Annotated in this window: 63 protein-coding genes (2 of these 63 cut by a window edge); 2 read left to right on the forward strand and 61 right to left on the reverse strand. The window is 37.1% G+C overall.

All coding sequences use genetic code 11. The annotated features are described in order from the left end of the window. From Q1A47_RS00275 to smc, 52 genes are all read right to left on the reverse strand, one after another. Window positions 1-624 carry the 5' portion of a chemotaxis protein CheA gene (locus Q1A47_RS00275; RefSeq protein WP_026680914.1) on the reverse strand. It extends 1,410 nt beyond the left edge of the window, so the window shows 624 of its 2,034 coding nt (coding positions 1-624); it begins with the start codon at window positions 622-624; the stop codon falls past the left edge of the window. A gap of 15 nt (window positions 625-639) precedes the next feature. Continuing rightward, window positions 640-1,701 (reverse strand): chemotaxis response regulator protein-glutamate methylesterase, encoded by a 1,062-nt coding sequence (locus tag Q1A47_RS00280; protein WP_026680913.1) that lies wholly within the window; start codon window positions 1,699-1,701, stop codon window positions 640-642. 6 nt (window positions 1,702-1,707) lie between these two features. Beyond that, window positions 1,708-2,574, reverse strand: coding sequence for a MinD/ParA family protein (locus tag Q1A47_RS00285; protein ID WP_026680912.1), 867 nt, complete (start codon window positions 2,572-2,574; stop codon window positions 1,708-1,710). Continuing rightward, entirely contained in the window at window positions 2,564-3,682 is a 1,119-nt protein-coding gene (gene flhF, locus Q1A47_RS00290; protein ID WP_026680911.1) for a flagellar biosynthesis protein FlhF, read from the reverse strand. Before flhF ends, Q1A47_RS00285 begins: the two co-directional genes overlap by 11 nt. After that, a complete protein-coding gene (flhA, locus tag Q1A47_RS00295; protein WP_026680910.1) occupies window positions 3,679-5,712 on the reverse strand; it encodes a flagellar biosynthesis protein FlhA in 2,034 nt (677 codons plus the stop codon). Before flhA ends, flhF begins: the two co-directional genes overlap by 4 nt. Before the next feature lie 19 nt (window positions 5,713-5,731). Then, window positions 5,732-6,811 carry a flagellar biosynthesis protein FlhB gene (flhB, locus tag Q1A47_RS00300; protein ID WP_026680909.1) on the reverse strand — a complete coding sequence of 360 codons (1,080 nt, stop codon included), beginning with the start codon at window positions 6,809-6,811 and terminating at the stop codon, window positions 5,732-5,734. A 1-nt stretch (window position 6,812) separates the two neighbouring features. Next, window positions 6,813-7,592, reverse strand: a complete 780-nt coding sequence (gene fliR / locus Q1A47_RS00305) for a flagellar biosynthetic protein FliR (protein WP_026680908.1) — start codon at window positions 7,590-7,592, stop codon at window positions 6,813-6,815. A 4-nt stretch (window positions 7,593-7,596) separates the two neighbouring features. Further along, on the reverse strand, window positions 7,597-7,866 hold the full coding sequence (gene fliQ / locus Q1A47_RS00310; RefSeq protein WP_026680907.1) for a flagellar biosynthesis protein FliQ: 270 nt from the start codon (window positions 7,864-7,866) through the stop codon (window positions 7,597-7,599). A gap of 134 nt (window positions 7,867-8,000) precedes the next feature. Further along, the gene (fliP, locus tag Q1A47_RS00315; protein WP_026680906.1) at window positions 8,001-8,666 is read right to left on the reverse strand and encodes a flagellar type III secretion system pore protein FliP; all 666 of its coding nucleotides are present in this window, start codon (window positions 8,664-8,666) and stop codon (window positions 8,001-8,003) included. Further along, window positions 8,659-9,321, reverse strand: a complete 663-nt coding sequence (locus tag Q1A47_RS00320) for a flagellar biosynthetic protein FliO (RefSeq protein WP_026680905.1) — start codon at window positions 9,319-9,321, stop codon at window positions 8,659-8,661. Before Q1A47_RS00320 ends, fliP begins: the two co-directional genes overlap by 8 nt. A gap of 17 nt (window positions 9,322-9,338) precedes the next feature. Further along, window positions 9,339-9,701, reverse strand: coding sequence for a response regulator (locus Q1A47_RS00325; RefSeq protein ID WP_026680904.1), 363 nt, complete (start codon window positions 9,699-9,701; stop codon window positions 9,339-9,341). Between the two features lie 29 nt (window positions 9,702-9,730). Next, window positions 9,731-10,858, reverse strand: a complete 1,128-nt coding sequence (gene fliY, locus Q1A47_RS00330) for a flagellar motor switch phosphatase FliY (protein ID WP_026680903.1) — start codon at window positions 10,856-10,858, stop codon at window positions 9,731-9,733. Next, window positions 10,848-11,846: a flagellar motor switch protein FliM gene (fliM, locus tag Q1A47_RS00335; protein WP_026680902.1), complete on the reverse strand. Its 999-nt coding sequence runs from the start codon at window positions 11,844-11,846 to the stop codon at window positions 10,848-10,850. Before fliM ends, fliY begins: the two co-directional genes overlap by 11 nt. A 38-nt stretch (window positions 11,847-11,884) precedes the next feature. Next, the gene (fliL, locus tag Q1A47_RS00340; RefSeq protein WP_026680901.1) at window positions 11,885-12,304 is read right to left on the reverse strand and encodes a flagellar basal body-associated protein FliL; all 420 of its coding nucleotides are present in this window, start codon (window positions 12,302-12,304) and stop codon (window positions 11,885-11,887) included. Beyond that, a complete protein-coding gene (locus tag Q1A47_RS00345) occupies window positions 12,297-12,515 on the reverse strand; it encodes a flagellar FlbD family protein (protein ID WP_026680900.1) in 219 nt (72 codons plus the stop codon). Before Q1A47_RS00345 ends, fliL begins: the two co-directional genes overlap by 8 nt. Before the next feature lie 42 nt (window positions 12,516-12,557). Further along, the gene (flgG, locus tag Q1A47_RS00350) at window positions 12,558-13,349 is read right to left on the reverse strand and encodes a flagellar basal body rod protein FlgG (protein WP_026680899.1); all 792 of its coding nucleotides are present in this window, start codon (window positions 13,347-13,349) and stop codon (window positions 12,558-12,560) included. A gap of 84 nt (window positions 13,350-13,433) precedes the next feature. Then, entirely contained in the window at window positions 13,434-13,814 is a 381-nt protein-coding gene (locus Q1A47_RS00355) for a TIGR02530 family flagellar biosynthesis protein (RefSeq protein WP_026680898.1), read from the reverse strand. A 1-nt stretch (window position 13,815) separates the two neighbouring features. Then, window positions 13,816-14,313 (reverse strand): flagellar hook assembly protein FlgD, encoded by a 498-nt coding sequence (flgD, locus tag Q1A47_RS00360; RefSeq protein ID WP_026680897.1) that lies wholly within the window; start codon window positions 14,311-14,313, stop codon window positions 13,816-13,818. A gap of 11 nt (window positions 14,314-14,324) precedes the next feature. After that, complete coding sequence (locus Q1A47_RS00365) at window positions 14,325-15,608, reverse strand: flagellar hook-length control protein FliK (RefSeq protein ID WP_166529882.1); 1,284 nt, start codon at window positions 15,606-15,608, stop codon at window positions 14,325-14,327. 28 nt (window positions 15,609-15,636) lie between these two features. Beyond that, entirely contained in the window at window positions 15,637-16,236 is a 600-nt protein-coding gene (locus Q1A47_RS00370; RefSeq protein ID WP_026680895.1) for a MotE family protein, read from the reverse strand. A 5-nt stretch (window positions 16,237-16,241) separates the two neighbouring features. After that, window positions 16,242-16,688: a flagellar export protein FliJ gene (gene fliJ / locus Q1A47_RS00375; protein WP_026680894.1), complete on the reverse strand. Its 447-nt coding sequence runs from the start codon at window positions 16,686-16,688 to the stop codon at window positions 16,242-16,244. After that, a complete protein-coding gene (fliI, locus tag Q1A47_RS00380; protein ID WP_026680893.1) occupies window positions 16,688-18,007 on the reverse strand; it encodes a flagellar protein export ATPase FliI in 1,320 nt (439 codons plus the stop codon). Before fliI ends, fliJ begins: the two co-directional genes overlap by 1 nt. Next, window positions 18,004-18,756, reverse strand: a complete 753-nt coding sequence (gene fliH / locus Q1A47_RS00385; protein ID WP_026680892.1) for a flagellar assembly protein FliH — start codon at window positions 18,754-18,756, stop codon at window positions 18,004-18,006. Before fliH ends, fliI begins: the two co-directional genes overlap by 4 nt. Continuing rightward, window positions 18,749-19,762: a flagellar motor switch protein FliG gene (gene fliG, locus Q1A47_RS00390; RefSeq protein ID WP_026680891.1), complete on the reverse strand. Its 1,014-nt coding sequence runs from the start codon at window positions 19,760-19,762 to the stop codon at window positions 18,749-18,751. The genes fliH and fliG overlap by 8 nt, the downstream gene beginning before the upstream one ends. Window positions 19,763-19,774: 12 nt before the next feature. Next, window positions 19,775-21,370 carry a flagellar basal-body MS-ring/collar protein FliF gene (gene fliF / locus Q1A47_RS00395; protein WP_026680890.1) on the reverse strand — a complete coding sequence of 532 codons (1,596 nt, stop codon included), beginning with the start codon at window positions 21,368-21,370 and terminating at the stop codon, window positions 19,775-19,777. Between the two features lie 54 nt (window positions 21,371-21,424). Next, on the reverse strand, window positions 21,425-21,733 hold the full coding sequence (gene fliE, locus Q1A47_RS00400) for a flagellar hook-basal body complex protein FliE (RefSeq protein WP_051388306.1): 309 nt from the start codon (window positions 21,731-21,733) through the stop codon (window positions 21,425-21,427). 18 nt (window positions 21,734-21,751) lie between these two features. Then, window positions 21,752-22,201 carry a flagellar basal body rod protein FlgC gene (flgC, locus tag Q1A47_RS00405; RefSeq protein WP_026680888.1) on the reverse strand — a complete coding sequence of 150 codons (450 nt, stop codon included), beginning with the start codon at window positions 22,199-22,201 and terminating at the stop codon, window positions 21,752-21,754. A gap of 1 nt (window position 22,202) precedes the next feature. Then, window positions 22,203-22,595, reverse strand: a complete 393-nt coding sequence (flgB, locus tag Q1A47_RS00410) for a flagellar basal body rod protein FlgB (RefSeq protein WP_121605227.1) — start codon at window positions 22,593-22,595, stop codon at window positions 22,203-22,205. 420 nt (window positions 22,596-23,015) lie between these two features. Next, a complete protein-coding gene (codY, locus tag Q1A47_RS00415; protein ID WP_026680886.1) occupies window positions 23,016-23,795 on the reverse strand; it encodes a GTP-sensing pleiotropic transcriptional regulator CodY in 780 nt (259 codons plus the stop codon). A gap of 27 nt (window positions 23,796-23,822) precedes the next feature. After that, on the reverse strand, window positions 23,823-25,220 hold the full coding sequence (gene hslU / locus Q1A47_RS00420; RefSeq protein ID WP_166529883.1) for an HslU--HslV peptidase ATPase subunit: 1,398 nt from the start codon (window positions 25,218-25,220) through the stop codon (window positions 23,823-23,825). Between the two features lie 19 nt (window positions 25,221-25,239). After that, window positions 25,240-25,785, reverse strand: a complete 546-nt coding sequence (gene hslV, locus Q1A47_RS00425; RefSeq protein ID WP_299629665.1) for an ATP-dependent protease subunit HslV — start codon at window positions 25,783-25,785, stop codon at window positions 25,240-25,242. Between the two features lie 22 nt (window positions 25,786-25,807). Further along, window positions 25,808-26,707, reverse strand: a complete 900-nt coding sequence (gene xerC / locus Q1A47_RS00430; protein ID WP_034678908.1) for a tyrosine recombinase XerC — start codon at window positions 26,705-26,707, stop codon at window positions 25,808-25,810. Between the two features lie 299 nt (window positions 26,708-27,006). Further along, window positions 27,007-27,318 (reverse strand): hypothetical protein, encoded by a 312-nt coding sequence (locus Q1A47_RS00435; RefSeq protein WP_034678895.1) that lies wholly within the window; start codon window positions 27,316-27,318, stop codon window positions 27,007-27,009. Window positions 27,319-27,675: 357 nt separating this feature from the next. Beyond that, window positions 27,676-29,754: a type I DNA topoisomerase gene (gene topA / locus Q1A47_RS00440; RefSeq protein WP_026680881.1), complete on the reverse strand. Its 2,079-nt coding sequence runs from the start codon at window positions 29,752-29,754 to the stop codon at window positions 27,676-27,678. Window positions 29,755-30,100: 346 nt separating this feature from the next. Beyond that, window positions 30,101-30,991: a DNA-processing protein DprA gene (gene dprA, locus Q1A47_RS00445; protein WP_166529884.1), complete on the reverse strand. Its 891-nt coding sequence runs from the start codon at window positions 30,989-30,991 to the stop codon at window positions 30,101-30,103. 226 nt (window positions 30,992-31,217) lie between these two features. Next, window positions 31,218-32,120: a succinate--CoA ligase subunit alpha gene (gene sucD / locus Q1A47_RS00450; protein ID WP_026680880.1), complete on the reverse strand. Its 903-nt coding sequence runs from the start codon at window positions 32,118-32,120 to the stop codon at window positions 31,218-31,220. 109 nt (window positions 32,121-32,229) lie between these two features. Further along, window positions 32,230-33,390, reverse strand: a complete 1,161-nt coding sequence (sucC, locus tag Q1A47_RS00455) for an ADP-forming succinate--CoA ligase subunit beta (protein WP_026680879.1) — start codon at window positions 33,388-33,390, stop codon at window positions 32,230-32,232. A 100-nt stretch (window positions 33,391-33,490) separates the two neighbouring features. After that, complete coding sequence (locus tag Q1A47_RS00460) at window positions 33,491-33,766, reverse strand: EscU/YscU/HrcU family type III secretion system export apparatus switch protein (protein ID WP_026680878.1); 276 nt, start codon at window positions 33,764-33,766, stop codon at window positions 33,491-33,493. Further along, on the reverse strand, window positions 33,763-35,472 hold the full coding sequence (locus Q1A47_RS00465; RefSeq protein ID WP_166529885.1) for a hypothetical protein: 1,710 nt from the start codon (window positions 35,470-35,472) through the stop codon (window positions 33,763-33,765). Before Q1A47_RS00465 ends, Q1A47_RS00460 begins: the two co-directional genes overlap by 4 nt. Before the next feature lie 17 nt (window positions 35,473-35,489). Then, a complete protein-coding gene (locus Q1A47_RS00470; protein ID WP_026680876.1) occupies window positions 35,490-36,260 on the reverse strand; it encodes a ribonuclease HII in 771 nt (256 codons plus the stop codon). 166 nt (window positions 36,261-36,426) lie between these two features. Then, complete coding sequence (gene ylqF, locus Q1A47_RS00475) at window positions 36,427-37,278, reverse strand: ribosome biogenesis GTPase YlqF (RefSeq protein WP_166529886.1); 852 nt, start codon at window positions 37,276-37,278, stop codon at window positions 36,427-36,429. A 9-nt stretch (window positions 37,279-37,287) separates the two neighbouring features. Continuing rightward, window positions 37,288-37,860, reverse strand: a complete 573-nt coding sequence (lepB, locus tag Q1A47_RS00480; protein ID WP_166529887.1) for a signal peptidase I — start codon at window positions 37,858-37,860, stop codon at window positions 37,288-37,290. Between the two features lie 240 nt (window positions 37,861-38,100). Next, entirely contained in the window at window positions 38,101-38,445 is a 345-nt protein-coding gene (rplS, locus tag Q1A47_RS00485) for a 50S ribosomal protein L19 (RefSeq protein WP_026680873.1), read from the reverse strand. Between the two features lie 129 nt (window positions 38,446-38,574). After that, on the reverse strand, window positions 38,575-39,309 hold the full coding sequence (gene trmD, locus Q1A47_RS00490) for a tRNA (guanosine(37)-N1)-methyltransferase TrmD (protein WP_026680872.1): 735 nt from the start codon (window positions 39,307-39,309) through the stop codon (window positions 38,575-38,577). Continuing rightward, on the reverse strand, window positions 39,309-39,824 hold the full coding sequence (gene rimM, locus Q1A47_RS00495; protein WP_026680871.1) for a ribosome maturation factor RimM: 516 nt from the start codon (window positions 39,822-39,824) through the stop codon (window positions 39,309-39,311). Before rimM ends, trmD begins: the two co-directional genes overlap by 1 nt. A gap of 11 nt (window positions 39,825-39,835) precedes the next feature. Continuing rightward, a complete protein-coding gene (locus Q1A47_RS00500; RefSeq protein ID WP_026680870.1) occupies window positions 39,836-40,225 on the reverse strand; it encodes a YlqD family protein in 390 nt (129 codons plus the stop codon). Between the two features lie 79 nt (window positions 40,226-40,304). Further along, complete coding sequence (locus tag Q1A47_RS00505; protein WP_026680869.1) at window positions 40,305-40,532, reverse strand: KH domain-containing protein; 228 nt, start codon at window positions 40,530-40,532, stop codon at window positions 40,305-40,307. A gap of 9 nt (window positions 40,533-40,541) precedes the next feature. Further along, window positions 40,542-40,820 (reverse strand): 30S ribosomal protein S16, encoded by a 279-nt coding sequence (gene rpsP / locus Q1A47_RS00510; protein WP_026680868.1) that lies wholly within the window; start codon window positions 40,818-40,820, stop codon window positions 40,542-40,544. A 203-nt stretch (window positions 40,821-41,023) separates the two neighbouring features. Further along, window positions 41,024-42,367: a signal recognition particle protein gene (gene ffh / locus Q1A47_RS00515; protein ID WP_026680867.1), complete on the reverse strand. Its 1,344-nt coding sequence runs from the start codon at window positions 42,365-42,367 to the stop codon at window positions 41,024-41,026. Window positions 42,368-42,380: 13 nt separating this feature from the next. Beyond that, window positions 42,381-42,701, reverse strand: coding sequence for a putative DNA-binding protein (locus tag Q1A47_RS00520; RefSeq protein ID WP_026680866.1), 321 nt, complete (start codon window positions 42,699-42,701; stop codon window positions 42,381-42,383). 80 nt (window positions 42,702-42,781) lie between these two features. Next, window positions 42,782-43,777 carry a signal recognition particle-docking protein FtsY gene (gene ftsY, locus Q1A47_RS00525; RefSeq protein ID WP_166529888.1) on the reverse strand — a complete coding sequence of 332 codons (996 nt, stop codon included), beginning with the start codon at window positions 43,775-43,777 and terminating at the stop codon, window positions 42,782-42,784. 13 nt (window positions 43,778-43,790) lie between these two features. Beyond that, window positions 43,791-47,357, reverse strand: coding sequence for a chromosome segregation protein SMC (gene smc / locus Q1A47_RS00530; RefSeq protein ID WP_166529889.1), 3,567 nt, complete (start codon window positions 47,355-47,357; stop codon window positions 43,791-43,793). Window positions 47,358-47,588: 231 nt separating this feature from the next. Between smc and Q1A47_RS00535 the strand changes: the two genes are divergently transcribed. Continuing rightward, entirely contained in the window at window positions 47,589-47,813 is a 225-nt protein-coding gene (locus Q1A47_RS00535; protein ID WP_026680863.1) for a DUF1128 domain-containing protein, read from the forward strand. Between the two features lie 366 nt (window positions 47,814-48,179). Here the strand turns inward: Q1A47_RS00535 and rnc are convergent, their stop codons facing one another. The 9 genes from rnc to sdaAB all read right to left on the reverse strand — a co-directional run bounded on the left by rnc (window position 48,180) and on the right by sdaAB (window position 56,146). After that, a complete protein-coding gene (gene rnc / locus Q1A47_RS00540; RefSeq protein WP_026680862.1) occupies window positions 48,180-48,863 on the reverse strand; it encodes a ribonuclease III in 684 nt (227 codons plus the stop codon). A 69-nt stretch (window positions 48,864-48,932) separates the two neighbouring features. Beyond that, the gene (gene acpP, locus Q1A47_RS00545) at window positions 48,933-49,169 is read right to left on the reverse strand and encodes an acyl carrier protein (protein ID WP_026680861.1); all 237 of its coding nucleotides are present in this window, start codon (window positions 49,167-49,169) and stop codon (window positions 48,933-48,935) included. A gap of 34 nt (window positions 49,170-49,203) precedes the next feature. Further along, complete coding sequence (gene fabG / locus Q1A47_RS00550; protein ID WP_026680860.1) at window positions 49,204-49,944, reverse strand: 3-oxoacyl-[acyl-carrier-protein] reductase; 741 nt, start codon at window positions 49,942-49,944, stop codon at window positions 49,204-49,206. A 2-nt stretch (window positions 49,945-49,946) separates the two neighbouring features. After that, window positions 49,947-50,882: an ACP S-malonyltransferase gene (gene fabD, locus Q1A47_RS00555; protein WP_121605234.1), complete on the reverse strand. Its 936-nt coding sequence runs from the start codon at window positions 50,880-50,882 to the stop codon at window positions 49,947-49,949. Continuing rightward, window positions 50,882-51,883: a phosphate acyltransferase PlsX gene (gene plsX, locus Q1A47_RS00560; RefSeq protein WP_026680858.1), complete on the reverse strand. Its 1,002-nt coding sequence runs from the start codon at window positions 51,881-51,883 to the stop codon at window positions 50,882-50,884. The genes fabD and plsX overlap by 1 nt, the downstream gene beginning before the upstream one ends. Continuing rightward, window positions 51,884-52,456 carry a transcription factor FapR gene (fapR, locus tag Q1A47_RS00565; protein ID WP_166529891.1) on the reverse strand — a complete coding sequence of 191 codons (573 nt, stop codon included), beginning with the start codon at window positions 52,454-52,456 and terminating at the stop codon, window positions 51,884-51,886. Between the two features lie 77 nt (window positions 52,457-52,533). Then, a complete protein-coding gene (gene recG, locus Q1A47_RS00570; RefSeq protein WP_121605236.1) occupies window positions 52,534-54,567 on the reverse strand; it encodes an ATP-dependent DNA helicase RecG in 2,034 nt (677 codons plus the stop codon). A gap of 14 nt (window positions 54,568-54,581) precedes the next feature. Continuing rightward, on the reverse strand, window positions 54,582-55,457 hold the full coding sequence (sdaAA, locus tag Q1A47_RS00575) for an L-serine ammonia-lyase, iron-sulfur-dependent, subunit alpha (protein ID WP_026680855.1): 876 nt from the start codon (window positions 55,455-55,457) through the stop codon (window positions 54,582-54,584). Between the two features lie 26 nt (window positions 55,458-55,483). Continuing rightward, window positions 55,484-56,146 (reverse strand): L-serine ammonia-lyase, iron-sulfur-dependent subunit beta, encoded by a 663-nt coding sequence (sdaAB, locus tag Q1A47_RS00580; protein WP_026680854.1) that lies wholly within the window; start codon window positions 56,144-56,146, stop codon window positions 55,484-55,486. Window positions 56,147-56,499: 353 nt separating this feature from the next. Between sdaAB and Q1A47_RS00585 the strand changes: the two genes are divergently transcribed. After that, on the forward strand, window positions 56,500-57,671 hold the 5' portion of the coding sequence (locus Q1A47_RS00585; protein WP_026680853.1) for an NCS2 family permease. It continues 112 nt past the right edge of the window; 1,172 of the gene's 1,284 nt are visible here — the first part of the coding sequence; its start codon is at window positions 56,500-56,502; the stop codon falls past the right edge of the window.

The raw sequence follows: 57,671 nt of genomic DNA on the forward strand, positions 1-57,671 counted from the left end.
CTCAGATTTAACGATTTCTCCCAATTTCTCTAAAACCTCAAAGACCATAAATACTCTTGCACCTTTTAAGAGACAGTCTTCTCTTAAAGTCACGTTAATCTCATAATTGGAATATCCACGGTCTGATGATTCACTTAGTATCGTAAGTTCAAACTCATCTAAACCCTGAACATGTTGTAGCTGAGTCGCTTCTTGTTGCTGGGTTGTGCTATCTGCTTCTTTCATCTGTACAGCCGAAACAGAATTCCCGCTTTCGATAGCCTGCAATTGTTCAACAGCTTGAGAAACATCTCTCGTGCCATCGCCACCACTCGAAATGTCTTCTACCATTTCATTTAAATGGTCCACTGCTGCGAATAAAATATCCATCATTTCGACGTTAACAGTAACCTTCTCATACTTGATTGCATCAAATACATTTTCTAGTTTATGGGTTAAATTTGCTAAATCACTAAAACCCATTGTTGCTGACATTCCCTTTAATGTATGAGCAGCTCGAAAAATCTCTTCAATGATTTTCTTTTCATTAGGGTTTTTCTCTAAGGCTAAAAGCTGATTATACAAAACTTCTAAATGCTCATTACTTTCATCAATAAAAACTCCTAAATACTCTGTTGTATCCACATTAAAGCCCTCCACCTATAATAATTTTGTTATAAAGTCGCTTATGTCACTTAACACCACTTCTTTAGTAACGAGATTTGTTCGCACCGCTGCTTTGGGCATGCCATAAACAACAGCTGATTCTTCTGATTCAGCGATAACAACGGTATCCTTATCCCCTGCCTTTAGAGCTTTGATACCATTACTACCATCGCTCCCCATCCCAGTAAGCACGACTGCCAGCTTATTAACATGCTTTACATTGGCAAGTGAAGTAAATAACACATCCACCGATGGTCTATGTCCATTAACTGCTTTTTCCTTCGTTAGTTCTATTGCTACAGATGTGCCGATAGACTTTAGTTTCATATGTAAATCTCCTGGAGCAATATAAACAGTTCCGTTTTTCACTATTTCTCCATGTATCGCTTCTTTTACAGTAACCTGGGATTTTTGATTTAATCGTTCAGCAAGAGATTTCGTAAAACCTGCTGGCATATGTTGTACGATAAAAACTGGTGCTTTTATGTTTTTAGGTAATCGAGTAATAATCTGTTGAAGCGCTCTCGGTCCACCTGTTGATGTCCCGATTGCGACAATACTCTGTGCGAATTTAGTTAAAGCACGAGCATGACCAGTTGGTAAAGATGGGGGTTTTTCCTTCGCCCTCTCCTCCTGCTGCTGTAAAGGTAATCTAACCTTTGACGCCGTAATAACCTTCGATATAATTTCCTGCTTCATCGTTTCAATATCAATTGAGATGGGACCAGATGGCTTCGTAATAAAGTCTACTGCACCACTTGAAATTGCCTGTACTGTCTTGATTGTTGTATCCTCAGAGGCGGCACTTGAAAGCATAACTACTGGTATAGGATTGCTGTTCATTAATTCACGTAAAGCTGTTATCCCATCCATAATGGGCATATGAATATCTAAGGTAACAACATCTGGTTGTAATTTTTTAACTTTATTGATTCCATCTTCACCATTTCTAGCTGTTGCAATTACTTCCATACGATTATCACTTGTTAAAATGTCTGAAATCACTTTACGCATAAAAGCTGAATCGTCAATAATAATGACACGAATTTTACTCATGGCCATTTACCTTTCCGTTAAAAGCTGTTTTAGTTTACCTAAAAATGATGGCGTAGTATCTGATTGATTTACAGGCTGAACACTACAATAATTCTTTACTAACTGCTTCATTGCTCTGGCAACAGCAGAATTTTTTTTCAATAATACGTAAGGGGTTTGCCTAATGACAGCCGTGGTCACTGTTCTATCCTCAGGTAATGTACCTAATAACTTCGTTTCCACTTGTAAAAATTGAAAAATTACCTGATTGAATCGCCTTAGTGCTTCCCACCCTTCTTTTTCTGAATGACTTCGATTCATAATCACTTGCATTGGTAGCGTATCGTCATAAGAAACAATATGCTTTATCATGCTATAAGCATCTGTGATAGAGGTAGGCTCAGGTGTGGTGATCACAAAGCATTCATCAGATGCTAAGATAATTGATAAACTATCTTGTGTAATTCCTGCTCCCATATCAAAAATGATAAAATCGTAGTAATTAACTAGTTTCTTATATTGCTGAAAGAAGAAATTCCTTTTATGCTGATCGATGGAAAAAATATCACTTAATCCAGAGCCAGCTGCGATATAATCCAAATCCCCTGGACCATGTTGAATAATTTCCTGAATAGATAGGTGCTCTTCAAACATATCGATAATCGTTCTTTCAACATGTAATCCTAATAAAATATCAATATTTCCCATACCTATGTCCATATCAATAACTAGCACTCTATTACGTTGTCTTACTAATTCCAATGAAAAATTTATCGTAATATTTGATTTTCCTACCCCACCCTTTCCACTAATTACAGCTATTGTCTTCGCCTGTGTAAAGTCCTGCATTGCTTTTAACTTTTTTCGAAGTCCATCTGCCTGATCATGCCTCATCCGATGACCTCATTACAAACGAAGCTAACTGTTTAGGTGATGGGTAGATTAAGTCTTCAGGCACATCTTGACCATTTGTTATATAACCAATTCCGATCTGTTTTCCAAGGGCAATATTTAGAATACTACCGAATTGACTCGTTTCATCTATCTTAGTCAAAATCACTTCTTTAATAGAAATTTCTTCAAATTGATCATATATTTCGCTGATATCTCTTGGTTTAGCCGTTAATGATAGAACTAAATACGTATCTGATTCCAGATTACTTTTTGTATCTTGTTTCATTTGTTTTACGTATTTTTCATCTCTAAAATTACGACCTGCGGTATCAACAAATATTAAATCAAATGTGTTAAATTTCTCGATTGCTTTTTGGAAATCGTCCTCCGTATAGGCTACTTCTACTGGCACATTCAATATTTTTGCATATGTTTTTAACTGCTCAACAGCTGCAATACGATACGTATCTGTAGTGATAAAAGCGATTTTTTTATGATCATTTAGCTTACTGTTTGCAGCAACTTTTGCAATTGTAGTTGTTTTTCCTACACCAGTTGGTCCAACAAAGTAAACTAATTTCTTATCATAGGATATCCCTTCGAAGGAGACCTGTTTGAGTCTATTCTCTATTTCCTGTTTGACTTCAGATATGATCGACTTGTAGCTACTACTATGTTGTTCTGCATCCTCCTGCCTATGCAAGACAGAATCAATAATGCTTGTAGCAATTTCGGTATCTACTTCTTGTTCAAGTAAATAATTATATGCTAATTGAAAATCAGCAGGGTACGTAAAATTCCCAATTGCAGAGTGATGTAGTAATTCTTTTACCTGTCTTAGCTCACGCAGTACATGTTGGTCATCTCTTTCATGATAAGCTTCATTCGATTCTACCTTTTTATTGGGCATTACTACCTTTTTCTTAGATAAATGTGGTTGCGGATCTCTTGCGGCTATTACTTCAATTTGCTGTTTTGTCAACAGACCGAGAAATCTTTTTTTCTTTACTTCCCTAGAATTTAAAATAACGGCTTCTGTACCAAGCTCTTTCCTAACTTGTTTCATCGCTTCAGGCATCGTATCAGCTACATATTTTTTTACCTTCATGCAATATTCACCACCCCGACACTTTGTACTTGTACGTTGGGCTCTAGCTCATTATAGGACAATACAACAACTTGCGGTAAATATCGATCTAGTAACTGTTTGACATACATTCTTACTGCTGGAGAACAAAGCAATATCGCTGTCTCTTCCTGTATGGTCAGTTTTTCTACCTCTTCATGTAATTGGTTGATCACCCGTTGCTGAACATCAGGATCCATGGAAAGATAGCTTCCATGCTCTGTCTGTTGAATACTCTCAGCAATTGCTTTCTCTACTTTTCCAGAAAGAGTAACTACTTTTAATGCCATATCTTCGTCAGTATATTGCTTAGTTAATTGAGATGATAATGCTTGTCTTACATATTCAGCTAGTAAATCGGTATCGTTTGTTAATTTTGCAAAGTCTGCAAGTGTTTCAAATATAATAGGGAGATTACGGATTGACACTTTTTCTTTTAAAAGCTTACCTAGTACTTTTTGAATATCACCTACTGCAAGTGGCTCTGGTGTTACTTCTTCAACAAGTATTGGATAGGTTTCCTTTAAATGATCAATTAATTGCTTAGTCTCTTGTCTACCTAATAATTCATGAGCATGTTCTTTAATGATTTCCGTTAGATGTGTGGATACAACAGAAGGTGGATCTACTACCGTATAACCGGATAACTCTGCTTCATCCTTTAAATCTTCGTTGATCCACTTTGCAGGTAGGCCAAAAGCTGGCTCTTTTGTATCTATACCATCAATTTCGTCATCTTCCATATCTGGAGCCATTGCTAAATAATGATCAAGCAATAATTCACCAGAAGCTACTTCATTTCCTTTTACTTTTAAACGATATTCATTCGGGTTAAGCTGGATATTATCGCGAATTCGAACTACTGGAATAACAATTCCTAGCTCAATTGCAAGCTGCCTTCGAATCATAACAATTCGATCGAGTAAATCGCCACCTTGGTTCGCGTCAGCCAGCGGTATAAGAGAATAACCAAACTCAAATTCGATAGGGTCCATATTTAATAAATGTACAACATTTTCAGGCGATTTCATTGCAGCACTTTCCGTTTCATCTTCCTCTTCCTCACTTGGTTCATAGACTACTTCTGTCTGCTTTAATAACAAATACCCACTTAAAGCTAGTAAACTAGCAATGATTGTAGTAAGAAAAAAGTTGATGGGTGTTAACCCTAATAAGAACACTGTTCCTGCTGCAATAAATAGCAGCTTCGGGTATTGGAGTAGCTGTCCAGTAACATCTGTACCTAAATTACCTGTTCCTGCTGTTCTTGTTACTACGATTCCTGTTGCGGTTGATATGAGTAAAGCTGGTATCTGACTAACTAATCCATCACCTACAGTCAATCGCATAAACGTATTGATCGCTTCTTGAAACGACATGTCCATCTGTACCATACCAATAACGAGACCAAAAATAATATTGATTAGTACAATGATAATACCCGCAATAGCATCGCCTTTTACGAATTTACTTGCACCATCCATGGAACCGTGAAAATCTGCTTCCTTTTCTATTTTTTCTCGTCTTTCTTTAGCTTGTTGTTCCGATATTAAACCTGCGTTCAAATCTGCATCTATGCTCATCTGTTTACCTGGCATCGCATCTAAAGTAAATCTAGCCGCCACCTCAGAAACACGCTCAGAACCTTTAGTGATTACAAGAAATTGGATAATAACTAAAATAACAAATACAACAAAACCTACTAGTGGATTCCCCCCAATTACAAAGGAACCAAATGTATCAACAACCCCACCAGCATCTGCTTCGGATAAGATCGACCTTGTTGTAGATACATTCAATCCTAGGCGAAATAAGGTTAATAACAAAAGAAGTGTAGGAAAGACTGAAAACTGTAATGCCTCTTGTGTATTCATCGAAACTAAGATTACAATTAGTGCTAATGAAATATTACCTAATATCAATACACTTAACAGCCATCCTGGTAACGGGACAATCAACATAATAATAATTAAAATAACGCCTAAAAGAACGGATAGATCTCTTGCTTTCATTGGGGTCTCTCCTTATTGCTTAAACTTTTTTCTCCAGCTTATATACATAAGCCAAAATTTCTGCTACAGCCTGAAAGAATTCTTCAGGAATTACATCCCCTATTTCAACTGCTCTATATAGAGATCGTGCTAAGGGACGATTCTCAACCGTCATTACTTCATTTGTACGAGCTATTTCTTTAATCTTCAACGCCACCTCATCAATCCCTTTAGCTAAAATATATGGCGCTTCAGCTTTTGCCTCATCATATTTAATAGCAATTGCAAAGTGGGTCGGGTTCGTAATGACTACATCTGCATTGGGCACCTCGCTCATCATTCTGCGTGTAGCCATTTGTCTTTGCTTTTCTTTAATTTTCGACTTTATAAGTGGGTCACCTTCAATGTTCTTATATTCATCCTTAACGTCTTGCTTTGACATTTTCATGTTTTTCTCATAGTCATAACGTTGATAAGCATAATCAAAAACGGCCAAAAATAATAATACGATTATTGCTGTTATTCCCATGACCATCGTAACCTGCCCAAAAAAACCAAGTGCATTGTCTACTGTTTTAAAGGACAGCATCATCATATCGTCCTTATATATCCATATCACTGTAAATGTCACAGCGCCAATACAGACAATTTTCAATAATGACTTAAGAAGTTCAACTAATGCACGTAATGAAAATATACGCTTCGCTCCTTGAATTGGATCGATTTTTTTTAAATCAAACTTTAATGGCTCTGTTGTAAACAAAAAGCCAATTTGTAAAAAGTTTGAAGCGAAGCCAGCTACAATAGCAATTATCATAAGTGGTGCGAGCATTTTCGATACTTCCATCGCTGCTCCTGAAAATACTTTATGTACTGTCTCTTCCGTTACATCCCAATGAATAAACTCTGTAAAAGTATGCTCATATAATCTCATCATACTATTCTTCATGGAATCGCCGAACACAAAGAGAATGATAAAAGCGAATAAAAGTAGAAAAGCTGTATTAACATCCTGACTTTTGGCTACCTTTCCTTTTTTTCGCTCATCCTGCCTTTTCTTCGGGGTAGCTTTTTCTGTCTTTTCACCAGCAAAGAATTGTAAATCGAGTTTCAATTGCAAGTTAAGCACCTCCGAACAATTGCATTAGGCTGCGGATTGTAGCAAATAAAATTTCAAACAAGTTCTTCACTAAAACAACATATAAACTCATAAAAAATAACAAGGCAACAAAGCTCACTAAAATTTTCAATGGTAATCCTACTACAAAAACATTTAACTGAGGCACAGTTCTAGCTATAATACCTAAGGCAACGTCAACAAGAAATAAACAACCTACAATTGGAATTGCAATTTGAAATGCAATAAGGAACATTTTATTAAATGTATCAATGACAAATGTAACTATATTTTCATTTTGAAATGGGATAAAAGCATCTATTGGTATAAATTGGTAGCTATTTACAATCCCATCTATTAAAATATGATGACCATTTACCGATAATAAAAAGAGTAAAGCAATAATATAGAAGTACTGTCCTGTTAATGGACTCTGAGCACCAGTTTGCGGATCAATAACATTGGCTATTGCGAACCCCATCTGAAAATCGATAAATCCGCCTGCAATTTGAACAGCAGATAAGATAATATAGGCTATTAATCCGATAAAAAGTCCTACCAAAGCTTCTTTTACGATTAATAACAGATACATTTCATCTACTGGTATGGAAGGTGCATTCACTGTGTAAAACATTAGAAAAGCCAAGAAGAAACTGAATCCTAGCTTAAACGGTCTCGGAATTGTTCGATAAGAGAACAACGGCATTGTAGCAAAAAAAGCTACTACTCTTACAAGAATTAACAAAAATACAGGGATACTATTAACATTAATTATTTCTAGCATACAATTACCCTACAAACTGATTTATATTTTTAAACAATTCGGATGTGAATTCTACCATTTCTGTAAGCATCCAAGGCCCAAAGAATACAAGACCAACCAGTACTGCCACAATCTTAGGAATAAACGCCAACGTTTGTTCCTGTATCTGTGTTGTAGCTTGAAAGATACTTACCAGTAATCCAACAGCCAAAGCTAATAATAGCAAAGGACCTGTAACTAATAGAATGGTATAAACACCTTTTTCTGCCAAAGTTAATACGAACTCACTGCTCATGGGAGCAAAGCCTCCTTAATGCTGAATACAACTCGCAGTATGACTTTAGTTGCAACATTCCAAAGTGGTTTCCAGCATATTCTAATCTAATTATGAAACATTTCATGAATACCACCTACCAGTCCATCCTAAGATTAGAATCCATCCAACAGTGAGTGGGTAATTAAATACCAGCCATCTACAAGAACAAATAATAGAATTTTAAAAGGTAAAGAAATCATTACTGGGGGAAGCATCATCATCCCCATTGACATCAATACACTGGCAACAGCCATATCAATGATTAAAAATGGAACAAATATCATAAATCCCATTTGAAATGCTGTCTTCAATTCGCTTATTGCAAATGCAGGTACTAATGTTGTCAGTGGAATGTCCTGAACAGTTTCAGGACGTTCCAATTCTGCATAATTCATAAAAAGCGCTAAATCTTTCTGACGCGTATGCTCCGCCATAAAATCCTTTATGGGTATACTCGCTTGATCATACGCTTCATCTAACGTAATCTCTTCGGCAAATAATGGTTCTAATGCTTCGTCATACACCTCATTGAAAACTGGAGCCATAATGAAAAACGTTAAAAATAACGCAAGTCCAATTAGTACTTGATTTGGTGGCATTTGCTGTGTCGCCAATGACGTACGAACAAATGACAACACAATAATTATTCTAGTAAAGCTCGTCATCAAAATTAATATACTTGGTGCTAGTGACAATACAGTTAATAGAAGAATTAATTTAACTGATGTTGAGATATTTGCCGGATCGGAACTGGAAAACATATCGATAAATTCATTCATTCTGATCTTCCTTTTGTTTATACTGTTGGATCAATTGGGTTCTATTTTTTTTCAGTTTATCCAGCTCGTTCACAAAATGACCTTTAAAATTCTGTTTCGAATGTATAGAATCTGAATTGGTAGTTTCTTTTGTGGTTACCCGTTGGACGAGAGTTGATAATGGACTATTGGCATCGGTTGTATTTCTTTTCAACAAATCTTCCATTAATGCTTCATCGTCAATCTCTTGAAGCATTTCTACATTATCTCCAACCCCAATAAGATAGAACTTGCTACCAACACGAATAATTTGAATTGACTTGTTTTGCCCAACAGAAATACCGCCAAGGTTTTCTAGTGACTTCACTTGATTAAACAAGGCATTTTTCTTCTTTAAAACTTTTAACAGTAAATAGATCAGCCCCAATATGAGTGCTAAAGCAAAAAATAGCTTTATAAAATTAACCCAAAGTGGTTCTGTATCTTCTTCCGTCGATAAGAGTGTTGATTTCTCCGTGTCTCCATCTTCCGTCGATGACTCTGCTGGTTGCTCGCAATCAGCATTTTTCTCTAAACAATCAGTAACAGATTTGGTTGCTGCATCTACTTTTATGGAAACAGTAAATGAAAATAGAATAATAGTCAGTAGAATGCAAAACCGTAACGATTTATTCAATAGTATTCACTCACTTTTTAGTTCAATGCCTTTTGAATTGCTTCTAAAACACGATCCGCCTGAAATGGTTTAACGATAAAATCTTTAGCTCCTGCTTGGATCGCATCAATAACCATTGCTTGCTGCCCCATTGCAGAGCACATAATTATTTTCGCTTCAGGATGACTAGCTTGAATTTCCTTTAATGCTGAAATCCCATCTTTTTCAGGCATGGTTATATCCATCGTCACAAGATCTGGCATAAGCTCATTATATTTTTCTACCGCCTGTGCACCATCTTGTGCTTCACCTACTACCTCAAACCCATTTTTAGTTAAAATATCTTTAATCATCATTCGCATGAAAGCTGCATCATCAACAATTAGAATACGGTGTGCCATTCGTAAATCCTCCTATGTATAATAAGATATTATTTTAATTTCATTATTCTATCTGATTGACTAAGTATGTCCGTAACACGAACGCCAAAGTTTTCATCAATAACAACTACTTCTCCAGTAGCAATTAGTTTTTCATTTACTAATATATCGACAGGCTCTCCTGCTAACTTATCTAATTCAATAATGGAACCAGAAGACAAATCCAAAATATCCTTAATTGTTCGTTTTGTCCTCCCAAGCTCTACAGTTACCTTAAGCGGGATATCCAAAAGCATATCTAGATTCCGTTGCTCGGTATTATTTAATGCAACCTGGTCAAAGTTGGAAAAATCAGCCTTTTGCACTGATTTATGTGCTGAAACAGCATTACCTAAGTATTGCGGTTCCTCTCTTACCTCCTCAGATGAGACGGATTGACTTTGCTTATTTGTAGACATAGGCACCTCCACCTGCTCAAGCGCTACAGCTGATTCTTGTTCCGCTGGTTCACTATTTAATAACTGATCAACCAAATTTTTTGCGAATTGAATTGGCATGAGCTGCATGATATTAGAATCTATTAAATTACCAACCTTTAATTGGAAGGAAACTTTAACAAAAGGATTCTCATCAAGTACTGCTTCTGACTGATTGTCTGGATTTTCTAGATGAATCGTTGGTGGTGATATATCTACCTTCTTATTAAAGACCGTTGACATACTAGTTGCTGCAGCACCCATCATCTGATTCATTGCCTCTTGTACTGCACTTAAGTGAATTTCATTTAATTCTTCTGATGGTTTTGTACCGTCTCCACCAAGCATGATATCGGAAATGATGGCAGCATCCTCGGCCTTGATCACAAACACATTTCTACCCGTAAACCCTTCTATATAGTTAACCTGAACGCTTACTGGTTCAAATGTAAAGGCCTCTAATTCCTTTTGTTCCATGACAGAAACTTTCGGTGTTGTTATTTCTACCTTTTGATTTAATAATGTCGATAAAGTCGTAGCAGAGCTTCCAAATGAAATATTGCCAATTTCCCCCAACGTATCCTCTTCAATTGTTGATAGATGATCATTGGTAGGGTTTTTCTCTACTTCTTCATCTTCATCAGAACTAACTTTTAATAATGCATCTATTTCATCTTGAGAAAGCATCCCGTCATTCGCCATGTTCGTTCCCCCCTTTAAATTCTTCCATTATTTGAACAGACATTTTATTTTTATATTTACCAGGCTGTACATAGAATTTTGGCGCATCATTTACCGCCAATATTAGCGGGCTTTCTATTGTATTATCCAACCCGATAACATCATCTTTATTTAAGTTCAGAAATTGCTCAATTGAAATTGTAGATTCTCCTAATAGTGCTTTTACTTCAATTTGTGCTTGTTGTAAGTTCTTTGTTAACTTTTCATATGCATCTACGTCTCTTTCTTTACTAGATGTTTGCATCCAGTAATGTACCGAAAGCTTGGAAATAATTGGTTCAAGCACAATATGAGGTATACAAATATTAATCATGCCACTTTCTTCACCAATTGTTGTATTCAGTGAAACAACCACAACCGTTTCATTAGGTGATACCATCTGCAAAAATTGTGGATTGACTTCAAAATCTTCTAATACTGGATCAATATCTACAATGGTAGCCCACGCCTCTTGAAGATTGGTAATTGCCTTTTCAAATAACTGTGTCATTAGAATTGTTTCGATTTCCGTTAAGTTTTCTACTTTATTAACTCCACTTCCCATACCGCCCAATGTTCGATCAAGCATGGCATAAGCAATATTTGGGTTAACTTCCATTACTAGTCTACCTTCTAAGGGTTCGACACTATATGTATTAAGAATAGTCATTTTTGGAACAGAACGAATAAATTCTTCATAAGGAATCTGATCCACTGACGCAACAGTAATATTGATGTACGTCCTTAATTGTGCTGAAAAAAAGGTAGTTAATAGTCGTGCATAATTTTCATGAATTCGCGATATACTGCGGATTTGATCCTTGGAAAATCGTAATGCTCGTTTAAAATCATATACTCGAACTTTCTTTTCTTTATCTTCTTTTTTTAATTCCTCCGCATCCATTTCACCTGAAGTAATTGCGGATAATAGGGCATCAATCTCATTTTGAGAAAGAACTTCATCTACCAAGTATATTCACCTCCATCGTGGAGTCCTAAATAAATTATTTATTGTAAGATTTTGCTTATCGTATATACATCTGTGATTTTTCCAGTTGTCATTACTTCATTTAACTTTGTTTTAACAACTTCTTCTAAATCACCTAAGCCACTCTTGAAATCTTCTTCCTGCATTGTAGCCAATTCTTTGATTAAAATGTTTTTTAATTGAAAATCCCGCTTACTAATTTCTTCTTTAGCTTCCTTCCTATTCGTAATCACTTGAAACTGAATACGAACAAAACTTCCATCCTCTAAATCTGTTGTTATTTCAGGTGTTTCATAAGAAAATTCTTCGATCTTATCAATAGATGCTGCAGATCCCTTTTGATCGTCCGCGTTCATATTCCATACCACTACAAATGCAGCTATTCCCACAATCGCCAATACCGCCAATGAAGAGATCATTGTTTTCATTAAACTACTCATCGTCTTTCTTTACCTCCCTTTGTGCTCTTTGTATACCAATTTGTTGATAATAGGCCATTACTAATTGAAGTACTTCCGCATGAGAGTTTTTTACTACTAATTTCTTACCATTTGTTAAGGTGATCGTTGTATCTGGAAATTCTTGAACCTGTTCAATCAGGATCGCATTTAAAGTAAATGGTTCGCCATTTAATCGAGTTAAAGAAATCATTATTTAGGCGGGAGTGTGTTTATCACACTCCCTACCCCCTTACTATCGTTTTAGATTTACTAGTTCCTGGAGTATTTCATCTGATGTTGTTATTATTCGAGTATTCGCTTGGAAACCACGTTGTGCTGTAATCATTTCCGTGAATTCTTCCGATAAATCAACGTTTGACATTTCGAGTGCGCCACTTACAATCGACGCTGTACCATCTGTTTCAGGAGTAACAATTCCATTAAACCCGGCATTTTCCGTATTTAAGAAAAGATTACTTCCCGCTTTTTCTAAACCTGCTGGATTAGCAAAGCTTGCTAAACCGATTTGACCAGCGGTCTCTGTGTCCCCATCTTCATTTGTATAAGTTACGGTACCATCTGATTCAATACTAAAGCTTTTTGCATCGTCTGGAATATTTATCTTTTCGTTATTAACATCTTGTAAATACAATCCATCTGAATTAACAATGTCACCATTCGTATCCAAGTAAAAATTACCTGCCCGCGTGTAATACGTCGTTCCATTACCTTCTAAAACGAACATTCCATCTCCCTCTAAAGCAAGATCTAATGCTCTAGTAGTTGTTTGTCTAAACCCTTGTGAATGGATGTTGTCAATTGAACCGAGTTGCGAACCTAAACCTACCTGAGCTGGGTTTACACCACCGCGACCAGCAGTTGGTCCTTGAGCACCAGAAGTAGTCTGACTCATCATGTCTTGGAAAGTTACTCTTCCTTTTTTAAATCCAGATGTATTTACATTAGCAATATTATTACCTATTACATCTAGCTTTGTTTGGAATCCTTTCATGCCTGATATTCCTGCATACATTGAACGTAACATAGTTCATTTCCCCTTTTTGGTTATCAATTTATTGGCTGCTTCTATCATTCAACAGCTGATGGCCTCCCTAAAAAGGGTCCAGCCTTATTTCTCAATCAAAATCGTTCCATTAATATTCGTAAATATTCGACTTGTGGCTTCTTTTCGATCCATCGCAGTAACAACAGTATTGTTTTTCGTACTTACAAGTAATGCTGCATTATCCAAAACAACAAGCGAGTCAGTAATTCCTTTTTGCTTTGCCTCCGCCATTTTGCTTTCAATGACTTGCCATTGGTGCTTATCGATATGAATATTTCGTTCCTGTAAACGCTCCGTAGCATGTTTACTAACTTTGAGCTCTTTTAAGCCCAATTCAGATGTTAATAAATCCTTAAAGCTCGCCCTGTTTACTTGGTTATTTGGATGTTTAGCACCAGGAATCTGTAAAGCCTGCTGGGGCAACTGATGAATCCGGTGATCTATATTATTCACTTTCTTCATCCTCCGGATTTTCTGGATCAGTTGGATCCTCTCCATTATTTTCACTACTATCTGGATTACTTACTTGAATAGCTGCATCTGCATAGATCTTTTCCCCATTTTCTAACTCTAAAATTGCCCAACCATCCTTTTGACTAACAGCTATTACTTTACTTGTTTCGATATCTAGCTTTTCACCAGTTTCTTCATCATAAGCTTGGTAGGTTACTTCTTTTCCAATCATATGGCTATATTTAATTACTGGTGAGACAAGCTGACTTTGTACGAGTGTATCGATGGAATTAGTCATATTCATCATTTGCTCTAATGAACTGAACTCCGCCATTTGCGAGATAAATTCTCGATCATCCATCGGATTTGTTGGATCCTGACTTTGTAATTGTGTCATTAATATTTTCAAAAATTCATCCTTACCTAATTCAGGGCTTGGCGATCTACTAGGTTGATTAGACAAGTATAATGATGGATCTATCTTTGTCATATAAACACCTCCTATACTTGTTCATTTAATAATAGTTCTTCAAACTGTGTAGCAAAGTCTTCATTCTGATTATTTTCACTCTCTTGAGAGTCATTTCCGTGCTGATCCTGTTCTCTAAATTGCTGTGAATCGGCTTCAGATCCTGTATCCTTAAGAACTTGCTGTCCCTGTTGAAACTGAATCTCTTGCTTCTCTACAACTACTTGCTGAGGTGAGAACATACTTCTTAGTTGATGCATATTTGACTCAAGCATATCTTTAGTAACCTGTGAGCTTACTAAGATCTTTACTGTCATCTGCCCATCCATTTGAGTTAAGCGAACAACCATATCCCCTAAATTTTGTGGACGCAAGGTAATTTGAAGTTGATTACTTCCATTCGCCATTGTCAAGAACTTACTAGACTTCATGATCTTCTGAAATTGCTGAATGAGTTCTTGTCCAGAATTATTCATGTTCTGCTGGCTAGGGTTTAAGTAGATCATGTGCTGCTCCATTTTTGCCATAGGTAATGTTGATACATTTGCTTGATTTACTACTTGAGAATAAGCTATACTATCTTTTTTCGATGAAAATGTCTCTAGTGCATGGTCTAACCATTTTGCAACATCTGCGCTCGTAACTTTAGCATCCGTATGATAAGGCAATTTTTGCGCTATTTGATTTCGTTTTTCAAATGCTTGTAAGAGTTGTTGCCAAACTATTTTTTCTTTCGAATCTGCTGGTTTACTAGCTAAAAATTGCTCGACAGAGACCTTTTCTGTACCTTTCACCGAATCTGTCCACTGCTGTAATAATGGCAGGAGTTTAGTGGATGCCTTCATTAACTCTTGCTTGTTCGATATTTGCGAAACAACAGCTTCCACCTTTGCAAAAATACTCGCTAATTGCTGTTGTAAAGAAGGTTCTAACTGTTGTACTTCGATGTCGCCTGTTAAAAGCGCAGGTAGCATCCACGTCGCCGTCTCTTCATTGGATTCGACATGCCCTTCATTCTCTTGCTCGCTTCCTACTACCCTATTGTCTGTCAATTCTTTCCCATCTAATGTGGATAGCATGTTAAAGAAAGTCATATCTATCGTTTCAAAGGGTATACTTGGTGTATCTTGCTGGTTCTCTTGGGATTGCATTCCCATTTGAAGTAGCTTATTTGCTGCCTCTTGTAATTGCTGCTTACTAAGTAATAGGTCTTGAAACGGTTGAGCTTCCTCATTTGTATGGCCTAATTGACTATCTTGCTTCATCATTGGATTCGAAGTTTGTAATTGCTGAAAGAGCATCCCAATTGCGTTCATTATTTCACCTCCTTTCAATACAATTACATTAATTTCCACTGTTAATAAATTGTTGTGTTAGCTTTGCAGCTGTTTCTGCATTCATTGACTCTAGAATGCTGCCACGAGTATCATTTGACAATTCCTTCATTATTGCTAATGCCGTTTCTTGTTCAAGCTCTTGTAAAATATTAGCTGCTTGATCAGGATCCATATCTTTAAAAGAATTGGCGATTGTTTTGACAGTGGTTACCTCTTTTTTCACCTGTTCGTCATCAGACTGCTCTTCATTTTCATTAGCTTGATTATTTTCAAGCTTCATTATTTCTTGTTCGAGCTGTTCAACAGTAGCTTCCTTATCTGTAAGATCCACCTTTAGCTGCTCAATTTCAGCATCTTTATCAGACATCATCGCTTTCACGCTTTCATCTTCACGTTTCAACTGTTTTTCCTTATCTGTTTCAACGAATGAAGAAACAACCGGTATATTATTACCTTTATCCTTCAACCAGCCGGTAACATCAATACCAGCAATACTCAAAACGACCGTAGCTAGGGCAATTGTAATGATAATAGGAATTACAATTGCAAAGAGGAACCATAGGACAGGATTCATTTTTCTTTTATCTGTATTGTTTTTCTTTGCCATTCACTTCACCTATTTTTATGATTTAGAAATTGATGAATAGATACCTCATCCATTGTAGCCTTTTCCTTTTTGCGATTTGCTGCTGCTTCATCTTTCTTACGAGTTTCGATAATCTTTTCATATTTTTTCATCTCAACATGTGCATCTGTGAGCTTGGATTGCTTTGCTTCCATATCGAATCTTGCCTTTTGGACTTCTTCTTGTAAGTGCATAATATGATTATTTAAATGCTCGATATAAGTAAATTGTTCTTTTAACTTATCAAGAGTAGTTGATTCCGTAAGAGCAGTCTCGTATACTTCCTCTGCCATTTCTTTCTTTTTAAGAAGTTCATAGAGCTGTGTTGCTGTTTTTTCAAAAAGATCAATAGACTGTTGATATGCCTTCTGTGCGTGTTTTTTTTCGGTTTCACGTATATGTAAAATCTTGGATAAAACAACCGTCTCCGCCATTAGCTTACACCTCCATGAAGTAAGTTTTTCATCGAATTAATCGATTCTTGAAGTGTATGATATTCAAAAATATCTTGTGAAAGAAACGATTGGATTTTAGTGTGATAAGAAATAGCTCGATCAATTTCACTGTCTGTCCCTCGTTTATAGGCGCCAATTTGAATCAGTTCACTATTTTCTTCATAAGTAGCAACGAGCTTACGTATCTCCTGAGCTGTTTCCTTGTGCTCGTTATCTGCAACTTGGTTCATGACACGACTAATAGATTTCAACACATTGATCGCTGGATATTGTCCACGCTCAGCTAATTTCCTATCCATTACAAAATGACCATCTAATATTCCACGTACCGTATCAGCAATCGGCTCATTCATATCATCTCCATCTACCAAAACGGTATAGAAGGCTGTAACCGTACCATTTTCATTCGTACCGGTTCGTTCTAGCAATTTTGGCAAGGTAGCAAATACGGAGGGCGTATAGCCTTTGGTGGTTGGCGGCTCACCTGTAGCCAAGCCAACCTCACGCTGTGCCATAGCCACACGTGTAACAGAGTCCATCATTAGGTTCACACGGTAACCTTGATCACGAAAATATTCACTTATTGCTGTTGCTGTATATGCTCCCTTTATTCGCATTAATGCTGGTTGATCGGAAGTAGCAACAACGACAATCGATTTCTTTAGTCCGTCATCTCCTAAATCTTTTTCAATAAACTCCCTTACTTCTCGCCCGCGTTCTCCGATTAATGCAATGACATTAATATCTGCCCCACTATTTCGAGCAATCATTCCTAGTAATGTACTTTTTCCAACACCACTTCCTGCAAATATTCCAATTCGCTGTCCCTCTCCGACAGTCAGTAAAGAGTCAACTGCTTTGATCCCAACCTGCATTGGTTGTGCAATTGGTGGGCGAAGCATTGGATTTGGAGGAGATTGCTCCGTTAAATAATTTGCTAGACCTTTCGGCAAAGGGCTTTGATCTAATGGGTTTCCCAATGAATCTATTACTTTGCCAATCAGTCCACGGCCAATTTTTACTGTTAATGCCTTGCCAGTAGATTCTACTAAGCACCCGGGTCCAATTTCTGCAACCTCTGAATATGGCATTAGAATAATTTTTTCATTATTAAAGCCAACTACTTCCGAGAGAATAGGATTCCCGCTTGAAGAAGAGGAATGAATGAGACAAACTTCTCCGACATTCGCTGCTGGACCTTTTGACTCAATCATAATTCCAACAACCCGTAATACTTTTCCATACCGCTTGTAGGTATCTGCTTGATCAATTGCTGTTAGATAATCCGCTACCTTCATTGTCTGTTCTCCTCAGAAACTTCAAATAGTATTTGTCGGATTTCTTGTAACTGTGTATCAACGCTTGCATCGATTTGCCCAAATGGATGCTTAATCATACAACCGTAATCCTCTACTTCATCCGTAACATACAAGGCAAGCTTTGCATCCTTTTCAATTATCGTGACGAGTTCTTCCTTATGCTGCACAACAGATTCATACTGATTAGGGTGTAGGTAAATGGAAATTACCGATTGGTCCTTTAATTCCTTTATTGCTGCATTAATAATTTCTAAGAAAGAGTTAGGTTCCTCATCAATTTTCTGTTTTGTAATCTTTTCAGCAGTATGAAGTGCGATTTCCAATATGGTGTCGACATTATCCTCAATCAGCGCTTGATAGTCTTTCCTTGCCGTATCAATAATTTGATTAGCTTTTTCTAAGTCACTTTTATATTTAGCAAGACTTTTTGATTCTCCATCTGTATAACCTTGAGAAAAACCTTGCTTGCTAGCAGCTTCGATATACGTCTGTTTTTCCGTTTCCCATGCCTGCTTTTTGCTTTCAATTTCTGCTTCCGTTTCTTCTAGAAGCTGCTGTGATTGATTCTTTAACTCTTCTAATTGAATTTGTGCCTGTTCAATTTCTTGAAGCAACGTTTCTTGTTTGGACGCTGCTTCTAATTCTGATTTTGGCTGACCACTAGGTTGCAGGCTAATCGGTTTAATTTTTATTTGCCTACTTTCATTACGAATAGATGAATTAGACAATGATGTCGTCACCTCCACCCCTTGCAATAACAATTTCACCTACATCCTCTAATCTTCGGATAATAGCAACAATTCTTGTTTGTGCTTCCTCTACATCTCTTAAACGAACTGGACCCATGTATTCCATTTCTTCTTTAAAGGTTTCTGCCATACGCTGTGACATATTCTTAAAGACGATATCTTTCACTTCATCACTAGCAACCTTCAATGACAAACGTAGATCCTCATTTTCTACTTCACGAATGATACGTTGAATTGCGCGATTATCTAAAATAACAATATCTTCAAATACAAACATCCGCTTCTTAATTTCATCAGCTAATTCTGGATCTTGGATTTCTAAAGCATCTAAAATCGTTCGTTCTGTACTTCTATCAACACCATTCAACACTTCAACAACAGCTTGAATTCCACCAGTTTGTGTGTAGTCTTCTGTAAATGAAGAAGATATATTTTTTTCCAATACCTGCTCGACCTGTGAAATAATTTCTGGTGAGGTCGAATTCATCGTTGCTATCCGTTTCGCGACATCTGCTTGCACCTCCTGTGGCAATGCAGAGAGAATTTGACCGGATTGCTCAGGATCTAGATAAGATAGCACAAGAGCAATTGTTTGTGGATGCTCTCCCTGTATAAAGTTCAGAACTTGTTGCGGATCTGCTTTTCTAGCAAAATCAAATGGTCTAACTTGTAAAGAAGAAGTCAAGCGGTTAATAATATTTGAAGCTTCTTGTTTTCCAAAGGCTTTTTCTAAAACGGTTTTTGCATATCCAATACCGCCTTGAGAAATATAATCCTGCGCTACCGCAATTTGATGAAATTGCTCCAGCACATCCTCTTTCAAACTACTATCTACCTTCTTAACGGAAGAGATTTCTAAACTTAACTTCTCGATCTCCTCTTCTGATAAATGCTTATACACTTGAGCCGAAACATCTGGACCTAAGGAGATTAAAAGAATTGCTGCTTTTTGTTTACCTGTGAGTACACCTTTTTGTCTTGCCAATTGTAATACCTCCTAATCTTCTCCGATCCAGCTTCTTAGTAATTTCGCAAAATCTTCTGGTTTCTCTTTTGCTATCTTTTCTAATTGTTTTTTACGAATCGTTGTTTCCGATTCCTCTTGATCTGGGATTTCTGGTACTTCTATCGGCTCTTGGATAGCTACCTCTTCCTCTTCAACATCCTCTTCTTTTCTTCTGCGAAGTAAGAATACTATCAAGACAATAATTGCGAGCAATAATCCCCCACCTACGATATATAGCCAAGTTGGTATAGTAGGAGTTGTGCTAGCTTTAGCGTTTTTCATACCTGAAAACTCTTGAAAGACAATCGATACTTTCTCTTCTGGGTTAATGTTCTCAGCATATTCCCCGTCAATAGATGTTGTAATAATAGAGTTCATAATCGAATTAATTCCCTCTTCAACCGCGTTTTCATCCTGCTGTGTTAAATACTCTACATCTTTTCCTTGTGATGTTTTAACATTATTAACAGCGACTTGAATTCCTAAATCTCGCACTTTATATGGACTCTCAACAATGTTTTTTCGAATCTTATTAAATTCATTGTTAATCGTTTCTTTCGCCATTTCATACTCACCATTGTCACCATCATCCGTCGCTTGATAGTTACCGATATCTTCATCCCCAGTACCTACGGTACCTCCTGCTGCAGCACCTTCACCAGTATACGTTTCTTTTATTGTTTCAATACTTACTGGCAGTCCTTCCATATTCTCTAGATCAACTGGTTCGACAATTTCTTCAGTACGATTCTCTTGCGTAAAATCAATATCAGAAGTGACGGAAACAATGACATTTCCTTGACCTACCATTGCTCCAAGCATCTGCTGTAATCGTTGCTGAATATCTTTTTCAATGTCCTTTTTAACATTTTGCTGATATGTATGTGTATCCTGTACGCCAGTTCCTGCAGTAGCATTTTGTTCAAAGCTTTCAAAATACTGATTGGTGATTGCTATATTTTCTGCTGGTAAGTTAGGGACGGCCTTTGATACTAAATGATACAATCCATCTATTTGTCCTTCTTGGAATTGATAGCCAGCCTCTGTATTTATAACAATTGATGCACTCGCTTCTTGTTTTGTATCATTGACAAATACAGGATCCTCCGGCATATTAATCATCACCTGTGCATCTTGTATCCCATCAATACCTTTGATCAGATTAGCTAACTCCGTCTGCATTGCATCTAGCTTCATAACGTTAAATTCATTTTCTGTTACACCCCAGGATGCATTCTCACTAAAAAAGGAATAATCTATATTTCCACTGTTTGGGATGCCTTGCCCTGCTAAATCGACGAGTAATGAATCTACTTGTTGTTCAGGAACCGTTATTGTCGTTCCCCCATCTTTTAATTCATAAGAAACTCCTCTGGCATCTAGTTCCGTTTTTATCTGCCCAACTTCCTGAATGGACAAATTATTGTATAGTGGAACAAATTTCGAATTCATGGAAAAGAATAGAATTCCTACTATCAAAAGGACAACTATCATGATTGATCCTATAAAAATCCGTTTTTGACTTTTCGTCCGATTCTTCCAGAAAGCCGTAGTAGTGTCTTTCCAGTTCTTTATTTTCTCGTTCATAAGTTCCCCCACTAACGTGCTGTAGTAAATTTTTCTATATATGATTGCAAATCATTATACTTGCATGCTCATTACTTCTTTATAGGCATCTACTACTTTTTTCTGGACTTGTACGGTAGTTTCCAATGTGATACTAGCTTTTTGTGCCGTAATCATTACATCGTGTAAGTCATCGATTTTCCCATTAGCTAGTGCTTCTGTTTTTTGATCAGATGCAATTTGTGCCTGATTGACATCATTAATGGCATTCTTTAAAGCTGCTGCAAACTTACCCTGTGCTTCCCCAATAGAAATTGCTGGCTTAGAATCTAGTTGTGAGGATACTGGTGCTTGTGGTATTTGATTGCCTATTGACTGAATCATCGAAAAACTCCTTTACATTTATTTCCCAATCTCTAGTGCTTTCATTAACATGGATTTACTAGCATTTACTGAGGTAATGTTAGCTTCATATGATCTTGTTGCGCTCATTAAGTCCACCATTTCTTTAAGTGGATCAACATTCGGTAATTCCACATATCCATTCTCATTCGCATCGGGATGCGTTGGATTATATACCTGCTTGAATGGACTTTCATCTTCTGTTATTTCCGTAACCTTAACACCCGCGGTAGCTTCTGAACCGGTTGCTCTATGTAAGAATGATTTAAAACTATTGGTCTCTGGTTCTAGGGAAACCATTTTTCTTCGATACGCTTCAAATTCTCCTTCTTCATTCACTGTTGCTCGCGTCGTTTGAGCATTAGCAATATTAGAAGAAATGACATCCATACGAAGCCTTTGAGCAGTAAGAGCACTAGCACTCGAGTGAAGTGCATTGAATATCGACATATTACCTTCCTCCCCTTAAAGCTGTTTGTAAACTACCAAACTTACCATTTATGCGGTCGACTAATGCTTGATAATAGATCTGATTTTCTGCTAATTCTGCCATCTCTTTGTCAACATCCACATTATTGCCATTATGACCGTAAGAAGTGTTTTGCTTCGTAACTGTCTTATAGGAATTAGAATTATTTTGAAAGGAAAGATGTTTAGAATTAGTTCGTTTCGCCTCTATGTTTGAAGCCATTGCATCGGATAATACATTTTTAAACACGACGTCTTTTGCCTTATAATTTGGTGTGTCAATATTTGCAAGATTCGTTGAAATTGCCCGGTTTTTGGCAGAGGCATAATTTAACGAATTTTCTAGCGTATGGATAGTTCCACCAAATAGACTCACATTGATCCCTCCTAAAAAGTTACGTTTGCATTACGACAGACATAAAATATTGCTTGTCTACGAATAGTTTAAGTCATATGTTTGCCAAAGTCTATTACTTTTCGACATTTTCCTCAGAAAGAACAAAATATGGTTAATTTTGCATAGGCCAATTTTACCATATTACTACCTATTTTTGTTAATTAATTTTTTTAAACTTGAAAATCGTAAGTTAAAGTAGGATTTTTATGTCGAAATTGCAAGAATAACTAAATTTTAAATTATACCTAGTTCTTATGTAATAGAAAATCCTTGTATAAAAAGTCCTGAAATTGACCAAAGATTTACTTGACATTTCATGCATAATTACAAACAAAAAATCCGAAGCAAAATGCTTCGGATTTTCTATTATTTTGACTGTATTCTATAATACATATTGTTTTATCTTGAACGTAATTTTTCTAATTCAACTAAGAAATTATTGTTAAGTACTTTTATATACGTACCTTTCATACCTAAAGAACGAGACTCAATGACACCAGCACTTTCTAATTTTCTAAGCGCATTTACAATAACTGATCTTGTGATCCCAACTCTATCTGCAATTTTACTAGCTACGAGTAGACCTTCGTTGCCGTTTAATTCTTCAAAAATGTGATCAATAGCCTCTAGTTCACTGTATGATAGCGAGCTGATCGCCATTTGAACAACAGCTTTGCTTCTAGCTTCCATTTCAATTTCTTCTGTTTTTTCATGCAGAATTTCCATACCAACAACAGTAGCACCGTATTCAGCTAATAGTAGATCATCCTCACTAAAGCTCTCTGTTAACCGTCCTAATACAAGCGTTCCTAATCGCTCTCCGCCGCCAATAATAGGTACAATCGTAGTTAGGCCTGATTGGAATAATTCACGGTTTTCGACTGGGAAAACAGTTTGTGGACTGTCGATATCTAAGTTAGCTGTAGTCTCATGAATATTAAATAGTCCCTCCGTGTATGCTTCCGGAAATTGGCGATCCTCTAGCATTGATTTCATTCTCTCATTTTCAATCTCTTGATTGATTGCAAAGCCTAATAGCTTTCCTCGTCTGCTTAGGATGTAAACATTACCTTTGATAACATCTCTTAAAGAAGCAGACATGTCATTGAAATCAACTGACTTTCCTGTAGATTTTTGTAGCATAGCATTAATTTTTCTTGCGCGATTTAATAGTTCCATAATGATCCTCCATTCAACCTTTTTAAATTATAGTATATATTGACTTAAATCTTTATTTTTTGCAATAGTACTTAATTTTTCATCGACATATGCTGGAGTTATTTCAATCTTTTCCATCGTCACATCGGGTGCTTCAAAAGAAAGATCCTCCAGTAATTTTTCCAAAATAGTATGAAGTCGCCTTGCTCCAATATTATCCATTTCCTGATTTACTTGATAAGCTATTTCGGCTAATCTATCTACAGCTTCGTCTGTAAATACAACATTTATACCTTCTGTTTTCAATAAAGCCTTATATTGTTTTATGAGCGCATTTGATGGTTCCTTTAATATGCGCTTGAAATCTTCTGTTGATAGTTTATCTAGTTCAACCCGGATTGGAAATCTACCTTGCAATTCCGGAATCAGGTCAGATGGTTTGGACATGTGAAATGCACCAGCAGCTATAAATAGCATATGATCTGTTTTAACAGGTCCATGTTTTGTAACTACAGTGGAGCCTTCAATGATCGGTAAAATGTCCCGTTGGACCCCTTCTCTAGATACATTTGCACTATGCTCCTGTTTACCAGCAACTTTATCTATTTCATCAATAAATAAGATACCTGATTGCTCCGCGAGCTGTACTGCCTCTTGAGCAGCCTCTTCCATATCTACAAGCTTGCTTGCTTCTTGCTGAGATAATACTTTTCTTGCTTCTGATACTGGCATTTTTCGTTTCTTCTTCTTTTTGGGCATGAACTGACTGAAAGCATCCTGCATATTCATCCCCATTTGCTCCATACCAGATCCTTGGAGCATGTCAAACATCGAAGGAGCTTGTTCTTCTATTTCTACCGATACCATATGGTCTTCTAATTCACCCAGGGCCAATTGATGTTCTACACGTTTCCGCTTATTGCTAATTTCATCATCTTTCGGATCATGATCTCCATCTTCATGATTGTCATCTGAATTAGAAGCGAATAACATTTCAAATGGATTTCTAGCATTGTTTTCCTTTTTAGCATGTGGTACTAGGAGATTTACTAGCTTTTTATTTGCTTCTTTCTCTGCCTTATCTGCAACTTGCTTCATTTTATCTTCTTTTACCATCCGCAAAGACATTTCTACTAAATCACGGACCATGGACTCTACATCTCGACCGACATAGCCCACCTCAGTATATTTAGTTGCTTCTACTTTGACAAATGGAGCTCCAACTAACTTCGCTAATCGTCTAGCTATCTCCGTTTTCCCAACTCCAGTAGGACCAATCATTAATATGTTTTTAGGAACAATTTCATCCTTTAGCGATTCATCCAGCTTCATACGACGGTAACGATTGCGTAATGCCACTGCAACGGATCGCTTAGCGCTGTTTTGACCAATAATAAACTTATCTAACTGTCCCACTATCTGTCTCGGTGTGTAATCAATACCCATTCTTCCAAAAGGCCTCCTTTTAATCAAGTACCTCCAGTGTGATGTGATCATTTGTATATACACATATTTCTCCGGCAATTTCTAATGCAGATTGAGCGATCTCCCGTGCAGATAATTGACTCGAATACCTTGCTAGAGCTCTTCCAGCACTAAGTGCGTAATTGCCTCCAGAGCCAATAGCCAATATGCCATCATCAGGTTCAATGACCTCACCTGTACCAGAAACTAAAAACATACTTTCTTTATTCATTACGATAAGCATAGCTTCCAATTTCCGCAATACCTTATCGCTGCGCCACTCTTTTGCTAATTCTACAGCCGCTCTTGCAAGATTTCCATTATATGCTTCTAGCTTAGCTTCAAATTTTTCAAAAAGCGTAAATGCATCAGCAACAGATCCAGCAAAGCCAGCAAGTACTTGGCCTTTATATAAAGTACGAACTTTCTTTGCTTTATGTTTCATAACGACCGCATTTCCTAATGTTACTTGACCGTCACCGCTCATTGCACATTGACCATTATGCCTTATGGCGAAAATCGTAGTGGCATGCATTTCATTTGTCACGCCTTCTCACCTCTTTACTCAATTAATAATCATTTGCTCGTGGATGACTTTTCATATATACGCTGCGCAAATGATCTTTTGTAACATGGGTATAAATTTGTGTAGTTGACAAATTCTCATGACCAAGTAATTCCTGAACGCTACGTAAATCTGCACCTTCATTTAGTAAATGTGTGGCAAAGGTATGCCGTAACTTATGTGGGTGTACATGAACGGTTAACGCAGCTCTTTCGACCATCTTGTTCAATACTTCCCTAATTCCACGTGTAGTTATTGGATTTCCCCGATTGTTCAAGAAGACTGCATCCGAAGATTGCTTTGCTTTAGACAATAACGTATTCCTACCATCCTGTATGTAGGTTTCCAATGCTATTTCAGCAAATTTACCATAAGGAATGTAACGTTCTTTTCTGCCTTTCCCTCTAACAAATACGGTACCAATGAAGAAATCAATATGCTCCAATGATAGCTGTTGACATTCGCTAACACGCATGCCAGTTGCGTAAAGTAGTTCTAGAATTGCTTGATCTCTTTGGCCTAATGGGTTAGTAAGGTCATTTACCTCAAAAAGCTTCTCCAACTCTTCTTGATACAGAAAACCCGGAATCGTTGTATCCGTTTTTGGCAATTTCACCTGTACAAACGGATTTCCAGTGAGCACTTCTTCTCTTTCCAAGTATCGGAAAAAAGTTCGAAGACTAGATATTTTTCTAGATACAGATCTTCTGCTTAGCTGCCGATTATACAAAGTGTTTAGGAATAAACGGACAACCCTATGATCTACATCAACTAGACTAGATAAACCTTCTGCTGTTAAGAAATCGAAAAATATTTCCAGATCATTCAGATAATATTTAACAGTATATGGCGAAGCGTTTTTTTCTATTTGTAAATACTCCTTAAAGGATTGCCAATAATTCATATAATTATTCAAATTTTCACCCCGTTAAGCAGCGAATAAATCATAACATAGAAAATAGTGAGAAGCAATAAACTTAACTAAATTGTAACAAAATTCAGAATTGATGTCACTTTTAGTTGTTTTTTCCTTTTATAACCCTATAAAAATAAGGTCATATACTTAGCTCTTGACTGTCAAGTATATATCCTTACCAATGCGTTATTATATCTGTTTCGAAGTCCATAGTCAACAATTTCTATTCATATTTCACAATTAAATTTCTATAACAGCTCACATACCATTGATATCGGCTATTTGGATTACTTTATTACACCTAACTTTTTAATTTTCGCTTTTGTATCTTCTGTTCCAAACTTATATAGTTCATGATATATAGTTATTAAATGGTCACTATACGCAGATCGTTCAGCATCTGCTCCCCATTCATCAAATGGTTTCACTAAATACTCGATCGCAAGTTCTGCATAGTTGTTTTTTTTCATGAATAACTTCTTAAGCATTTCAATTTCTTTTGCATCAGCTATAATTTCATATTCTATACCACTATCAGGAATAGAGATTTCTCGAATATCCTGTGTATCTACAGTTACATAATAATGTTTTTTTGTCATCAGACTTTCCTCCTTATATGCTATTTAGCCTTTTTTTATACATCTCAAACTACTAGTCCTTCATTAACACATAACATAAAAGTAAAACTGTACTTGCAATCTACTATTCCGGTGAAAGCAAGTTGAACGAGCCATGAAAGAAAGGACAAGCTTAAACTCAGAAGGCTTGGACCCACTACGGAAAGCAGAAATTATCATACTACGATAGCAAAAAAGCGATGATAATAAGAGTACAAAAGCGTAAGCCCCCGATTAGAAACGTAGCGACTGGGGCTAGACACGGCTCAACACGCCCCTATTTATCAGACTACAAAAAAGAGCTTCCCACAAGTCCCTATTAGACTTATGGGAAAGCTCCTATGTTTGCGGCGCCTCTTTATATTCACATTGCGTACATTGAATTTGTGTTCCTTTTTTCGATTTCTTCTCAACCAGTAAGTTATCACACTTTGGACATGGTCGAGATATCGGTTTGTCCCAAGAAAGAAAATCACACTCTGGAAATCGGTCACAGCCATAAAACACTCGACGTTTTTTCGATTTCCTTTCAACAACATTTCCTTCTTTACATTTTGGACACTTCACTCCGATTTCCTTTAATATTGGTTTCGTGTTTCTACATTCAGGAAAATTAGAGCACGCTAAAAACTTCCCATAGCGTCCCATTTTATAAACCATTTCATGCCCACAATTTTCGCATTCAATACCGGCAGGCTCATCCTTGATTTCAATTTTTTCCATTTCTTGCTCTGCTTTTTCCAAGCGCTTTGCAAAATCTGTATAAAATTGATCAATAATCGTAATCCACTCTGTTTTTCCTTCTTCAATAGCATCCAAATCGCCTTCCATTTTAGCTGTGAAAGCAACATCAATAATCTTAGGGAAAAACTCTTCCATTATTTCTGAAACAATTGATCCCAATTCCGTAGGTATAAAGCGTTTGTTATCAATACTTACATAACCTCTACGTTGAATTGTGTCTAAAGTCGGAGCATATGTGGAAGGTCGTCCAATTCCTAGCTCCTCCATTGTCTTAACTAGCCTTGCCTCTGTATATCTTGGAGGTGGCTGTGTAAAGTGTTGATTTGGCTTTATATCATTAGCTGTTACTTCCATACCTTCAGATAATTCTGGAAGAAACTTATTATCTTCTTTTTTATTATCGTCCGTCCCCTCAATATATACTTTCATAAATCCTTTGAATTTAATCTTAGAACCCGTTGCTCTGAACTCCACTAAATTATTTAAAAGGTGTACAGTCATTGTATCCATTACAGCAGGTGCCATTTGACTTGCTAAAAACCGTTCCCATATTAATTTGTACAACCTAAACTGATCTCTAGAAAGTATTGGCTTTAAGGATTTAGGATCCCTGCCGACTGATGTAGGTCGAATTGCTTCATGGGCATCCTGTGCACCCTCTGACTTTTTCTGTTTTTTATTTATACCTAGATACGTTTTCCCATATTGGTCAATAATATAATCCTTTGCTTCCCCTTTAGCTGTATCGGAGATACGCGTTGAATCAGTACGCATATACGTAATTAAACCTGTTATTCCCCCCGCTTTTTTTCCAAGGTCAATTCCCTCATATAACTGTTGGGCAATCATCATCGTTTTCTTGGCTTTGAAATTCAGTTTTCTCGCTGCTTCTTGTTGTAATGAAGATGTTGTAAAAGGTAACGCAGGATTACGTCTTCTTTCTTTTTTCTTTACTTTATCAACTTTGAATTTTTTCCCCTTGATTTCTTTTAGAATATCGTTTACGTCTTGTTTTGTCTTCAATTCTTTCTTTTTACCTTTAATTCCATAAAAAGATCCCTCAAAAACATCCTTATCCTTTTGAAATTGTCCTTCAATTGACCAATATTCTTCAGGTTTAAAGTTTTCAATTTCTTTTTCTCTGTCAATTACAAGTTTTACAGCTACAGATTGAACACGTCCAGCGCTCAAGCCTTTTTTCACTTTTTTCCATAGAAGTGGACTTATATTGTACCCCACAAGCCGATCCAGAATCCTTCTAGCCTGTTGAGCATCCACTAAATCCATATCAATAGATCTTGGATGTTTAAAAGAATCTTTAATAGCATCTTTTGTTATTTCATTAAATACAACACGACATTCGGAATGCTCATCAACATCTAATATATGTGCTAGATGCCATGCAATCGCCTCACCTTCTCTATCAGGGTCGGCTGCAAGATAAACCTTTTTAGCTTTTTTTGCTGCTGATTTTAAGTCTTTGACTACATCACCTTTACCGCGAATCGTAATATACTTTGGTTTATATTCATTTTCTGTATCGACAGCCATTTGACTTTTTGGTAAATCCCGAACATGCCCCATGGATGCTTTTACTTTGTATTTTTTCCCTAAATAGCGTTCAATTGTTTTTGCCTTTGCAGGTGATTCTACGATTACTAGATAATCTGACATTTCTTTTCCTCCCATAAATGAGGTTACCACTAGTACTGATAAGTCCCTCACAACAAGGTAGAATACCTTGAAAAGTAGTACATTGATAAAATACATTTCATTGTCTTGCATATATATACTTATTCATCACAAGCATTAAAGCGGATACTTTTTTCACTCAAAAAAATTTAGAAATCTTCACTAATATTAAATATATACGTTTCATTTGTCAAACATACTGAAATAAATGACCCAAGATTTGTAAAAGTTTTCCTTACAAAAATGTACCATGTCAAAGAATATTAGTAAAATATCAATGATATAACTTTATTTTTAATCGGCCTATTTCTGCTTTTTTATTAGATATCTACCCATACGTATTTTGCAATCTTTCCCATTCTTCACGAATATCCTCTTCATGAATAACTAATTTCGCACCATCTTGGATCATTTTATGACAACCTCTAGTTTGCTCCATTAGTGGTGAACCAGGAACAGCAAAAACGTCTCTCCCTTGTTCCAAGGCTTGATCAACTGTTATTAGTGTACCACTCTTTTCAGTTGCCTCAATAACTAATGTACCAAAGCTTAAACCGCTTATTATCCTATTCCTTTCTGGAAAATGGTGACGAGCAGGGGGAGTAGTTGGTGGATACTCAGATAAAACTAATCCTCGTTCAGTCAGTTCTTGATATAATCGGATATTTTCCTTGGGATAAATATATTGAAACCCTCCACCAAGTACGGCAATTGTATGTCCACTTAGACTTAGAGTAACTTCATGAGCAAAACGGTCAATACCAATTGCCATACCACTTACTATCACCCATCCCTGCCTAACTAACGGTGGGATAATTGTCCGTACCTTTCCCATAGCTTCTCTAGAGGGTTTCCTCGTTCCAATTACACTTAAGGCTGGTGCTTGTGTTAACAAAGATATGTTTCCTAAGGCGTATAAAACAAACGGAGGATCTTTTATCGTTTTTAATAAAGGTGAAAAGTTGTTATCTAGAAGGGTTATAACGTGATAGTTATGCAAGTCTGTTTCTATTTGCTCTATTAGGGGCTCCGAGTGGAGATCATTATATAACATTGAAGCATTATTCAGAGGAAGGTGATACAAACGGTTCATTGCTGCAGAAGATAATTTGTAGATCTCTGTGAGGGTAGAATCAATAAGAAGTAGCTTTCTAATCCATCGCCTTGTAATACCTCGACATCGAGTAATATGAATTAATCGAAACCGAAAATCCGTCAATACGTACACATCCCTTCAAAAATTAGAGAAGGAGCTGTCCCCAAAAAAGACAGCTCTCTCTTCCTACACAACTGAAATATACTCTTCTACGAAGTACAGCTTCCTTGAACAAGCGCCATTCACTACAGGGTTTCACGGCGGCTCACTCTACTCGTTAGAATCTTACCTATTCCAGTTGCATCTACCCGAACCTTTACAGGAGAACCCTTTCTGGTTCGCATATTAATTAATGTGTTTTACATGTTTCTTTAATACCATTCTCCTCTAGGGCTTTAATCATTGTTTCACCCATTACCGCAGGAGTTTCTGCGACTTTAATACCACACTCATTCATAACACGAATTTTTTCGTCAGCAGTTCCTTTTCCACCAGAAATAATTGCACCTGCGTGACCCATGCGTTTCCCTGGAGGTGCAGTAGCCCCACCGATAAATCCTACCACAGGTTTCTTCATATTTGCTTTTACCCACTGTGCTGCTTCTTCTTCAGCTGTGCCGCCGATTTCTCCAATCATTATAACAGCATACGTATCAGGGTCTTCATTAAAAGCAGATAGTACGTCGATAAAGTTCGTACCGTTTACTGGGTCACCACCGATACCAACTGCTGTGGACTGCCCATACCCTGCTTCAGACAACTGATGAACTGCTTCATAAGTTAATGTACCTGAACGGGAAACGACACCTATATGTCCTTTCTTATGAATGTAGCCTGGCATGATACCAATTTTACTTTCATCAGCAGTAATTACACCTGGACAGTTTGGACCAACCAATCGAGTTTTCTTACCTTCCATATAACGTTTCACTTTAACCATGTCCATAACTGGAATATGTTCTGTGATACAAATAACTAAATCTAGTTCTGCATCCACTGCTTCGATAATCGCATCAGCAGCAAATGGAGCAGGTACATAAATAACAGATGCTGTAGCACCAGTTGTATCTACGGCATCCTTTACAGTATTAAATACAGGTACTCCTTCTACTTCAGTACCGCCTTTTTTAGGTGTAACCCCACCAACAATTTTTGTACCGTATTCAAGCATTTGTTTCGTGTGAAATTTTGCAGTTCCACCGGTAATACCTTGGACAATTACCTTTGTATCTTTATTAATATATACACTCATCTTCGTCCGTCCTTTCTGCAAGATCTGTACAATATAATATAGTTCACGATCCTTTTACTTCTTGCCTTAAACAAGAATTTACATATAAATATTGTGGTCTAAAAATTCCTTACTTTACCATTGAAACTATCTTTTCAGCACCATCAGCCATTGAACCAGCCGATGTAATATTTAGCCCAGATTCTTCAAGAATTTTCTTACCTAATGAAACATTTGTACCTTCTAAACGTACAACGAGTGGAATTTCAAGCCCAACCTGTTTCGTAGCTTCTACAACACCTTCAGCGATAACATCACACTTCATAATTCCACCAAAGATGTTGACAAAGATCCCTTTAACATTTGAATCAGATAAAATGATCTTAAATGCTTCCGTTACCTTCTCAGCAGTAGCACCACCACCAACATCAAGGAAGTTTGCCGGATCACCGCCATAATGTTTAATAATATCCATTGTAGACATAGCAAGTCCAGCTCCATTTACCATGCAGCCAATATTTCCATCCAATGAAATATAACTTAAATCATACTTAGAAGCTTCTATTTCCTTTTCATCTTCTTCATCTAAATCACGTAATTCCATAACATCTTTTTGACGGAATAAAGCGTTATCATCAAAATTTAACTTGGAATCTAATGCTAAAACATCTCCATCACCCGTAGTTACTAATGGATTGATTTCTGCAATAGAACAATCTTTCTCTACAAAAGCATTGTACAAACTTGTCATAAATTTAACAGCTTTACCTATTAGTTCATCCGGAATATTAATATTAAATGCAAGTCTACGAGCTTGATAGCCTGACAAACCTACAACAGGATCAATAACTTCCTTAAAGATTTTCTCAGGTGTTTCTGCTGCAACCTCTTCGATTTCTGTACCGCCTTCTTCTGAAGCCATCATTACTACACGAGAAGTAGCGCGATCAAGTACAACTCCAACATAATATTCCTTCTTAATGTCGCAGCCTTCTTCAATTAATAAACGTTTTACCTCTTTACCTTCTGGTCCAGTTTGATGTGTTACTAGTGTCTTTCCAAGTATTTCATCAGCGTATGTACGCACATCATCTAAATTTTTTGCGATTTTAACCCCACCGGCTTTACCACGTCCACCAGCATGGATCTGAGCTTTTACCACTGTGACGTCGCTTCCCAATTTTTTTGCAGCTTCCACAGCTTCATCAACCGTATATGCAACGTATCCATTAGGAACATTAACACCATATTTTCGCAAAATATCTTTGCCTTGATACTCATGAATGTTCATCCTTAATCCTCCCATCAAATTTCACTGCATTTCCATTGTATAAAAAAACAATAAATTTCACAAGAACTTCGGAAATTTATTGTCAATGACTTGTCGAATATTATCTATTTTTATTTATTTCTTGATCTGCTCGATAGATAAAGGCAAATACTTCAGCTACAGCTTCATACAATTCCTCTGGTATTGCTTCATTTATATTTAATTGTGCCAGCAGCGCTACTAATGATGGATCTTCCATAATAGGTATATTATTTTCTTTTGCTTTTGCAATGATATCCTCAGCAATCAAACCCCTTCCTGAAGCTGACACGATTGGGACAGATTGTCGAGTTTCATCGTAACGAAGAGCAACCGCTTTATTTCGCTTATCTTTCATATTTTATAATCCACCCCTTGGTACGTAGTGGTTACGGAAAGCTTTTCTTTTGGTTCTTTTTCCGCTTGCAACGGTTTATGTATAATCGTTGACAGCTGATAATCAAGTGAATCCAACCCGTTTTGCAATGACGGCTTTAACGAACCTAATAGCTCCTTTATTCTTTTATTATTATTAAAAACAGTTATAGCTACCGTACGATTTTGTATGTGCATATCAATTACCGTACGTTTTAAGTACATCAATTCTAAATCGAATAAAATTCGACAATGATCAGGATCGAATTCGCCATTAGTCGTTTTCTTCCCTTCAAACAACAATTCCGCATCACCTTTTAATCCCATCTTATTCCCAGGTACTTGCAAATAAGCTTGGATAAAGTTGTCTGATTCTTGAACTGATTGAAGTTGCAGTGCGTTTATATGGTGTAATAGTTGCTTTGCTCGTTCATGCAATATTCCTTCACTCTGTGCAAACATGTGTATGAGCATTCCCTTTAATGTAGGCTGTTGCACTTTCTCATTTGCTACTGTATGTTCATACGTTAAACCTAACCATTGAATGGTTTGTCGAATGGCGGACAAAAAGTGGTCTTTACTACCTAGATTCGTCTGATTTTTGCCATTTAGTAGTAACTGTTCTAATTGTGTATATGTCTCATTACGTTGCAATAATTTTAAATTAACTATAAATCGTTGCAGGTCTGATTTCGTATGCAGGCTGCTTAAATGAGATACATTTGGGAATGTATCCTTGATTAGTTGCTTTATTTGTTGTATGTCACTTGTTCCAAAATGCTGCTTTCCGGTAACAGGGTAAATTTTATCTTGTAATACACTTACTAAACTTTCCGTTCGTGCTATGTAGTCAGCTTTATTTGCAATTACTTCGGAAAGCCGATTTCCCTTTATACCTGTCCATAAACCTGTAACTGCCTGTTGCTGAGCAGAACCACTCCCATTGGTGGTAGCGGAAGCATTTGACATAATTCCATTCGTTTTATCAATGGTTGGTTGCGTTAATCCAAGTATGTGTAATAAAGGGATAACCTGTCGATTCGGCACCATGCTCTTTATTTGCATATTGGGGTATGCTTGGTCTGAGAATGGTTGAAGTAATAAAGCTATCTGCTGTTTTAGCTGTGAATGGTTAACCTGCCCTGGCAATTGCTGAAATACTTCTAGTAATTGTTTTGAGAGTGAATGCGAATCTTTTGTTACCAGTGCCTGAAATACAGCATTTGAAATTGGCCAACGATTTCTTATCATTTCTTTTATAATGGAGAGTTCTTGTTGATTCCCTTTTTTACCTACTAATAATTGAAAAGCTTGAGAAAGCTGCGATTTGTCAAAGGGGATCTGATCACGCATTAATTCTTGTAGGAATACCATATTTGTCTTTGTCTGCTTTAACCCTAGCTGTTCTAATAGTTGTAGGGCAGTTTTCCCCACCTGCGTGCTCGACCGTTCTCCTAGCACTTTTAATTCCAGTACTTGATCATTTTCTACTACTTGAAAATAATAGTTTCCACCAGCATGAAGAGAGGCCTGTAACTGTGCAATCATCTTATGCTGACCAATTTGTATTTGCGCTTTATTTCCTGGAAAAAGCTTTAACACTCTCCCCTGGATAATTTGCCCTTTCTTCAATGGGGCTATATGATTACTTGTATTTACTTGTTGGTCACCTGAAATTCGTAGACTCATCCCGATAGTACCTCCTCCTAGGAAACTATATTTTTAACAGGTGAAAATGATCGTCGATGATGAGGGCATACACCATATTGTTCTAAACTTTCCATGTGTTGCTTTGTTCCATACCCCATATTAGAAGCGAATTCATACATAGGAAACTTATTATGTAAATCCTTCATATAATTATCTCTCGTTACTTTTGCTAAAATACTTGCAGCAGCAATAGATACACTTTTTGCGTCCCCTTTAACAATAGCCTCCGATGTGCACGATAGCGAATCTAACTCCACCGCATCTATCAACACATGTTCTGGAGTTGGGCTTAGTTGGCCAATAGCATCATACATTGCAAGCTTTGTTGCCTCATAAATGTTGATTTCATCAATTTTATCGCTATTAATTATCGAAATTCCATAGCTTAAAGCTTTCTTTATAATGACTTGATAAAATTTATCTCTGTCAGCTTCTGTTAATTGCTTAGAATCATTCAAGCCTAGTAATTTAAAGTCTGCTGGTAATATCACACTTGCTGCTACCACAGGTCCGGCAAGCGGTCCTCTGCCGGCCTCATCAACCCCTGCAATATAATGTATATCTTTTGAATAACAGGCGTTCTCGTATGAAATCATTTCCCTATGCCGCTGCTCTAATTCTTGTTTTTTTAATTGACGCTTTTCATAGCTCGCAATTAATTGCTGAACACCTTTTCGCTCATCCATCCGTAAATGGGAAATCAATTCTTCATTTAATTCTCCGGCTTCAAATAATTTCTTTAGTACAGCTATTGATTTTTTATTCATTGTATTAACACCTATCTCTCTGTATCTAATATCGGCCAGTTTCATTAATTTGTTAGTGTTTCAAACCCTAAACCTTTCTATTGATGACGATTTATACGTATGACATGAAATAAGACACCCATCCGAAGATGCATGTCTTGGTAACCCTCTAATTTAGGGACATCATTTACTGATTAGAAGGAGATTCTAGTGAAACTCTACCTAGTTTTCCTGTACGTAAATCCCTAATAACAATATCGGATACCTTGGCCAAATTAACTTTACCACCACTCTCGAGTGCTCCACGTTGCTTACCTATTGCATTAAAGATTTCCCACATATCGTCCATATCACGGTCTACTTGATAGCGCTCCTCCAATTTTTGAGGATAGTGCTTTTGTAAATAAGTAATGACAAAAGCCACGATATCTTGCAAGGAAAGCAATTGATCTTTTATCGTACCGATAGCTGCTAAACGATAACCAACTAGCTCCTCCTCAAATTTTGGCCATAATATACCTGGTGTATCCAATAACTCAAAATCCCTTTTGACTTTTATCCATAATTGCTGTTTTGTCACTCCCGGTCTATCACCAGTTTTAGCAATCTTTTTATTCGCTAAACGATTGATTAGCGTTGATTTTCCAACATTAGGAATTCCTACGATCATTGCTCTTGCCGCTCTAGGCTGTATTCCTTTCTTTCTTAATTTGTCCATCTTCGCCTGCGCTTGTTCCTTCGCTAACTGAATGACTTGTTTTATATCATTCCTATCATTCACATTAATTGCTATTGCTGGTATATGTTTTTCCTCGAAATAGGCCAGCCATTGGTTTGTAACATACTGATCGGCTAAATCCTTTTTCATCATTACAATCATCTTTGGTTTATTCTGTAACACTTGTTGTAACATCGGATTTTGTGAAGAAAATGGAGCTCGAGCATCAACTAATTCCATTACAAAATCAACAAGCTTAAGTTTTTCTTCTACTTCCCGTCTAGCTTTTGCCATATGACCGGGAAACCATTGAATGGTCATTGTTTAAACCTACTTTCCTATCGTCTGCATTCGATTGAACGGCCAATATATGAGGTCTGTTTTTCCTACAATTTGATCAGTAGAAACGACCCCCAGTACACGGCTGTCCGTTGAATTCCCTCTGTTATCTCCTAATACTAATACATGGTCTTCTGGAATAACATCATATCCACCAGGAAGGTCTTCTAACGAAAAGTCATTCGTTAGGATTTGATATGATTTAAGACTATCCTTTTGATCTGTTAAGAATGGTTCATTCATTTCTTCTCCATTAATGTACAATACATTATCAATCACTTCAACATGTTCTCCTGGCAATCCAATTACACGCTTAATAAAATCCTTTTTTGATGACGCATGGAATACAACCACATCAAATCGTTCTGGTTCATGTAAATGATAAGCAAATTTGTTTACAATCATTTGATCGCCATCATGTAATGTTGGAAGCATAGACGGTCCATCAACTACAATTGGAGCGAAAAAGAACATCCGAACTATAAAAGCCAATCCAAAGGCGATTAATAAAGCCTTTAACCAATCTAACCATTCGTTCTTCTTTTCTTTCTTCCTTTTTCCCATATTTCCCCCTCCAACCTTTGTACATAAGACCCTCTTTATATATTACAATAATTATGTACTTAAACAAAACTGGGGCTTTCTTAGTTGGAAAATCTTAAGCAATATCAGTAACGAATTAAGCATTTAGTTTACTAGCTATACTGCTTAAAACTTCAATATTTTCCCCATAGCCTCTAGTACAAAAAAGGAGCTTGTGCAGATTGCCAAGCTCCTTTCCAATGATTTTGTACTCGTATACTATTAGCGACGTTCTTTAATACGAGCTGCTTTACCACGAAGATTGCGTAAGTAGTAAAGTTTCGCACGGCGAACAATACCACGACGCGATACTTCGATTTTATCAATACGAGGTGAATGTACTGGGAATGTACGCTCAACACCTACTCCATAAGAAAGCTTTCTTACTGTGAATGTTTCGCTAATTCCACCGTTTTGACGTTTAATAACGACACCTTCGAATACCTGAATACGTTCACGGGAACCTTCCACAACCTTAACGTGGACTTTAACAGTGTCTCCCGGACGGAAATCAGGATGATCATTACGAAGTTGGTCTTTAGTAATGTCTTCAATCAATTTTTGCATCTGGCTTCTCTCCTTCCAAACCAATGCTCATATCTACTATGTGACAGCGGAACATCGTTTATAAAGCTTAAAGACGGAACTTTAAGCACATCATTTAATATACCATATCAAACTCTAGACTTCAACCACTTATTTATCATCCCATTCTTCTATCCATCGTTTCCACTCTTCTGGTATATTTTTATGTTCTAGTAAATCACGTCGACGCTGATATGTTCTTAGCAATGATTGTCGTTCTCTCCAAGCATTAATTTTCCCGTGATCTCCTGATAACAAAACCTCTGGAACTTTCAATCCTCGGAAATCTGCTGGCCTCGTATAATGTGGATGCTCCAATAAACCTGTCGAGAAAGAGTCCTGAGGTGCTGAATCTTTATTCCCCAGCACTTCAGGAAGTAAACGAACAACACTATCCATCACAACCATTGACCCTATTTCTCCTCCAGTAAGCACAAAGTCTCCAATAGAAATTTCGTCTGTTACTAAGTGTTCTCTAATTCTTTCATCATACCCTTCATAGTGACCACATATAAAGATAAGATGATCCTCCTGAGAAAGTTCTTCTGCCTTCTTCTGATTATAGGTTTCTCCCTGTGGGCACATGAGAATAATTCTGGAATTATCAGATTTTCTTTGCTTTTTTACAGCTTCCACCGTGTCAAAAATTGGTTGTGGTGTTAATACCATACCCGCACCACCACCATACGGATAATCATCTACTTTATAATGTTTGTTTTCCGTGTAATCTCGAAAGTTTACTAAATTGTAGCTAAACCTGTCATTTTCATACGCCTTTTTTAAGATAGATGACTGTAATACTCCATGAAACATCTCTGGAAAAAGGGTTAGTATATCGATGTGCATCAGTCTAACAATCCTTCCATCGGCTCAATAATTACTTTACTTGCCTGCGTATCTACTAAAGTGACAACAGATGCAATATAAGGAATAAGTACATCCTTTCCTTGTGATCGACGAACGACCCATACATCGTTGGCGCCAGGAGATAAAATTTCTTTAATTGTACCTATTTGTTCTCCATCATTTGTAAAAACGGCACATCCAATAATTTCGTGATAATAAAATTCATGTTCTGCCAGGTCTGTCAACTGATCTTCTTTTATTTTTAACTTACAACCTTTATAAACCTCTACATCATTTATATTCGTCAATCCTTTAAAACGTAGTAGGTCAAATCCTTTATGCATACGATGGCTTTCAATGGTTAATTCCTTCTGTATATTACCATCCTTAACAATATACAGTGTCTTTCCAATCGAAAAGCGTTCTTCGAAATCGGTAATTCGCAGTACCTTTACTTCACCGTGTATTCCATGTGTGTTAATTATCTTCCCTACAGTATACATTTTCTCTGTCATCATCTCACCTGCTATTCATCAATTCGAATGACTATATCGTCTTTGACAACGATAGCACTTTCACCCATAAGCTCATTCCAATGCGATCCTTCTGAGACCTCAACAAGAGCTTCAACCTCTTTTTCTATTATTTCACTACCCATCTCCAGCATTTCCAGTTGCTCTATTTTAAAATCAGCAAGCTTAATTTTTTCTTTACGATTATTAATTTCCTGTTGAAAACGATGACCAACCTCTTGCTTGGAGATTCCTGGTTTATTAGAGAGCTTTCTTTGTTCGAATAAAAGCTGTTGACACTCTTGTTCAAGCCGCATTTTATGATTGTAAAAGTTAGTTTTTAATTTTTCTTTGCTCTTCTCTGTGACAATTTGCTTGATTAGGACTTTTTTTATAATTTTCAACGTTCATTCCTCACTCTCACAAAGCGTCTTGTAACTTGTAAAAAAATGTGTAAAAAGGGAAAGGTTCCGCCCTTTCCCTCTACATAATATCTAAATAAACACGCTTATTGCTATTGGTTTTTGCTGCGTAAACAACTGTACGGATCGCCTTGGCAATTCGTCCATTTTTACCAATCACCTTACCAACATCATCAGGGTTCACGGAAAGATGATAAACAATCTTTGATTCTTCTTCCGTTTCCGTTACCACAATGTCTTCTGGGTGATCTACGAGTGACGTTACAATAGATTCAATAAGGGCTGTCATGATATCACACTACTTTGCAATTTGATTTTTTTGCTCGTGGAATTTCTTCATGATGCCTTCTTTTGAGAATAGATTGCGAACTGTATCACTAGGTTTAGCACCTTTAGTCATCCAGTCAAGTGCTTTTTCTTCATCTATTTTAACTTCAACTGGATTTACAACAGGATTATAAGTTCCGATTTGTTCGATAGAACGTCCATCACGTGGAGAACGTGAGTCAGCTACAACGATACGATAGAATGGATTTCTTTTAGATCCCATACGTTTTAAACGAATTTTAACTGCCATGCTTCTTGCACCTCCAAATATAAGTATTTAACACATTTTTAGATTTTAGCAGAAAACAGAAAGTCTGTAAAGTGTTTTTCCATTACAATGCTTAATCCTTTGATTTTCCTACTTGTAATTAGGCCCTTGAACCTTCGTTCTTCTCAAATCACATGAAGCAATTCAAGCTTGCAAGTATGAGCTGAGAGCTTCCGAATTCTGAATTACATAAATGGAAATTTCATTCCTTTACCTTTCTTACCCTTTTGCATATTTGTCATTTGCTTCATCATTTTTTTCATCTCTTCAAATTGTTTTAATAGTCTGTTTACTTGAGAAACCGAAGTTCCCGACCCTTTTGCTATTCGCTTCTTTCTACTCGCATTCATCAAACTTGGGTCCTGGCGTTCATTCTTAGTCATGGATTGAATAATGGCTTCTACATGTGAAATTTGTTTTTCGTCAATTTGAGCATTTTTAAGCCCCTTCATTTTATTAGCGCCCGGAATCATTGACATTAGATCATCTAATGGCCCCATCTTCTTCACTTGTCCCATTTGCTCTAAGAAATCATCAAATGTAAAGGACATGTTCTTCATTTTTTCTTCAAGCTCTTTCGCCTGTTTTTCATCTACATTCGTTTGGGCTTTTTCAATTAACGATAATACATCACCCATACCAAGTATTCTAGAGGCCATTCGATCAGGATGAAACGCTTCTAACTGATCAAGCTTTTCCCCCATACCAGCAAATTTAATTGGTTTATCTGTCACAGCCTTAATGGATAAAGCAGCCCCACCACGAGTATCTCCATCTAATTTTGTTAGAACTACCCCTGTAATATCTAACTGTTCATTAAAGCTTTCAGCTACATTGACTGCATCTTGTCCCGTCATTGAATCCACAACTAGATAAATCTCATCAGGTTTAACAACCGATTTGATTTCTTCTAGTTCTTGCATTAGTTCACTATCAACATGTAATCTCCCTGCAGTATCAATGATTACATAATCATGATGCTCTTCTTTCGCTTTTTCAATCGCCTTTTGGGCAATATCAACCGGGTTTGCATCTGTTCCCATAGAGAATACCGGTAAATCAAGCTGTTTCCCTAACGTTTCGAGCTGTTGAATTGCTGCAGGGCGGTAAATGTCGCAAGCTACAAGTAATGGTGAACGATTATGTTTCTTCCGTAAAAGGTTAGCAAGTTTACCAGTTGTAGTTGTTTTTCCAGCACCTTGCAGACCAGTCATCATAATTACCGTTGGAGCTTTGTCTGCTACAGCGATCTTACTTTGTTCGCCACCCATGAGTGCTGTTAGCTCTTCTTTTACAACTTTAATAACCTGTTGCCCAGGCGTTAAGCTTTCCATAACTTCTTGACCAACAGCACGTTCTTTAATTCGTTTGATTAAATCTTTTACAACTTTATAGTTTACATCGGCTTCCAGTAATGCAAGCCGAACTTCTCTCGTCATTTCCTTTACATCCTGCTCAGAAACCTTACCTTTACCAGTAATTTTTTTAATTGTACTTTGCAGGCGGTCGGCCAATCCTTCAAACGCCATAGAAGGTGTCCCCCTAATCTAATTCTTTTAATTTATGAATGATTTGCTGAACAGCTTTTTGCTCAGACAATTCAGCTTCCAGACTTTCTATAAGCTCAGATCGCTGCTGAAACTTCTTGTATAAGGATAGCTTTTCCTCATACGTTTCCAACATATGTTCTGTTCGCTTAATATTATCATATACAGCCTGCCTTGATACATCGAATACTTCAGAAATCTCACCAAGAGAATAATCCTCAAGATAATACATTTCCATGTAATTTCGCTGTTTGGGTGTAAGTAATGCCTGATAAAAATCAAATAAATAATTCATTCGCGTTGTTTTTTCTAGCATGATATACACCCCTTGTTAAGTGATTTACCTTTACAAAATATAATAACGAATGTTCCGTTTGTATGTCAAGCCGCTACTAATTAATCTTCTTCTAGCATATCCGCAAATAACCCATAAACAAACGCATGCGCATCAAATTCTTGTAGATCTTCCATCTTCTCTCCCAATCCTACATACTTAACTGGAAGTTGTAATTCATGACGAATAGCTAAAACAATACCACCCTTAGCTGTACCATCTAATTTCGTTAAAACGATGCCAGAAACATCTGTCGCTTCTGAAAATGTTTTTGCTTGACTAAGAGCATTTTGCCCAGTAGTTGCATCCAATACAAGTAAAACTTCATGCGGAGCACCAGGGACCTCCCTCTCAATAACTCGCTTAACTTTTGCTAGTTCATTCATTAGATTAACTTTATTTTGTAATCTTCCTGCTGTATCACAAATAAGAACATCAGCATTGCGTGATTTCGCTGACTTTATTCCATCAAAAATAACAGCAGCTGGATCACTACCTTCGTTTTGTTTGATTACATCAACACCGGCTCGTTCTCCCCAAATATCTAACTGTTCAATCGCTCCAGCTCGAAACGTATCTCCTGCAGCTAAAACCACTTTTTTTCCTTGTTGTTTTAGCTGATAGGCCAATTTACCAATAGATGTCGTTTTTCCAGCTCCATTTACACCCACTACTAAAATAATGGATAGTTGTTCCTCTTGAAGATTTAGATGTTCTGTATGTTCATCATCTTCTCCGTAATATATTTCAACGAGTTTTTCTGAAATAACATCCTTCACCGCTTTGGAGTCTTTGATATTTTGTCGTTTTACTTCCATTTTCAATTCATCAATTAAATCCATTACAGTCGATACACCAACATCAGCAGTGATTAACACTTCCTCTAATTCTTCGAAAAAGTCCTCGTCTACTTTCCGGTATCGAGCTATTAAATCATTAATCCTTCCAGAAAAAGATTGACGGGTCTTCTTCATCCCGTCTTTATATTTCGTTGAAACCTCTTTGGTTTCTTCTTCATTTTTTTGAAATTTCATTTTCCATTTATCCATAAATCCCATTTCCATTACCTCCTTATGACTTTATTAATTCCTTTGTATCTTCCAGTCGAACGGAAACTAATCGAGATACACCCGATTCCTGCATCGTTACACCATATAGAACATCTGCTTCTTCCATTGTACCTTTTCGGTGGGTGATTACAATGAATTGGGTATTTTCACTAAATATTTTTACATAGTTAGCAAAACGTGATACGTTTGCTTCATCTAACGCTGCCTCTACTTCATCTAATACACAGAATGGCACTGGACGCACTCGTAAAATAGCAAATAATAAAGCAATAGCAGTTAATGCCCGCTCTCCACCAGATAATAACCCTAAATGCTGAAGCTTCTTACCCGGCGGCTGTGCTACGATATCTACGCCTGTATCCAGTAAACTTTTTGGGTCCGTTAATTTTAATTCGGCCCGACCTCCACCAAAGAGTTGTTGAAATACGGTAGCAAACTCTTCCTTTATTTGCTGAAAAGTATTGCCAAATCGTTTTTTCATTTCTTCATCCATTTCCGCAATTACATCGTAAAGGGTTTTCTTGGCATCAACTAAATCAGTTTGTTGCTCTGTCAAAAATGTGTACCGCTCAGTGATTCGTTCATACTCATCGATTGCCCCTAAATTCACTGTCCCCAACTGATCAATTTGCTGCTTCAATTGCTGCACCGCTGATTGAGATGCTTCTTTATTTTCAGCCTTATCGTAGATTTGTTTTGCCTTCTCATACGTAATAATGTATTCATTCTGTAAATGAGACAGAAGATTTTCTAATTCTACATCCATTCGATTCGACTGTACTTCTTTTTTCTGAATATCTGCTCTGAGAGCTTCGTAATGTTTATTCTCTTCTTTCAATTCACGCTCTTTATCCTGCATGATTTGCGTGCGTTCTGATCTTTCTCCTCGCTTTTTTTGTATGGTTTCTGTGATTTTTTCCTTCTCAGTACGATGATTCGAAATAGATGCATCAATTTCCTCTTCCGTCTCATTCGACTGATGAAAAGCAAGCAAATCATCTAATTCCTCAGCATACAGATCGTATTGACGTTGTAGTTCAGCTAATTGGTTCTGAACACTATTTGTTTTCTCCCGCTGACTCTTCTCGCGCTCATCCTGTTCTGCTAGTAATACATGGTTGCGATGTAACTCCTCTTGTAACCTTTCCTTATTCTCTTGAACTTCCGATTGTTGCTTTGTTACTATTTCAATTTCTTCCTCTAGTTGTTGGGTCTTACTATTTAAGTCGGCTAATTCCTCTGTTAATCGCGCTTGTCGTTGAACGAGCTGTTCTTTATCTTCTGCAAATTGTTTTTTATCCTGATCGTATAATGTAAGATTATCGTTTAAGGTTTCTTTTTTCATTTCAATTTCTCGATGAAAAGCACGTAATTCCTGTAGTTTTTGCTGCTCTTGTTGAATACTCTGTTCTTCTTCAAGTAATTGTTTTTCTGTTTCACTAATATATTGCTTTTGCTTTTGTACATTTTTTTCAAAATCTAAGGTTTTTGATTCAAACTGCCTTAGCTTCTCCGTCATTTCCTGTAGATCTTTTTCTCTTGTAAATAGAGATTGATTTGTCTTTTTTTGCGCTCCACCTGACATGGAACCTCCTGGGTTAACAACATCTCCCTCCAGTGTGACAATACGAAATTTCCGCATCGCCGTAGTAGCCAGCTCGTTGGCATCTTTTAATGTTTTTGCAATAATAACGTGTCCCATTAGATGATTAATGGCCTTCCTGTACGTATTATCCACATTGACTAGATGCGATGCGATGCCGATAAATCCTTGATGCTGCTCTAACTTCTTCATTAGCTCGCTTGGAATAAAACGCTCTTGGATAGAAGCTAACGGTAAAAATGTTGCCCGGCCACTATTTGTTTTTTTCAACCATACGATGGATTGTCTTGCTGCCTTATCATCTTTTACAACAATGTGTTGTGCCTGTCCACCAAGTACCGTTTCTATCGCAGTGATATAGGATTTGGGTACATGTATTAATTCAATAACTGCTCCATTAATATCTGTCAAGGTTCCATCTTCTCTTGCCTTTAGCACAGCCTTTACACCATGAAAGAATCCCTGAAAGTCTTCTTTCATTTCTTCAAGCATTTCTTTTTTTGATTTAATTTTTTCGATGTACTGATACCCTTGATATAATTTTGCCTGCGCTTCTTGGAACTCACTTCTTCTTTGCTCCAATTCTTGCTTGATCGCTTTTATAGTGTCGTCTTTGTCTGCGTACTTATTTTCTTGGCTCTTTAAATCTTCTGCCAGTTGATTTGCTTGCTTTGTCAGTTTTTCTCTTTCACGCAGTAGGTCTTTAAATTTTTCCGTTTGTTTTTCTTTCTTGCCATCAAGCTGTTGAATTCGCTCGTCAATGGAGTGTAATTCATTTCGCCGAACAGCTTGCTTATTTAAATACTCGATGTACTCTGATTTTAAATCTTCAATTTTCTCCGCAAGGTTCTCTTTTCCTAAGCTTAGCTTCTGTTCGAGTTGTTTAATTTCACCTTTTGTTGCAGCTTTTATGGTTTGTAATTCAGATAGGCGTTTTTTTTCCTGAATAACTTCTTCATGCAATTTTCCAATTCGAATTGAAGTTTCCTTTTTTTGCTCCTCCAGTTTTTCTTTGTTGTCTTCAAAGTGCTTGAATCTCTCTAAAAATAATTGCTTCTTTCCTTCATATTTTTCCAACTGCTGTGTCATAGATAACAAATCAGCCTGTAGCTTTTCGATGGTGCCATCTAATTGATCAATTGCTTGTCTTTCACTTTCTTGTGACGCTTCTTTTTGTTGAATCGCTGTTTTCAACTCTACTTCTTTTAATTTCATTTGATCGAGCTCTTGAAGCGTTGATTGCCATTGATTATGTATAATCTCAATTTCAGCTAGAAGATAAGAAATTTCTTTTTCCTTTAATTCTTCTTTGAGTGCTACGTATTTTTCTGCTGTTTGTGCTTGCTTTTTCATTGGATCGAGTTGTTGCTCGATTTCATGAATAATATCTTCTACACGGTTTAGATTTTCTTGTGTTTTAGCTAGTTTATATTCGGCTTTCTTCTTCCTCTGCTTATATTTCAGAACCCCAGCTGCCTCTTCAAAAATAGTCCTTCTTTCCTCTGCTTTTGAGCTAAGAATTTCTTCCACTTTTCCTTGACTAATAATTGAAAAGGCCTCACGTCCAAGTCCTGAATCCATGAACAAATCAACAATATCTTTTAATCGACACGATTGATTATTTATATAGAACTCACTTTCACCAGAACGATATACCCTTCTAGTTACACTTACTTCTTCATATTCTAAAGGTAGGAGCTGGTCATGGTTATCCAATACTAACGTTACTTCTGCAACATTTAATGCTTTACGTGTATCACTCCCTTGGAAAATAATATCTTCCATTTTAGATCCACGTAAGGATTTTGCCGACTGCTCCCCTAGCACCCAACGAATAGCATCCGTTATATTACTTTTTCCACTTCCATTAGGTCCTACCACTGCAGTTACTCCTGGAACAAAATCAACATTAATCCGTTTTGCAAAAGATTTAAAGCCAACACTTTCCAACCTTTTTAAGTACATATTACATTCTCCTAATTCAATAAAGAACATTGACAAATTGCATCTATTTAAGTTCTCAATTATCATAAATTTATCAAGCACGATTCTTATTCATCGTATTTCTATAATTAGTTTTACGAAAAACAAATTTGGCTTTTTACCGCATTTATTTTATCATAAACATAGAAACAAAAGAAGAGTAGACCATACATACTCTATTAGTTTTAAATCGTAGGGGAGAGATATTATAGAATGAGCTTAGAAAAACCATCAGCAGAAAATTTAAAGATTTTACTTGATGAAATTGCTGAACAACTAGATGTTGTTAATCGCACGATAATGGATCCGGAAGATTATGATTTGAATAAATATGAAGAGATCAAATTTATGTATGATATGATTAAACAGAAAGGGCGACTCAGCGCTCAAGAAACACAAGCTTTTATTGAAGAGCTACGATCTGTTCGAAAGCATTAAGTGAATACGTAACGATTCCCATTATGAAGTTCGCGGGACAGAGGCCTGCCCACACGAATACAGAACCAAAAAAGATGCTCCTTCACTTAGCTAAGCTTAATGAGTGAAGGAAATCTTTTTTTGTAGTCTAGGAAATTATAAAATTTACCCATGTGGATAAATGGCGCGTGTTGAGTCGCTTGCAAGGGGAGCTCCCAAACTTTCATTCTATTTAACTGTAATAGTGGTTTCTCATAAGAATGAAAAGTGTGAGCTGTTGCTTCCTGCGAGAGTGCGTCAGTTTTTGTGTACAAAAACTGACGCACTACTGAAAAAACAACGGCTCATCCTAATCGTTCTATCTACTTTAAAACAACTGTAGTTGTTTTATGAATTATATTTATCTATCGCTGCTTTTGCAGCACGCTGCTCGGCTTCTTTTTTTGTGCGTCCAATGCCCGATCCATAAATTTCATTTTGAATGAGTACATTAGCAACAAATTCTTTATGATGAGATGGGCCTCTTTCTTCTATAATTCTATACTCGATTGATTGATTTTTAATCTGTTGAATTAATTCTTGTAACTGACTCTTGTAATCCATCGCATGCGAAAAAGCACCATCTGTAATCTTCGGAAATACATGGTCTTCTAAAAATTGTAACGCTGCATCAAACCCCTGATCCAAATATAATGCTCCTAAGAAGGCTTCAAAAACATCAGCAAGTAAAGCAGAGCGGTCTCGACCACCTGTTTGTTCCTCTCCTTTACCTAGTAATATAAATTGACCAAATTCAAGACCTCTGGCAAAGCTAGCTAGTGAAGGTTCACAAACAATAGAGGCTCTTAATTTAGTCATTTCTCCTTCTGGCATATGTTGATGCTTACGAAAAAGATATTGAGATACTCCTAATTCTAGTACAGCATCACCTAGAAATTCCAACCTTTCATTATCCGAAAATACTTCCTTACGATGCTCATTCACATAAGATGAATGTGTAAATGCCTGTCTAATCAATATATGGTTGTGAAACATAATATTTAAATGTTTCTCTAACTGGGCAATTTCCACGCTGGACACCTCAATTTCCATTAAATATACGGAAAGTCCCGCCAAAACTCGCGAGACTTTCTCTTCCTGTTATTCTTGTGTGCTGTTTATGTAGTTAACAGCATCACCAACTGTATTTATTTTTTCAGCCTCTTCATCAGCAATTGTCATATCAAATTCGTCTTCAAGCTCCATTACAAGCTCAACCACATCAAGAGAGTCAGCTTCTAAATCTTCTTTAAACGATGCTTCCATTGTTACTTTTGACTCTTCCACATCAAGACGATCAACGATAATATCTTTTACACGATCAAACACATCTGCCACGTTCCTTCACCTCCTTTCAAGGAAATCCGTAGTATTACATAACCATTCCACCATCAATATGAATCGTTTGGCCCGTAATGTAGTTTGCATCATCGCTTGCAAGGAAGCGTACAACCTTTGCAACATCCTCTGGCTCTCCAAGCTTGTTTAAAGGGATCATTGCTAGCATTTCCTTTTGCTGTTCATCAGTTAAGGCATCCGTCATATCTGTAGATATAAAACCTGGCGCTACGGCATTAACATGAATATTTCTTGAAGCAAGTTCCTTTGCTGTTGTTTTCGTTAAACCTATGACACCAGCTTTTGCTGCTACATAATTTGCTTGTCCAGGATTTCCGCTAACTCCAACAATGGAAGCTACGTTAACAATCTTTCCAGCTCTTTGCTTCATCATTTGTCTTGTAACTGCCTTTGTACAAACAAATACACCTTTTAAATTGGTATTAATTACTTGATCGAATTCTTCTTCTTTCATTCTCATTAATAAATTATCTCTCGTTATACCGGCATTATTAACAAGAATGTCCAATGAACCAAAATTACTTACTACTTCTTTAATCATTGATTTAACACTTGCCTCATCAGCTACATCAGCTTGCACGATAAAAGCATTAGAGCCCATCGCTTTAATTTCTTCGACAACAGCTTTCGCTTTATCTTCGCTCCCAGCATAATTCACGGCGACATTCGCACCTTGTTTTGCTAATTCTAATGCAATGGAACGGCCTATACCACGAGACGCTCCTGTAACCAATGCGTTTTTGCCTTTAAGCATTATTAATCCCCCTTAAACCATGATATAAAGTCATTTAATGAAGCAGTATCTTGAACAGCAAACGTAGTAGTATTTCGATTAACCTTCTTCACCAAACCACTTAACACTTTACCATTTCCTACTTCTACAAATGCATCTACTTCTTTCTCCATCATATTTCTAATTGATTCCTCAAATCGAACAGGAGAATACAGTTGTTTAATTAATAGTTCTTTGATCTCAGCATTCTCCCTTACTGGTGAAGCTGATACATTTGCGTAGATAGGAATCGCTGCATCATTAATCGTTACCTTGTTTAAGTACTCTGAAAATGCCTCATTAGCCGATTTCATAAGACGAGAATGAAATGGTCCACTGACATTTAACGGAAGAACGCGTTTAGCACCTTTCGCTTTTAAAATTTCTTTGGCCATCTCGATACCTTTAACTGACCCAGAAATAACAATTTGTCCTGGACAATTTAGATTAGCTAGATCTACAACTTCTTCATTTATTTCACTAAGCCCAGCTTGAATCGTCTCACTATCTAACCCAAGCACTGCCGCCATTGTACCTTGTCCTTTTGGAAAAGCCTGCTCCATTAATTTTCCACGTTTTGCTACAAGTGGCAAAGCTTCCTCTAACGAAATAGCTCCAGCAGCTACTAATGCGCTGTATTCTCCAAGACTATGACCAACCGTCATTACTGGCTGTACTTCCATATCTAATAACATGGTGTGAAGAGCGATGCTTGTTAATAATAAGGCCGGCTGTGCATTTTCTGTTTCTGTGAGTTCCTCTTTTGGCCCTTCAAACATAATTTTTGTTAGATTCTTTTGTAAAATTTGATCTGCATCATCAAAGAGTTTTTGGATCTTAGGTGATGCTTCATATAGTTCTCTTCCCATTCCTACTGTCTGGGACCCTTGCCCAGGAAACATGAAGGCAACCTGCTTCATTATTTGTCCCCCTCCAAATTCATTGTCTCAATCGTTTGTTTAATCGTTTCCGTAATTTGGTTATTAACCATGTGACACGTCTGTTTAACTGCATTATATATGGCGTTTGAATCAGATGAACCATGCGCCTTCACAACTGGTGCTGCTAATCCGAATAATCCTGCCCCGCCATATTCTGCATAATCTAGTTTTGCTTTTAATCCTTTCAAGTCGTTTTTAATCATACCAGCGGCAATTTTCGTTTTTACAGATGACATAAATGTCTCTTTAAGCATGGAAAACATAGCCCCGGCAGTTCCTTCAATTGTTTTTAATGCAATATTACCAGTGAATCCGTCAGTTACTACAACATCTGCAACGTTAGTTAACAAATCACGCGCTTCGACATTGCCGATAAAATTAATTGGCGTATCACTCAAAAGGTGAAACGCTTTTTTAGTAAGGTCATTCCCTTTCCCATCTTCGGTTCCAACATTTAATAACCCTACCCTAGGATTGGTAATAGAGCGCACTTGCTCGACATAAATAGAACCCATTAACGCGTATTGTAATAGGTGATTCGGCTTCGCATCAACATTTGCACCTACGTCCAATAGCAGGAATCCTTGCCCATCTAAAGTGGGTAATGTCGGACTTAGAGCAGGGCGCTCAATGCCTGTAATTCTACCAACGATAAAGAGACCTGCGCTCATTAATGCTCCCGTATTTCCAGCAGAAATACAAGCATCGGCTCTACCTTCTTTTACCTCTTGGGCCATTAAGACTAATGACGCCTTCTTTTTCCTGCGAACCGCACGTACAGGTTCATCTTCTGAAGTAATTACTTCTGTTGTATGTAAAATATCAATATTTTTAGTATCTGTTAAGTACTCATTTATCTTCGCTTCATCCCCAACTAGGGTAATATGTAGTTGGTCAATCTCAGAGACAGCTTTCATCGCTCCAAGTACTACAGCTTTTGGTGCATGATCGCCACCCATGGCATCTATTGCAAGTTTCATTTATTGTTCTCCTTTTTGTTCATTAGGTTGATACATATGGAAAATACCAGTAAACACTGTTTCATTTTCTACAATGCTGTTAACATGAACAATCGTAAGTCCTTTCTCTTTTCCTTCAACTACAGCCTTCGCAACCACGCGTTCGCCTTCTTTAACCTGTCGTGTAAATTTCAATTCTGATTTAGCAGTTAGAGCTAATTCATCATTAATCACAGCAACAGCAAGAGAATTTGCCTGAGCAAACAAATGATGACCACGGGCAATTTTATTACGCGAGAATACATGCTCCGCACCAATGTCTAAAATTGAGATTGCCCGATTATCTAATTCCAAGTCAACCACTTCTCCAATTACTTCTTCAAGTGGTAATGCTTTAACAGTTTCATTCCATTGGTTCGTAGCAACTGATTTAATCCGCTGCCTTAATTCAGGAATAGAAAGCTCCATCCGATCTAACCGGATCGTTTGGATACTGACAGAGAATTGTTTTGCCAATTCTTCATCTGTAATAAAAGGTGTCTTTTCAATTGTCTCTTTTAATAATCGTTGTCGATCAGATTTTGGTCGTTTCATGCTTGCACCGTCCATATTTTTTATGACTTGATCCTAATAGTAATATATAATACCTTGCTTGTTTATGCAAATATTTCTTAGTCTAATTTCTCGTTAAAAACGGAATTTTCCTCTACATATTGCTGCAGTAAACGGAATTCCGGATCATCTTCTAACAGGTTTTCATCAATGATGTTCTGCGCATCCTTTCGTGCTGTTTCTAAAGCTCGATAATCATGAATCATATCAGCTACTTTAAATTCGGGTACACCACTCTGTTTCCTTCCAAAGAAATCCCCTGGTCCCCTCAATCGTAAATCCTCTTCAGACAAAGCAAATCCATCGGTTGTTTCAGACATAATCCGCATACGTTCTTTTCCTGTTTCTCCTTTTGGGTCGGCAATTAAAATGCAGTAGCTTTGTTTAGCACCTCGTCCAACCCTTCCCCGCAATTGATGGAGTTGTGATAGTCCAAACCGCTCAGCATCATAAATAACCATAACTGTTGCATTCGGTACATTAACACCAACTTCTACAACTGTTGTCGATACTAGAATCTGTACTTCATTATCAGCAAATTGTTTCATTACAGCATCTTTTTCTTCTGTTGGCAACCTACCATGCATGAGACCAATTTTTATTTCTTCTGGGTAGAACGCTTGTAGCTGTTGATATACATCTACGGCATTTTGAATATCTAATTTATCGGACTCCTCAATGAGAGGACAGATAATATATGCTTGTTCTCCGAGAGAAATTTGTTTATGGATAAAATGAAGCACACGATCCAGCGTATTTTCTTTTACCCAGTATGTCTCAATTTCCTTTCTGCCCATAGGCATCTCATCAATGACGGATACATCCATGTCGCCAAATGCTGTAATAGCTAAAGTCCTAGGGATTGGGGTTGCTGTCATAAATAATACGTCAGGCTGAAGACCTTTTTCACGTAAGATACGCCTTTGCTCTACACCAAAACGGTGCTGTTCATCTACTATCACAAATCCAAGGTCATCAAAAATGACATCCTCTTGAATCAGCGCATGCGTCCCTACGACAATATTTATCTCATGTTTCTCAATACCTTCAGTTATTGCTTTTCGTTTTTTACCTTTTACAGAGCCAGTTAATAACGTAACATTCACTTTATCATCAAACAATTCAACTAGTGATTGGAAATGCTGCTCTGCTAAAATTTCTGTAGGTACCATTAGCGCACCTTGTTTACCTGCCGTAAGTGAAGCATACAAACATATTGCAGCAACCGCTGTTTTTCCCGAGCCTACATCCCCTTGTAAAAGACGACTCATTCTGTAGGGAGACTTCATATCGGATAGAATTTGATTTAACGATTTTTCTTGTGCATTTGTTAAAGCAAATGGCAAACTTGCAATAAATGCCTGAACAAGATCTGAATTATAATGTTGCGCATTTCCTACAGTTGCCTCACGTTTCAACTTGCGAAGTAGCTGCATTTTTAGTTGAAATAGTAAAAATTCTTCATAGATAAATCTCCGTCTAGCATGCTTTAATGCTACTCTATGCTTAGGAAAATGCATCATCGTAAAAGCTTCACTACGAGTAGGTATTTTATAACTTGCTAGATATCTATTTGGTAACAATTCTTCTATTTCCGTGGAACAAGCCTTCAATGCTTGTTGAATTAATTTCTTCAGCTTAACATTAGTTATATTGCCTTTAACAGAGTAGATAGGCTGAATTTCTGCCTGTTGATTGGCATGGCCCTTCTTATAATTACTAACCGTAATTTGCAAACGATGGGCATCCCACTTCCCAGTTAATGTGACCGTGTCCCCCTGATGAATTTGTTTCTTAGCGAAAGCTCGATTAAACATAACTGCTTTAACAGCAACCTGTTCAACTTCGAGGGTAAAGGTAAGTCTTGATTTTTTTTTGCCATAAAAAGTAAGAGAAGGATCATGAATCACCCTTCCCTCAATCGTAACTTTATCATCATGAATTAACTCACTAAGAGGCCTAATTTCGAAAATATCATAGCGATAAGGAAAATGATTTAATAAATCTTCAATCGAATAGATATGCATCAGTGCAAGGTCTTCTGCCATTTTATCGCCGATGCCTTTTAAGTTTGTTACAGGCTCACGTAACATGTGAATCACTCTTTCTAACTTGTAATCCCAAATAGTTTATCTTTTAGAAAACGACCAGTTGGTGTATCGGCTAATCCACCTTCACCAGTCTCACGAAGACTTGAAGGCATTTGTTTCCCAATTCGATACATAGCGCCAATCACTTCATCGCATGGTATTCTACTCGTTACACCAGCCAACGCCATATCAGCAGATACAATTGCTAGTGAGGACCCCCCAGCATTTCGTTTTACACAGGGAACCTCTACTAAACCTGCAACAGGATCACAAACAAGGCCAAGCATATTTTTTAATGTCATAGCAAATGCCTCAGCAGACTGCTGAGGAGTGCCGCCCGCCATTTCAACGATCGCAGCTGAAGCCATTGCCCCCGCTGAACCAACCTCTGCTTGACATCCTCCTGCCGCACCGGAAATAAAGGCATTATTTGCAACGACAAACCCAAATGCGCCTGCAGTAAATAAATAACGAATCATTTGCTCACGTGTAGGATGCAGCTGATTTTTAACTGCAAATAATGTGCCAGGTACACATCCCGCGCTCCCAGCAGTTGGAGTAGCACATATTGTACCCATTGCAGCGTTAACCTCATTTGTACCCATTGCTTTACTAACTGCATCAAGTAGTAAATTTCCAGATAAAGGAGTTTTCTCTTTCATGTAATTTTGTATTAATACCGCATCGCCACCAGTTAACCCCGTAACTGATTCAACACCTTTCAAAGCGTCCTCGATGGCGTTTTCCATTACTTGTAGGTTTTTCTCCATCTCTCCATATATTTCTTCACGCGTTTTTTCTTTAACTTCCATTTCCTGCCGAATCATTACTTCTGAAATTAAGATATTTTCATTTTCAGCAATCTCTACTAATTCCTTCACTGTACGAAACATATAATTCCACCTCTCTTGTTAAAACACTAGCTGACAATTTTGGAAATTTGAATAATGTGTTCAGCGTTATCCAATTCATGTAGCACGTCGTCATCTACATTTTGGTCTACTTCAATGACCATTAACGCTTCCTTACCGACATCCTTCCGATTCACTTCCATATGTCCGATATTAATTTGATGTTTGGCAAGTATTGTTGTAACAGAAGCAATCGCTCCGAAGCGATCGTTATGCATAATTAAAATAGCAGGGTGATTTCCAGATAACCGCAATTCAAAGCCATTTAATTCAGTGATTTCCACTTTTCCTCCACCAATCGAAACACCGACCAGTTCAAGCGTATCAGTTTCATTGCCAAGAACTATTCTAGCTGTATTCGGGTGATCGACAGCTGCGCTATCTTCAATAAATTCAATATAAAAATCTCTTTCCTTTGCGATATTCAACGCATTACTCATACGGGTGTCATCCGTTTCAAATCCAAGTAGGCCACCAGCTAAAGCAAAATCAGTACCATGCCCCTTATACGTTTTTGCAAAAGATTCATATAAATATATCTTTGCCCACTTCGGACTTTTTCCGAATAACGTACGTGCTGCCTTACCTATTCTCGCTGCACCTGCTGTATGAGAACTAGAAGGGCCTATCATAACCGGCCCAATAATATCAAAAACAGAATTATATTTCATAGCTATCCACCGCCTAGTTTTAGGTTTCCACAGTTTTACAATCTTTTAAAGTAAGGGTATTCATTCCAATAACAAGTCAATGTTATACCCCTAAGCTTCCATAGTAAATTATAACAAAAAAGTCGATATTAATCATTTCCATTATTACCTTGTAAGTATGATAACATGTATATCGCTATTATTTATACATGTTATCCGAATAATTTTGAATCCACTACAAATGCTATTCTTATTCATTATCCATGTCCTGTAATACATTGACTTCCATGTTTATAAGATCTATAATTAAAATTTGTGGATTATACGTTTATAATCGGGTGGGAGAGGGACAGGAGATACGATGAGGAGTTCATATGCCTGATAAGAAACACCAGCATAATTTACAGCCGAACTCAAGTTTTAAAAATGAGTTTATTGCTGGTCTGATAGGCTATTTAACGACAATGTATATTGTTGTTGTGAATGGGTCTATCCTTAGTGAAGCAGGGTTGTCCATTGAAAGTGGTATGGTTGCAACCATTCTCGCAAGTTTTGTTGGAACAGTACTGATGGGAATCATCGGCAGACTTCCGCTCATCATCATTCCAGGTATGGGGATTAACGCATTGTTTGCATACTCTATCGTGGAAGGCACGGAATTGCATTTTCAAGAAGGCTTAGCTGTTGTGCTTGTAGCTGCTATTATTTTTTTAATAACAGCTTTTAGTAAGTTAGGTGTATTGTTAAGAGATGCTATTCCCAATTCACTGAAACATGCAATCACTGTTGGTTTGGGTTTTTTCTTAATCTTAATTGGGCTAGAAAAAAGTGGACTTGTTATTAGCGGGGAAAATACCATCATTGCGATTGGTGATTTTAGCTCTGCTACCGTTATTGTTAGTTTATTGACTTTGTTTCTAGCCATATTCTTATTCGTAAAAAATATCCCGGCTAATTTCCTGCTTACCATGTTTGCTGGTACTATTTTTGCTTTCATTGCTGGAACCATAGAAACTGGAAACGAAGCAATAAATATTACATGGAGTGAAATGCTATTTCTGCCTTCATTTTCAGCAATTGATGAGTTATCATTTTGGCTAGCGGTATTCCCTTTATCGATGATCCTTATTTTTGAGAACATGGGTTTATTACATGGTCAGCTGGAGATGTTAAAACGAGAAAATAGGTACTCAAAAGCCTATCAAGTGACTGCTTTTTCAACGTTAACCTGTGCTTTCTTAGGGACATCGCCAACCGTTTCTGCTGCAGAAAATGCTGCTGTTATTGCTTCCAAAGGAAGAACTGGAAAAACAGCTCTCGTTGCCGGAGTATTGTTTCTAGCAACACTTTTCCTTATTCCTTGGATAACAATGATTCCAAATACAGCTATAAGCCCTATCTTAATTATTGTAGGCTTTTTGATGACCCAAAACATTCGATATCTACCATTAGATAACCTATCAGAATGTATACCAGCTCTACTCATAGTTGTAATGATCCCATTCACCTACAGCATTGCTGATGGTATGGCTTTTGGGTTCATTGC

It is taken from the genome of uncultured Virgibacillus sp., assembly GCF_947495635.1.
GTDB classification, from domain to species: domain Bacteria; phylum Bacillota; class Bacilli; order Bacillales; family Amphibacillaceae; genus Virgibacillus; species Virgibacillus salarius.

What these genes read in the sequence shown, in the direction of transcription:
- Q1A47_RS00280 (WP_026680913.1), bottom strand. Translation starts at nt 1,701, where the DNA reads ATGAGTAAAATTCGTGTCATTATTATTGACGATTCAGCTTTTATGCGT.
- Q1A47_RS00285 (WP_026680912.1), bottom strand. Translation starts at nt 2,574, where the DNA reads ATGAGGCATGATCAGGCAGATGGACTTCGAAAAAAGTTAAAAGCAATG.
- flhF (WP_026680911.1), bottom strand. Translation starts at nt 3,682, where the DNA reads ATGAAGGTAAAAAAATATGTAGCTGATACGATGCCTGAAGCGATGAAA.
- flhA (WP_026680910.1), bottom strand. Translation starts at nt 5,712, where the DNA reads ATGAAAGCAAGAGATCTATCCGTTCTTTTAGGCGTTATTTTAATTATT.
- fliR (WP_026680908.1), bottom strand. Translation starts at nt 7,592, where the DNA reads ATGCTAGAAATAATTAATGTTAATAGTATCCCTGTATTTTTGTTAATT.
- fliQ (WP_026680907.1), bottom strand. Translation starts at nt 7,866, where the DNA reads ATGAGCAGTGAGTTCGTATTAACTTTGGCAGAAAAAGGTGTTTATACC.
- fliP (WP_026680906.1), bottom strand. Translation starts at nt 8,666, where the DNA reads ATGAATGAATTTATCGATATGTTTTCCAGTTCCGATCCGGCAAATATC.
- Q1A47_RS00325 (WP_026680904.1), bottom strand. Translation starts at nt 9,701, where the DNA reads ATGGCACACCGTATTCTAATTGTTGATGATGCAGCTTTCATGCGAATG.
- fliY (WP_026680903.1), bottom strand. Translation starts at nt 10,858, where the DNA reads ATGGCGAATGACGGGATGCTTTCTCAAGATGAAATAGATGCATTATTA.
- fliL (WP_026680901.1), bottom strand. Translation starts at nt 12,304, where the DNA reads ATGAGTAGTTTAATGAAAACAATGATCTCTTCATTGGCGGTATTGGCG.
- Q1A47_RS00345 (WP_026680900.1), bottom strand. Translation starts at nt 12,515, where the DNA reads ATGATTTCTTTAACTCGATTAAATGGCGAACCATTTACTTTAAATGCG.
- flgG (WP_026680899.1), bottom strand. Translation starts at nt 13,349, where the DNA reads ATGTTACGTTCAATGTATGCAGGAATATCAGGCATGAAAGGATTCCAA.
- flgD (WP_026680897.1), bottom strand. Translation starts at nt 14,313, where the DNA reads ATGACAAAGATAGATCCATCATTATACTTGTCTAATCAACCTAGTAGA.
- Q1A47_RS00365 (WP_166529882.1), bottom strand. Translation starts at nt 15,608, where the DNA reads ATGAACGCAATTGGGATGCTCTTTCAGCAATTACAAACTTCGAATCCA.
- Q1A47_RS00370 (WP_026680895.1), bottom strand. Translation starts at nt 16,236, where the DNA reads ATGGCAAAGAAAAACAATACAGATAAAAGAAAAATGAATCCTGTCCTA.
- fliJ (WP_026680894.1), bottom strand. Translation starts at nt 16,688, where the DNA reads ATGGCGGAGACGGTTGTTTTATCCAAGATTTTACATATACGTGAAACC.
- fliI (WP_026680893.1), bottom strand. Translation starts at nt 18,007, where the DNA reads ATGAAGGTAGCGGATTATCTAACAGCAATTGATCAAGCAGATACCTAC.
- fliF (WP_026680890.1), bottom strand. Translation starts at nt 21,370, where the DNA reads ATGAACGAGAAAATAAAGAACTGGAAAGACACTACTACGGCTTTCTGG.
- fliE (WP_051388306.1), bottom strand. Translation starts at nt 21,733, where the DNA reads ATGATTCAGTCAATAGGCAATCAAATACCACAAGCACCAGTATCCTCA.
- flgC (WP_026680888.1), bottom strand. Translation starts at nt 22,201, where the DNA reads ATGTCGATATTCAATGCACTTCACTCGAGTGCTAGTGCTCTTACTGCT.
- codY (WP_026680886.1), bottom strand. Translation starts at nt 23,795, where the DNA reads ATGGAACTATTAAATCGCGCAAGAAAAATTAATGCTATGCTACAAAAA.
- hslU (WP_166529883.1), bottom strand. Translation starts at nt 25,220, where the DNA reads ATGGGTATTGATTACACACCGAGACAGATAGTGGGACAGTTAGATAAG.
- xerC (WP_034678908.1), bottom strand. Translation starts at nt 26,707, where the DNA reads ATGAATTATTGGCAATCCTTTAAGGAGTATTTACAAATAGAAAAAAAC.
- Q1A47_RS00435 (WP_034678895.1), bottom strand. Translation starts at nt 27,318, where the DNA reads ATGACAAAAAAACATTATTATGTAACTGTAGATACACAGGATATTCGA.
- topA (WP_026680881.1), bottom strand. Translation starts at nt 29,754, where the DNA reads ATGTCAGATTATCTAGTAATCGTAGAATCACCTGCAAAGGCAAAAACA.
- sucD (WP_026680880.1), bottom strand. Translation starts at nt 32,120, where the DNA reads ATGAGTGTATATATTAATAAAGATACAAAGGTAATTGTCCAAGGTATT.
- sucC (WP_026680879.1), bottom strand. Translation starts at nt 33,390, where the DNA reads ATGAACATTCATGAGTATCAAGGCAAAGATATTTTGCGAAAATATGGT.
- Q1A47_RS00460 (WP_026680878.1), bottom strand. Translation starts at nt 33,766, where the DNA reads ATGAAAGATAAGCGAAATAAAGCGGTTGCTCTTCGTTACGATGAAACT.
- Q1A47_RS00465 (WP_166529885.1), bottom strand. Translation starts at nt 35,472, where the DNA reads ATGAGTCTACGAATTTCAGGTGACCAACAAGTAAATACAAGTAATCAT.
- Q1A47_RS00470 (WP_026680876.1), bottom strand. Translation starts at nt 36,260, where the DNA reads ATGAATAAAAAATCAATAGCTGTACTAAAGAAATTATTTGAAGCCGGA.
- ylqF (WP_166529886.1), bottom strand. Translation starts at nt 37,278, where the DNA reads ATGACCATTCAATGGTTTCCCGGTCATATGGCAAAAGCTAGACGGGAA.
- lepB (WP_166529887.1), bottom strand. Translation starts at nt 37,860, where the DNA reads ATGGGAAAAAGGAAGAAAGAAAAGAAGAACGAATGGTTAGATTGGTTA.
- rplS (WP_026680873.1), bottom strand. Translation starts at nt 38,445, where the DNA reads ATGCAAAAATTGATTGAAGACATTACTAAAGACCAACTTCGTAATGAT.
- trmD (WP_026680872.1), bottom strand. Translation starts at nt 39,309, where the DNA reads ATGCACATCGATATACTAACCCTTTTTCCAGAGATGTTTCATGGAGTA.
- rimM (WP_026680871.1), bottom strand. Translation starts at nt 39,824, where the DNA reads ATGACAGAGAAAATGTATACTGTAGGGAAGATAATTAACACACATGGA.
- Q1A47_RS00505 (WP_026680869.1), bottom strand. Translation starts at nt 40,532, where the DNA reads ATGACAGCCCTTATTGAATCTATTGTAACGTCACTCGTAGATCACCCA.
- rpsP (WP_026680868.1), bottom strand. Translation starts at nt 40,820, where the DNA reads ATGGCAGTTAAAATTCGTTTAAAACGTATGGGATCTAAAAGAAATCCA.
- ffh (WP_026680867.1), bottom strand. Translation starts at nt 42,367, where the DNA reads ATGGCGTTTGAAGGATTGGCCGACCGCCTGCAAAGTACAATTAAAAAA.
- Q1A47_RS00520 (WP_026680866.1), bottom strand. Translation starts at nt 42,701, where the DNA reads ATGCTAGAAAAAACAACGCGAATGAATTATTTATTTGATTTTTATCAG.
- ftsY (WP_166529888.1), bottom strand. Translation starts at nt 43,777, where the DNA reads ATGGGATTTATGGATAAATGGAAAATGAAATTTCAAAAAAATGAAGAA.
- smc (WP_166529889.1), bottom strand. Translation starts at nt 47,357, where the DNA reads ATGTACTTAAAAAGGTTGGAAAGTGTTGGCTTTAAATCTTTTGCAAAA.
- Q1A47_RS00535 (WP_026680863.1), top strand. Translation starts at nt 47,589, where the DNA reads ATGAGCTTAGAAAAACCATCAGCAGAAAATTTAAAGATTTTACTTGAT.
- fabG (WP_026680860.1), bottom strand. Translation starts at nt 49,944, where the DNA reads ATGCTTAAAGGCAAAAACGCATTGGTTACAGGAGCGTCTCGTGGTATA.
- fabD (WP_121605234.1), bottom strand. Translation starts at nt 50,882, where the DNA reads ATGAAGCAGGTTGCCTTCATGTTTCCTGGGCAAGGGTCCCAGACAGTA.
- plsX (WP_026680858.1), bottom strand. Translation starts at nt 51,883, where the DNA reads ATGAAACTTGCAATAGATGCCATGGGTGGCGATCATGCACCAAAAGCT.
- fapR (WP_166529891.1), bottom strand. Translation starts at nt 52,456, where the DNA reads ATGAAACGACCAAAATCTGATCGACAACGATTATTAAAAGAGACAATT.
- recG (WP_121605236.1), bottom strand. Translation starts at nt 54,567, where the DNA reads ATGTTACGTGAGCCTGTAACAAACTTAAAAGGCATCGGCGATAAAATG.
- sdaAA (WP_026680855.1), bottom strand. Translation starts at nt 55,457, where the DNA reads ATGTTTCGTACAGTGAAGGAATTAGTAGAGATTGCTGAAAATGAAAAT.
- sdaAB (WP_026680854.1), bottom strand. Translation starts at nt 56,146, where the DNA reads ATGAAATATAATTCTGTTTTTGATATTATTGGGCCGGTTATGATAGGC.